Here is a 56519-nt window from a genome sequence, read left to right on the forward strand (position 1 = left end):
ATCCGAAGTAAGACGCCCATGGAGTTAGTAGGTATGTCATAGGTTGTTATGTTAAGGGTTACGAGGACGTAGATGTGGGAAAATTTATTGGTAACAATAGAAGCTCGTGACTTCAGTCATGGGAGGTTCACTATATTCTATTGCAACATACGTCTGGCAAAGCTTTTCGCCTATAAAGACATCTATCTTTCCTATTTCACTCGCAATTTTCTTTGCTTCTTCATGAAGCGGCAAATACGAAATGCCAACAGACATAATAAAATTGTTCATAGTATATTTAACGCGGTTTGGCTTGTTGTGTATCGCGATACGCACCCCATTAAGCATTGACAAAAGCTTATCCTTGTCAAATTAACTGTCTTTACGAGTGCCTAATAGCCGCTCGTAGCAACTCCAGCCAGCCGCCACTTCTAATTCTTTTCCGCTATCAATTCAACGGTCGGCAACGGAAAAGGCAATATCTGTTTCGGCAAGGGTTACTGCTACAATAAATTCCGAAATCATATAAAAATAAGCGCACGAAAATCAGTAAGTTTATTCATAACTTCACTCCATTCAAAAATTAGAAAAAACCTACCCCATAGATCAATTAGGATAATAGCATATGATATTTAAAGAAACGTGCAAGAATGCTTTAACCTGTTCAATATACTGAAAAATGCATATAAAATTGTGTGACCAATATTAGCAATGCGGCATACTTTAAAGTGAACACTAAATCTTCTAAATTTAAGGAGTGTTGAAATAAATGGCTATTACAAGTTCTTATGAATGTTTAGATTATAATAGGCACTGCAACGATAGACCTACTAGACCTGATATAGCACTAAATACAATAGAAACCTCACATCCAGGTCTACAGAATATAGTTTCAAAAAATCCAATACTTTTAGGTTCAATAGTTGATAGAACGAAAACAGGCAGAAGTATACAACTGAATGGAAATAGATTGATTTTCAGTGTAGCAGGGCTATATTTAGTGACTTATAGCACATCTGCAGTATGGACCAGACTTCCCTATGGAACCAACGAGGCGATAATCCAATTAAAGCTCAATCAAAAACTATTAGATGGTTCGGAAACAAGAGTTCAAGTGTTAACACCAGATCTCGCTGAAAACCAAAAGGCAAATTTAGCTAAGACAGTCCTTGTTCCCGTAACTACTAGAAACTCATCTTTAACTTTAATAAATACAAGCTTGCAAATTATGGGGTTCATAAACACAACAGTAACTGTTGTAAAAGTAGGATAATAGAAAGTTAATGTAAGGAACCGATCTTTTAGATAACGGTTCCTTTCTAAAACTCTTTAAAAAGTGCCCTTCCTTCCTCATGCCTACTTTTTCTAAAAGTCTAATTGAATTTGTATTATTAGGATCAGCAGATGCAGTAATCCTATGCTTCTTAAGATCAACAAATAAATAATTAATTACTGCTTTTAATGATTCTATCGCATAACCCTGTTCTTGGTATTTTGGAGCTAATGTATAACCTACCTCAACCTGATCATTGTCTTCTAAAAAGTGAATTCCTATGTCGCCTACTAACATATCTCCATTCTTGTTAAGAATGGCTAATTGGAACCAAGTATTTGGAATATTAGGATTTCTTGAATTATTGTTAATAAAATCATCAATTTGTTTTATGTTATCTGGCATAAATGACTGATATTTATATACCTCAGGTAATGAACGGTACTTAAAAAGATCTTCTCTATCGTATATTTCAAGTTTCCTCAAAACGTAACCTATCTGTTGTTATAGTTGCAAAAGTGTTCATAAAACACCTCCATTTAGTTTAAACAAATTTATGTACCAAAGGATACATGAATATTTCTGCTTATTAATTAAAGGTTAAAGTTAAATTTTATCTATTCCTTTTAGTTTTAAAATAACTCTTAACTGTGCTTTTGTATCCTCATTGATATTATTATTTTTCTTAACCATCATATAAGTTTTGCTTATCTTATCACTTTGTACTTGATTATAAGTAATTTTAGGTAGTTTGTTAATTTTTGAAATATAGTTATGGACTCCTTCATCCGTTAAGTTTTTTATAAGATTACTATTATATTTTTCTATTAACTTGTAATAATTTTTTCTGGCCATATAAAACCTTGTCGTTAAATACGTATATATGGCTGTAGACGGCACTAATAATCTAATTATTATTTTCCACATATTATATATCCCCTTTTTATAAATAAATTTAATTATATTTTAATATAATTCTCCTCTTAAATTTGGAAGCTCCTTAGTACCAAATGATACATTAACATTTCCGCTTATTTCTATCTTATTACCCTTAAAGTAAAGTTTAATTGTGTAGCAAAATGGAGTTTCAATAAATTGTATCTTCATAATAAAGGTATTAGTGCTGGACCAATATCCATATGATGAGGTAGCACTCATTGTTCCAAGTAAATCCGTTTTATCTTCAAGTCTTTTCTCTATACCACCTGAAATTTTATATTCACCTTTACTGTGAACTATAGAAATCTGAAATTTAGAATCTTCAAACCTTATTGATAACTGGTCAAATCCAAATTTATTCTCTTGTAAGTTATAATATTTATCACATATTTGATTTTCCACTGTTGACATCTCTGTGTTATTATCTAAATAACATTCTTTACTCACGGGTAACTTAAGACTTAGAAGTTTTTCTGTAAGCTCATCATACCCCTCAGCATTATCTGTAAGTATTCCCTTTCCTAGTTGAGGAAGTAAATGCTTCCAGATAAGACTAAGCACAGGTTGCATATCATCAATGCCACTATTTATTGCAACAACCATATCCTGATCAGGCATTACAACGCAGTACTGACCAAAAGCTCCATCACCTCTATACGCATTATGGCGACATCTCCAGAATTGATAACCATATCCCTGTTCCCAATCGCTGTCTTTGCTACTTCCATTAGAAATATGGCTTTTAGTCGCTTCCACAACCCATGCTTCAGGTATTAATGCTTTGCCATTGTACATACCTTTTTCAAGATACATCTGTCCAAACTTTGCGATATCTTCAGTCTTTATACTTAGCCCAAATCCACCAGTATTTATTCCTTTAGGGCAGGTTTCAAAGGTTGCGCCTTCAATACCTAGTGGTTTAAAAATTCGTGGTGTAAGATAATTTAAGAGTGTATGCCCTGTTACCTTCTGAACAATTGCTGAAAGCATATATGTGGCAGCTGTGTTATAAACAAAATATGTGCCTGGCTCATGTTCTACCTCAAGTTCAAGAAATCCCTTTACCCAGTTGCCTTCCGTTTGTAAAACAACATGATCTGTAGTGTCCTTATCATGCCCAGTTGACATGGATAATAAGTGCTTTATTTTCATTACGGAAAGATTTTCGCTTATATTTTCTGGTAGCTCCTTAGGGAAGTAAGCTATTACCTTATCCTCCACAGATATGAGACCTTCATTAACTGCAAGCCCCACTGCTGTTGAAGTAAAGCTTTTACTAAGTGAGAACAGCATGTGTTTAAGCTCAGATCTATATGGTGCCCACCACCCTTCTGAAACCACGTTTCCATGCCTTAGTATCATTAACCCATGAATTTCGTTTTCTTCTTTTTCTAAGTCATCAATAAAATCCAAAATAGCTTTAGAAGGTATACCTTGCTTCTCCGGTGTGCTTCTTGGAAGTTGCTTGTTACTGTTCATATAATTCACTCCTCATAATATATAGTGTACTCACTTATATGTTTAATTAACTTATCTTATATAGAAGTATATATTTTCATTTATTTAAGTATCCATACACCTATGTTTCTACATTAATTCTCAATACCCTTTATACAAAGTAACGTTTTTGTTAATAATTTCTAATTAATTATTCCGGTCAATAAAAGAAAGGAACAGATTAATCTGTTCCCTTTTTACGTTCAATTATATATAAGTTAAATCTGTCTTGATTCCATTGCACTTATAATCCTAATATTAGTATTTTATGTTAATTTTCTATTTGTAAATAAACTTTTGTACCTATTAATATTATTTTTATTTATTATCTCTCTCAAATATAACTTTCCCCACACAAACCTTAGACTGACCAAACCACATACATTTTGCACAATTCAAGCATTTTCCAGTATCTTTGCCTTCTTTGGCATCATTTGCCCAATTAGGATTTATAAGAAATCCTTTTGCAATATCTACAATGTCTACATTTGTTTCATTTAATATTTCTTCTGCAATCTCCGCTGAATTAATTCCGTTAACTGCAAATACTGGAATTGAAACTTCTTCTTTAATTTTCTGCGCTGCATAAACAGCATTAGAATATTTATACTTTTCATTTACATTCATTTCCTGTTCGCTCATAAATCCATAAGAAATATCAAGGAGATTAATTCCATTTTTTTCTAATACTTTAGCATAATGTATTCCGTCTTCTATTGTTGGTTCAAATCCTCCCAAACGGATTCCAACAATAAATTCTTTTGGTGTTACATTCCTAATTCCTTCTATTATTTCTATTACAAACTTTTCAGGATTACTACCATATTTATCAGTTCTCTTATTTACTTTTTTATTTAAAAATTGGCTTATTAAATAGGCATGGCATCCATGAAGTTCAACCCCGTCATATCCTGCCCTATAAGCTCTTGTCGCAGCTTCAATAAAATTATTTTGAATAGATTTTATATCTTCACTAGTCATTTCATGACCAACAACAACACTTCCAGAATAATTTTTATATTCATAGGAACTTGGACATATTGGGTCTTCTGATATTCCAACAACTCCTGCATGATGAATTTGAATGAATATTGGACAATCTTCTTTGTGAACTGCATTAACTATACTTTTTAGTCCTTCGATTTGACCATCTTCCCATATTCCAAGTTGATTTTTTGATAATTTTCCATCATTATTAACACATGTAGCCTCTTGAATTATAAGCCCTGCTCCACCTTTGGCTAATTCTGTATAACGTTCTACATTTTCAGATGCTACGTATCCATCATCTCTAAATCCAATAACCATGGGAGGAACACATATACGATTCTTCATTTTAACATTTTTAATGCTAAACTCTGTAAATAATTTTTTCAAAATTACACACTCCTATTTCATTATTTCATTTACTCTTAAACTTTCTGTATTTACTGTTGAACAATAGTATTACTATAACTGTAATATAAGCTTAATACAAGTACGCACTTTTTTTATTCCTAGTTTCAAAAACAATACTAACGGGGTCAGGCCCCTGTAAATAATTGTAAATAGGTTTATTGTATAAACCCATACCAATTTATATATAATTCCTAAAATTACAGATGATTCCGTAAGAGTTGTATTATCATGGGGGAGTCCTGTGCAGCGTTATTTTAATAATGTTGAAGATATGAAATGGTGGACTTCAGCTAAATAATGTTGTTAAAGGGCATTTATAGTTACAATAAATCTTCCCTTTTAGACATGAATATCTGTAGTTACAAATATGCATAGAAAAGCACAAGATGTATTGAATACAACTTGTGCTTTTGTTTATTAGTTATTGTCTGTTTAATAACAGCTTATTTGTACCATCCATATTAATTCTATAAACATTAGAATGACTATCTTGTGTATATAAATAAATTTGATTTCGTAACAACCAGCTATTATTAATAGTTCCTTTAAATCTGGCACTTTGAATTACACCATCTTTGGTTATCTTATATAAATCTACAACAGTACCTGTACTATTCCTAATATATTCTCCAAAATAATATAAATTACCATTTAAAACATTAAACGTGTAGGCCCGTGGTGTATCACACAACTTAATTTTTTCAGTTCCATCCGTTCTCATTTTAAATATGCTCATTCCCTTACCAGTATCTTTCTCATCAATATAAGTTGAGTAATAAATAAAATCTCCTTCGACAACTAAGAACCGAATTTTCTCATCACTAGGTATTTTCATGTTTTCCGTTCTGTCAATCTTTATTCTATAAAGATTAGTAGTAAAATTAGTCCAACTAGTCTCTTTATTTTTAAAGTAATAGATGTAGTTTCCCGAAATATTTATTCTATTACAAGCATCATCGACAATTTTTGTTCGGCTGCTACCATCCACCTTAATTTTATACAATTTTCCACTATCTGAATAATTGCAGTAATAAATCCAGTCTCCCATAACCATCATTTCTCTTGCATCATCACTACAAATCTTTGTTTTACCAGTTCCATCTGTTTTTAGTTTATAAATTCCTTCTGTTATTACCACTTCATACTCAGCAGCAACATCCATCCAATTTGCAACACTCTCATAATAAATCCATTCTCCAATAATATTTATATTGGATTTTGTTATCCTAGCACTATTGCCTCTAATGATAGAGTTTGAATCTTTATCTAATCGTATACTTTCACTACCATCTTTTTTAATTTTATAAATTCCATCTAAATAATAATAGTCCCACGCACCTTGCGTAGCTACAAGCCCACACCCTCGGTATCTGTAATCTCCACCCTTTAAGTTTCCGTTGGTATTCCCATACTTTTGTAGTAGCTCTTCAACGATATCCTCAGAAACCACATCTGTTTGTCCAATAGCCTTTACCTCCGTAGTGTCCTGGAGCTTTGATGCTATACTACCTTTTAGTTTATCTATTGATCCGTTACTTACTAAGCAAACAGGTGATTTTGATTGACATGCTAGCGCAGAAGCTGCTAATGCATCGGGGTAGTTGTTACCTGTTGTAGCATAAATAGAATTAAAATCTAATTCCTGTGAAAATTTATTTAGAACTGCTACATTAGTAGCATATCTATCATGACCTTGTAGACGTTCTACATTAGGGAAATTACTTGCTACCCCATCACTTACAACATCATTTCCTCCTATTACATAGGTAGTTTCTATATCATTATTTTTTAGATATAGTGCTACACCACTGGGTAAGTTGTTTTTCCCAGTAAGTAAAATTGGCATTCCCTTTTGTGCTGCAATAGAGGATATTGATATGGCATCAGGAAAATTTTCACCTGTTGCAACTGCTACCTCTGTACTTTTATCTAATTGCTGCGCAACTTTAATAGAAGTTTCATATCGATTTGCTCCGTATATCCTTGTACACTTTATATTCATAGCCTTTAGTGTATTTAAAACATCGTCAGAAATAACACCTGGTCCACCTACTATAATAATTTCTTCAACCTTAAGCCTTTTTAATTCTTGCTCTACTTCAGGAAGCAGCTCATTTTTTTCATTTAATAATATCGGTGCACCAAGTTTTTTTGCAAGTGGCGCCGCACAAAGTGCATCTGGGAAATCCTGCCCTGTAGCTAAAACAACAGATTTAGACTTGTCCACCCAACCTGCTTTAGATATTTGTATAGCTGTTTGATATCTATCTTTGCCCCCAATTCTCACTTTTGATTCAGAAGCATTAGCATCATTTGCCACTGTGAATGTTATAAAAATACTACAGCAAATTATCAATAGAGATTTTAAATTAATTTTCATATGTTCCCCCTTGTATCATTATAAAATTTTTAAGTTCAATTATATTATGATTTAATGCAAAAATAATTTAATATTAGGTCACCTTATTATTACGTATTAAGGTAGATTTTTCAATGTTTATTTATGTATTTATCAGAGATGTTAAACTTTCTTACACCTTCATATTCCATTCCACTCATTGTATTAAAATCTACTCCAAGATCCTTAGCTGTATTTATACAAAAAATAGCTAGTAAAACTAAGTTTTACTAGCTACTCATTTAATATATTATTCGTCCAACTTGGCATATTTTTATCGCTCCAACTTAGATTACCATTACTACCAACTAAATTTAGAGTAACTTAATAAGTTCTTCTAACTCCTCAGATAAAACTTTTGCAAGTGTAAAATCAGTATCTTTTAAAGCCAATTCAATTTTTGTTTCAACTATTTTTTTCTTTTGTTCAATTTCTAAATAATCTTTGTCAAAATGACTAGCATAAATCATCTTTCTAAATTTTCGCATACTCATTTTTCTAATTGTCTTATCCTCAATCATTAAAACATAATCCATACAGTTTACTATAGAATAAAAATCATGAGAAATCATTAGAATCGCACCTTTATAGTTTTCTATAGCTTTTTCCAATGCTATTTGTGAATAGGTGTCTAAATGACTTGTGGGTTCATCAAGAAGCAACATATTTGCATAACTAGCAGAAACTTTTGCCAATTGAAGTATATTTTTTTCTCCACCGGACAAAGACCCTATCTTTTGATTAATGGCTCCTTCTTCTTCAAACCCATAACCAGAAATATATTCTCTAACCTCTTGATTAGTTTTAAACCCAACACCCAGGAACTCTTCAAGTATGGTATTTGCCTCATTTAGTGTTTTGCCTTGAAGTTGAGATAAATAAGCCACTTCAACATCTTCAGTTATCTCAATAGAATCATGATTATTTTTAAAGATTTCTTGAAGCATTGTGGTTTTCCCTGTACCATTTGAACCCACAATGGCTACTTTATCAGTAGATTTAATCTCAAAGTTAACATTTTCTAGTAGTGTATCATCAAAGCTAACACTGTAATCACTAACTTTTAAAACAATTGTTCCCACCATTTCATTATTCGAAACTAAACTGATATTTGGCTGTTTAATGTCTACAAATGGCGCTTTAATTCTACTTTTTTCTAATCTTTCTTGAATTTTAACTCTAGCATTTAGAGATTTCCCTTTAGAAGATTGATCATACTCAGTTGCAAGAAATCTTAGTTTTTTTATTAACTTCTCGTTTCTCTCAAGTTCTACATTATCATCAATAGCTAGTTCTTGCAGCTCAATTTTAGTTTGAAGTAGTGAGAAGTTATAATCAATATAGTTTCCATCAAACTCTTGGAGTTCCATGTTTTCAAGATGCAGAATTTTGTTAAAACAATGATTCAATATATATCTGTTGTGCGTAATAATTAACATTGTTCCACTGTGTGAATTAATTAGATTTTTAAGCGCATTAAGGTTTTCAAAGTCTAAAAACACATCGGGTTCATCCATAATCATTAAGTCTGGACTATTTAGCATTTCCTTAATTACTTGAATAAGCTTGAATTCCCCACCACTAAGTTCAGATATCATTAAATCTTTATACCTCATTAAGTTTGCAAGATTTAGGTTTTTATTAATGGTATTTTCGAAATCATCCCCATTAATTGCATCAAATGCGTCTAAAACTTGTTGATATTTTTCTAGTAAAGGTTCAATATCCAAAGATGTTTCCATTTCACTGCAAATAGATGTTATTTCATTTTGTAGTTTAATGAATTTTTCCCCTATATATTCGAAAACTGTAATTTCTTTTATATTATCTAGTTGTGAGAATTGACTTACATACCCTATTCTACAATTTGCATCTATGGCGAGCTTTCCATCAAACATATATTTTTCTGGATCCATAATTATATCTATCAGTGTACTTTTTCCGCTTCCATTTGTTCCTATAAAAGCACAATGCTTTCCATCTTCTAATGTAAATGAAATATTATTATATAGATCCTTTTGCGGAAATGAGTAGGACAAATTATCAACTTTTATCATATTATTACCTCTCTTTATCACTAAAAAAGAGCCTATAAAAATAAGCTCTTCATTATATTCTGTTATAAATTGCATTTTTATACTTGATTTTTATATAGTAAACACATTATACTTAGTCTACCACTTATAGCATAACACTTTTTAGAGTTAAGTTCAATAAATTAACTTTGTTAAATCTAATCCGATTTTTGTCTGTTCAGTCTGTTTTTAATCTTGGGATATATTTTCTTTATGCCTGCTCCTATCAATACTATTACAATAACCATTGAAAATATAAATATATTACTACCGCTCTCCAATATGCACAACCTGAAAAATAGACGTTTAATTGACAATTTAGTATTAAACTATAATTATAAGAAATTACAATTGAATGATAATAGCGGTAGTATCAGTTTCGTCAATATTATTTTTCTCTGCATCAATACCATGAATATTGTCAACTGATATACCAATAAGTATACCTGAGATAATTATAATATGGTTTGAAAGGACCCTACTTACATTAATAATAACTATACCTATTGCGTATATAATATTATAAGTGATTTACACTAGCAATTAAGGTAAAAAAGCAACCAATATGAAGTATAAATTTAATATTACTATTTAAAAGAATGTATTAATGAGAAGACTCAAAGGGATGCCACAATCATGGCATCCCTTTGAGTTTTGTCCATTTATAACAGCCTAAAAATTGCAATAAATTTATTCAACCAATTCTTTAAATATATTGATATCCCTTTTATAAACATTTTTACTGAAACTTTCGCTTATTTTAAGGCTTGCTTGTTTGTAAAAAATAGATGGTGCATTACTTACTACATAATAATACACATCTTCTCTGTTATAGATAGGATTATTTAGATTAGAAAAGACTGTACCTTCAATAGCTTTACCAGCATTTGCAGCAGCATCAATTATTAAACAGTTTTTCTTTAAGCCCTTTTGCTGCTCTAAAGATAGTATGTGCAAGCCAGTTTTATCAACCTCAATACCATTTATTATAATGTCAAAACTTTCACGTTCTTCAATAAACTCATCCATAGTTTTTCTATAAAACATTCTTACGTTATTATTAAATTTTGAAACTGCACAAAATGCTCCTTGGGAAACGTTTCCACAACCTAGTACCGCTATATTCGTGCTGTGATCCGGTATCATACCAAAGCTTAACAAAGCATGCAAAACAGAAGAATACCCAGCAATAAAGCTATTATCTTTTATGAAATTTGGTTTAATCCAATCGATTAATTTAATCTTATCTTTGTAATAAACCTGAGGGTGAATATTGTCCAAATCTACAATTGTTAGATTTTTTAAATTAAATTGAGATTCCATAAAACCTTTGCCAGATCCGTTGGGATGGGTCCAACCAATAATCATTTGGTTTGGTCTAATATTTTTATAGTCAACTTCTTGAATACATTTAATTGAAAAAATTGCAGGACAATCAGAAAATATTTCAGCACGTGTGGCTATTTTACATCCAACTTTTTCATATTCATAATCTTTTATATTTAGATTAAGTCCAAAGTTATGTTCAATCACAATGTCATTCTCAAAATCATTTACATGCGCAGGTAATAATGCAACTCTTTTTTCATCAGGATAATTGGGGATAATAAAGCCTAATTTCATACATTCAGTCCTCCTCGTATTATGTTCTGAAAACATATACTATTCTTCCATTTTTTCTACAATAATTTTCATATTATTAAGTGTTTCTTTTAACAATGTCAAATCGTCTATACTAAATTTTTGCATGCTTTTACTAAAAGCTATTTTCATAGCTTCTGTATGTTTTTCTAAACAGATACACCCTATATCCGTTAATTCTATATAAATTATTCGCCTGTCGTTTTTATCTAACATCCTTTTCACCATATGAAATTCAACAAGTTTATTAACTAATACAGTTATATTCGGTTTTGATACATAAAGCATTTTACCTAAATCTGTCATCGTACAAGCGCCTTCGATTTTTAAGAAACGCATTAGATTTACATGAGCCCTTGCTATTCCATTGTTTCTAGTTGTATTATCACTTATTTCAAAGATTCTCTTTGTAAATATTGGAAAAACAGATATTAATTCATCAAAAATCCCATCAATATATTTATTCTCCATGCCATTCTCCATCCGTTTAAGTATATTTTTAATTTAGTTTAACCGCAAAGTGAAACTAAATAATAGTTATTACATTTAACTATTATTTAATATAACTATTATATATTATAACTATAAATACTATTTGTCAACTCTACTTAGATGATTATTACATAAATAACCTTTGTATATAAACGAAGCGAAGTCAGAAGTCTTTAGTTGCACTTGAAAATAATAAATAAAAATAAGCAGAAGGTTGTGTTAACCCTTCTGCTTATTAAATTAAATGGTTTATTACTCCTACAATGTTTAATTACTGTATTCTATACTTCTTCTACCAAATCGCAGTTACTATCAACTTGTATTTCGCCCTCTAAATCTCGAATTTTTTCTCTATATACTTTAATTGCAAAGTACCCAGAAATTATTAAAGAAGCTGCCTCTGATATTGGAAATGCTATCCATACTCCGGTTAATCCAATTAATTTGCTTAGGATAAATGTCAATGGTAATAAAATAATAATCTGTCTTGCAAAAGATATAATAAGGCTTACTTTTGCTTTACCAAATGCTTGAAAAACCGTAGAAAGAACTATTGCTATCCCAGAAAACACAAAACCTATACTGATAATTCTCAAACACTTAATCCCTATTGCATTCATCTGTGATGTACTGCTAAATAGCATAAGCAGTTGCCCCGGGAATATTACAAATAAACTGGTACCAAACAGCATGATGGCGCATGCAAATATGCACCCATACTTGACAGCTTCTAGTACCCTTTGCTTATTTTTCGCGCCATAATTATAGCCAACTATAGGCATGATCCCCTGTGTTAGACCGAATACAGGCATATATATAAAAGACTGTAATTTGTAGTATATGCCAAATACTGCAACAGCAGTTCCAGAAAATCCTGCTAAAATCAAATTGATACCTGATACCATTACAGATCCCAATAGTTGCATAAACATAGCAGGAACTCCAACTTTGAATATTTCACCTGTGATGTTGCTACTATAATGAAATTTCTTTAAATTTAGTTTTAATCCATTATTGTTTCTAAGTACGAGTTTAAGTGCATATATCATAGCTAATATTTGACCAATAACCGTTGCTATTGCTGCCCCCTGTACACTTAATTTAGGGAAAAATAACAATCCAAAAATAAGAATTGGATCAAGAATAATGTTAGTTATCGCACCTAATAATTGTATTCTCATAGAACTTAACATGTCACCAGTAGATCTTAAAATATTCATACACACTTCTGATATAATGCTACCAAATGAAAACAACATAATAATACTGGTATACTGTACTGCATATTTAATAACAACAGGGTCGTCAGTAAACATTTTAGTAAACATTTTGGGTACGAATGTCGAACAAATCGCAAGGATAATCCACAATACAATTCCTATTGCAAATCCATGTTCCGCAGTATTTCTGGCAACATCTTTGTTCCCAGAACCCAGTTTTCTTGACATAAACGAGTTAATCCCCACACCAAGCCCCACAAATATTGATACTATTATAAGTTGTATTGGAAAAGCTATAGATAAAGCCGTAAGTGCCTGCACTGATATTTTTGCTACAAATATGCTGTCTACAATATTATATAGCGCTTGCACAAACATCGACAGCATTGCTGGCAATGCCATTTTTATAATTAACTTCTTTATATCCATATTCCCTAGTTTATACATATTTTCTTTCATTGTTTATTCTCCTTCAATGTCGTTACATTATCTACCATTTTGGCTAGTATACTTCTTACTTTTTCAATATCAGCATTAGAAATATTATAAATGAGAATATCTTCCCATGCTTTCAAGACTTCTATAATGCTAGGAACTATATTTATTCCACTATCGGTTAAATATATGCCCTTTTCTCGTCTATCACTTTCACTAACTACTCTATTAACATAATTATATTTTTCAAGATGGGTTATTATCTTTGTTATAGTAGCCTTATTAAATAAAAACAATTCATTTATTCCGGTTAGGTTAGCCCCGTTATGATCCCTTAAAAATAACAATACTTCCGCTTGAACTTTATTTAAATTATCTTTTTTCAGCATAGCATCTACAAAATTTTTTTCATTTCTATATAATATTGAAATATTTCTTCCTATTATTTTACGCATATTTTCCTCCTCCAATAATAGTTGCCTAAGAAACTATTATACCTCATAGTAGTTTCTTAGGCAACCATTAATTGCAGCAATCAATAAATTATGATATCTACATTGATGGTACTCTTAATGAGCCACGACACTATGTATGCCTTTCAGCTGATATTAAAACCACATGGGAATTAAGTAAAATGTGTGGTAAGTTCTCTTCTCAATCAGATGAAATTTTGGTATAATAATCTATATAGCTTCATAAATAAAGGTGGGATTATTCTTGAAAGACAACATTAACATTATAAGAAAGTTTAGTATATATATTAAAAGGCATTATGTAATCTTACTTGCATTTTTTCTGCCTGCCTTTATCCTGGAAATCGCCTATATAACTGTTAGAATTTTCCCATTTGGAAATTGGAGTTTATTAATATCAGACTTATATCATCAATATGCTCCTTTTACCGCAGATTTTCAGGACAAGCTTAGATCATCTTCAAGCCTTCTTTACTCCTGGTCAGGCGGCCTTGGGATAAATTTTTTACCGTTATTTGCCTATTATCTTGCCAGCCCAATAAATCTTATAACTATTTTATTTCCACCAGAGTATTTGACTGAAGTTGTACTTGTTTTGACGCTTATAAAGGTAGGACTAGCGGGCTCCTGTTTTGCATTATACCTGAAGGCTCAACATGGTGAACAGAATTTGATTACTGTAGGTTTCTCATTACTTTATGCACTCTCTGGTTTTGTACTTGCTTTTTGCTGGAATATTATGTGGATGGATGCGATTTATCTTCTGCCCCTCATTATGATTGGCCTAATAAATTTAATACGGGAGGGTAAAGGTTTATTTTTCTGCATTACACTTGCCATTGCTCTTTTGTCCAATTTTTATATGGCTTTTTTTATCTGTTTTTTCACCTTGCTTTATTACCCAGTTTGTCTCTTTAAATATCATGATTTTAAAAAGCCATCCTTGCTAATAAAAATAACAGGTCAATTTGCAGGATTTTCACTGCTGTCCGTGGGGTTATCTGCTATAATTCTGTTGCCAACATTTTTTCAATTAAAATCCACCTCCGCAGCAGGCGATATATTCCCAAAGACACTGACGAACTATTTCGATTTATTTGATTATATAACCAGACATTTTACAGCTGCATCTCCTTCTATTCGGGAAGGTGCACCCAATATGTATTGTGGAATTGTTGTTTTAATACTCATTCCAATCTATTTTTTAAGTAAAAGCATTCCACTGAAGGAAAAATTATGGAATCTTGCTCTTGTTCTGGTTTTAACCCTAAGTTTCAATATTAATATATTGAATTTTATTTGGCATGGCTTTCATTACCCTAACCAGCTTCCATATCGATTTTCCTTTGTTTACATCTTTCTCGTATTATCCATGAGCTATGAAGGTTTTAGAAATCTAAACGAATTTAGTGGAAAACAAATAGGCAATATTTGCTTATCTATTTTGGGTGTTATTCTCATCTCACAGAAATTTGATGATTTATCAATTGGATTTCACACCATATATATCAGTGCAACTTTTATTATTTTATATGCAGTGGCCCTTACCATTGACCGCTCCTGCAATATCAGACCATCCCTTAAAACTCTGATAGTATTTCTTGTATTGACTGCTGAGATAACCACTAACACCATTGCGACAATTGTTAAAATTGATTTCACTGAAGGCTACTCAACTCGAAGCAACTATGCAAGTGGCAGTGAAGTAACTCAACTTCGTGATCAGATTTCTGATATTTCAAAGAAGGATAAAGGCTTTTATCGTTTGGAGATCCTACCATCCCAAACCACCAATGATCCTGCTCTGTATAATTATCGGGGCATATCAATTTTTTCTTCCACTATCTCCGCAAAGCCTGTAAAAATGCTTGAGAATCTTGGGTACTCTAGCAACGGTATTAACAGTTACAGTTACGAAGGTTCCACTGCAATACTAGATTCTCTTCTAGGCATCAAGTATTTGATTTATCGGAACCTTGCTATTGAGGAAAACTTGTACAAACAGACTGCATCTACCAATAATTTAAGGATTTTTACAAACCCTTATGTTTTGCCACTGGGCTTTCAATCCACCAGTAAGCTAAAGGAGTTCGACAGTAGCTCCGGGGCTAATCCGCTTGAAACTCAGAATCTCCTTATAAAAGCTATTTGTGGGGTATCAAATATTTTAATCCCTATTAAGCAGAAGCAAGGAATTCAACGTAACCTTAACATTAGCGGCCAGGATTCACAATATTACAGCTTTAAGCGCCCTAATAATGATATTGCCTCTAAAGCAATTATTGATTTTACAATAGATAAAGCCCAGCAAGTCTACCTATACTATAAGGCGCCCTCTAATATGAAAGGCAATGGATTTGTTACAGCCAATGGAAAAAAGGTTGAATTTAACCCAAGTCATTCCTCTATAATTAATCTTGGATTTTGCAAGCCTGGATCTTCTGCAGAGCTGAAAATTAATTTTGATAAGTCAAGTGCTGAAACAGGACAATTTAAAGTATATGCCTACACTTTGAATATACCCGCATTTAAAGAGGCGATATTCCTTATCCGTAAAAAATCAATGACCATTGAAAACTTTACTGATACCAGCATCTCCGGTCAGGTGGACGCAACAAGTGACGGACTGATGGTAATGTCCATACCTTTTGATAAGGGGTGGCATGTCAAAGTGGATAACCATGAGGTTAAACCACAGGCTGTGGATGATTGTTTATTGAGCTTTGAGTTGCTAAAAGGCACCCATAAGATTGAACTGTGGTTTTTTCCAGAAAAACTTTTCATGGGCCTTATGATTACCTTAGTATCTGTTCTAATACTAATCTTTCTTTTCATAAAAAAGCCAGGCATCATGTTTTCCACTATTAAACATCTCAGAAGGGGGGGGAAATAACAATGGAAAGGTCATTTATTACAGTTGTTATTCCGGTATATAACGAAGAAATCCAGATTTGTGAAAATATCAATGTTATTAGAAAGTGTTTGGCAGAAACAGGTATGGAGTTTATGATTTTGCTGGTTGATGATGGCTCAACCGACGACACATGGCTCAAACTTAAAATGCTTTCTAAAGAAGCTTCATGTATTAAAGCATTGAGACTCAGCAGGAATTTTGGCAAGGAAGCAGCACTTTGTGCAGGACTAGAAGCTGCAGAGGGAGATTGCTGTATAATCATGGATGCTGACTTGCAGCACCCCCCCACATTAATACCTGAGATGATAAGGTTATGGAGAGATGAAGGATACGAGGTCATAGAAGGTGTTAAGGCCTTACGTGGAAATGAGAGCATGATTAAGAAAGTCGGTGCTAATTCATTTTATAAAATTCTTAGCAAACTTTCCGGGTTTAATATGCAGCAGGCTTCAGATTTCAAGCTCTTGGATAAAAAAGTTGTACTGGCATGGCGCAGCATGCATGAAAGAGGCACCTTCTTCAGGGGGATGTCAGCGTGGGTTGGGTATAATCGGATAAGTATCCCCTTTAATGTAGGGATCAGAACAAATGGAGTCTCAAAGTGGTCTGTTTTTAATCTGTGCACACTTGCAGTTAAGGCCATTACTTCCTTTTCATCATTTCCACTTTATATAATTACTTTTATGGGAGTGTTTTTTCTTGCTGGTGCGTTGGTGCTTGGAATCCAGACTTTATACATGAAGCTTATGGGTATTGCTTTGAATGGTTTCACAACAGTTATTCTGCTGCTACTTATTATAGGAAGCTGCCTAATGATAAGTCTAGGAGTCATAGGAACCTATATTGCCAGAATATATGAAGAAGTTAAATGTAGGCCAAGATATATTGTTGCAGACGAAATTAAAAGCAATAAAGATTGCCTATTAAGCGAAGTAGAATCCATAGGCTTCCGTCCAAAAGAGAAGGCAAGCTCGCATATAGAATAATCAAGACAGGAGTTAGAATTTAATAAAAACCGCAAAAATAAAAGGCTGCCATTCAGTTAGGTAGCCTTTTATTTTTCCCTGAATGCAAAAAAACTCTGCCCTACATAGTTAAGAGCAGTAAACATAACCATCCCCAAAAACATAGAAAACTGTTCAACTATACTCTTTGATAAAGATGTATTCGTAAGTATCCTTGTTACAATTGGTTTTGAAATACTATATGCCACCAAATAACAAACAGCAATATTCACTGTAAATCTTAATGCTGTTTTTACAGTAGACTCACTATTTTTAAAAGTGAAATTCTTATTAAGAAAAAAGCTTAGTATACTTGCTAATATGTATGATACGGCAGAAGATCCCCAATAGCCAAAGCTAGCTAAGTTATACAACAAAAACATTATTCCGGTACCGAATATAGTATTTATTATTCCTACTAATAAGAATTTCAAAAACTTTATATCAAACAATCTTTTTTTTCCCATAATCAAACTCCATCTTGTATATTATTTAAATAAAAGATACGCAGATATACACTCGATCACATATAAGTTACAAAATGTTCACTAGGATTCTAATTATATCACATATATTTATGGACTTCCAATAAAGGTCTTATACAAACTTACTTATAATACTGTAAAAACTTTATAAATAATATGTTGATATTAATTGGGATGTATAAGAAAAGGCTTATGGTGTTATTTTTGTTCCTATGTGATAAAAAAGTGCGTACTTACAATTTTAATACACTGTGTTAAAATCATGTATAGACACCGATAAGAAAGTTAGAAATAATAAATTTAAGCAAGGGGATTAAGCAAATGGATCTTATAACTGTAAATGAAGAAAAATGTATTAAATGCGAACAATGTATTAAGGAATGTCCATCATTTTTTTTAAAGATGGGAGAAACGGTTCCAGAAGAAGTAACAAATACCACTTGCATTGCCTGTGGACATTGTGTTGCTATATGCCCTACTGGAGCTATAGATAATAAAAAAACACCGCTTTCAAATCAAGTAGATAGGAAAGAGTTCCCTAAATTAAATGCAGATCAAGCGGAGCATTTTCTAAGGTCACGTCGTTCTATAAGAACTTATCAAGACAAGTGTGTATCACGAGATAAATTAACAAAATTAGTTGATATTGCAAGACTCGCACCTACTGGAAGTAATAGTCAAGGTATATCATTTGTGGTAGTTGAGGACAATCAATTAGTTAAAAAAGCTGTTGAACTTATAATTGAAATGTTGGAAAAGTCCCCCTTAAATGATGCATTCAAAGGATTAATTAATGTCTACAGAGAAACTGGAGCTGACCCAATTTTGCGAGATGCACCAAACTTAATTATGACTACTGCGGACAAAGACTTTCCAAGTGGAAGAGGTAATTCTATTTCTTCTTTGACTTATCTAGAATTATTTGCGCCTTCACTAGGACTTGGAACTTGTTGGGCTGGATATTTTGAGTATTGCGCATCCCTTAAGGATTCACCAATACTTAAATTATTTAATATTCCAGAAGGAAAAACGATAACAGCTGCTGTTATGGTTGGATATCCTAAGTATAGCTATAAGAGGTTAGTTGATAGAAATCCGTTAGAGGTCACTTATATATAATAGCTTTTTTAACTAAAGTAAGAAGATATTGGGGTCAGACCCTTGTAAATAACTGTAATTTATTTATAGTTTGTAACTGTTATATTTGGACAGTTACAAACTATGTGATGCAATGATGTTGTATGGGGATGGCCAAAATACCTCTTTTGTTTATGATAACAACCCAAAGAGGCCTCTATGGTCAAACCTCTTACTCTCATTTTAGCAAGCGATGATTTCCTTAATCATAAACTCATTTCCACACAATAACTCCCAGTCTTTACTTCCACATTTTGGGCATGTATTTTTATTCTCAATGAGATTAAAAACTTTATTACACCCTTTGCAAATACCATTGCCTGGCAATATCTCAATTTTTAATTCCGCCCTTTGTAATAAGGTACCATCTACTGCAGCAGGGTAACAAGCTTCAATATATTTTGGAATCATTGATGAGAGCTCACCAATTTGAAGAACCAATGCTTGAATTTTTGTTACTCCATTTTCTTTCGCAAAATTTTCAACAGTTTTAACTACCTCAATCAAAACTCCAATTTCATGCAAATAAATTCACCTCTCTTGTCAGAGTATAAAGAACGGGAGAACCTTTGCTCCCCCGCCTTTTGTTACCTATAATATATTAATTTTGTATGTTTTTTTATTTTGAGAATAATCTCTTCACATTTTTTATTGCAATTCTTCCTTGACGTTTAATTACATGTTTTATAACTTCAGATTTCATATCTTTAAAATCCACACCAGATGCATCATATTTTCTTACTAGTGAAATTGCATCAAATTTACACTTTGTAGTACAAACTCCACAACCTACACATTGGAATTCATCTACAAATGTAGCACCGCAGCCAAGACAACGTTCTGTTTCTTTCTTTATTTGTTCCTCCGTAAATGTAACTCGCAAATCTGCAAATGTTTCTTTTGATTTGCTTCCCTCTACATGAAGTGCTCTTTGCCTTGGCAAACGATCATAGCCATCCATATTCAAGTTTTCTTTATCAAGAGCATGGTATTCTCTCTCACGGCTTATTGTCAAACTGTCCCCATGAACATAACGATGAATTGAAATTGCACCTTGCTTTCCAAGAGCTATAGCATCTATAGCAAACTTAGGGCCTGTTAATGCATCTCCACCGGCGAATACATCAGATTCACCTGTTTGGAAAGTTATTGGATCAGCTTTTATCGTCTTATTTGGATTTAATTCTATTTTGGAATCCACTAATAATTCGCCCCAATCGATGCCTTGACCAACTGATATAATCACATTGTTTGCTTTAACAATCTTTGTATCATTTTCGTCAAATTTAGGACTGAATCTTCTATTTTCATCGAATACAGAAATACATTTTTTGAATTCTACACCACAAACATGTCCATTTTCATGAACAATTCGTTTTGGCCCCCAAGAATTGTTAATCTCGATATCTTCTGAAAATGCTTCTTCAATTTCTTCTTCAAGGGCAGGCATTTCTTGTCTACTCTCTAAACAATACATATCTACTTTTGAAGCACCAATTCTTTCAGCAGTTCGAGCAACGTCAATAGCAACATTTCCTCCACCAATGACAATAACTGGTCCTTCCATTTTTAGATTTTCACCTAAACTTACTCTTCGCAGAAAATCTACCCCTGTCATTGACCCGACCACATCTTCACCCTCAAGCCTCAAGTTTCTACCTGCTTGAGCACCAATAGCTACATAAAATGCTTTGTAGCCTTTCTTTCTAAGTTCTGCAAGGGTAACATCCGCGCCAACCTCAACTCCCTCTTTAAATTCTACCCCTAATTCCTTCAAAATATCAATTTCTGCATTTACTACATCTTTTTCTAATCTGAAAGAAGGAATTCCAAGAGTTAACATACCGCCTAAGGCCTTTTGCTTTTCAAATACTGTTACCTTATATCCCTCAACAGCTAGGAAATATGCACAAGACAGTCCTGCGGGGCCTGCACCAATTACAGCAATTTTTCCTGATCTTGCCACCATTTTTTCAGGTACAAATCGATATTCTGCTTTTAAATCCTGCTCAGCAATGAATCTTTTAACTTCATCAACTGCAAGTGCTTCGTCTACACCTGCTCTTGTACAAGCATCTTCACACTTTCTAGGACAAATACGTCCACAAATTGCCGGGAATGGATTTTCTTTCTTTATAAGTTCTAGAGCATCTCTATATTTTCCCTTAGATGCCATCTTAATATATCCTTGGACTGCTATGTGAGCTGGACATTCAGATTTACATGGACTTGTTCCGCTCTTATCAACAATCTTGCGATTACGATAATCAGGGTTCCATTTATCTTCTCGCCACTTGGTATCGTAGGGAGTATCTTTTTCCTTAGGAACTTCAATAGGGTTCTTTAAGCATAATTTTTGTCCCAGTGTTAATGCATTTGATGGGCAATTTTCTACACATTCTCCACAAGCAACACATTTATCTTTATCCACTTTTGAAACATAGTTAGATCTAGACCAATCAGGGTTTCTATAAAGATTTGCATTTCTTAGTCCAAAACAAGAACATCCACAGCAATTACAAATAGCCAGGGCATTTCCTGGTCCTGATAAATTAGGTATCTGATGCATCATTCCTTCTTTTTCAGCTTGCAGGCAAATCTCAGCAGCTTCTTCTCTAGTAACTTGTTTGCCAATTCCTACACGAATATAGTATTCAGCAGCTGATCCAAGTCTAATACATATGTCTTCAACTCTATGTCCACAGCCTTGTCCAATGATTCTCATGGATGCACGGCATGCACAATCTGTAACAGCAAAAACATCATGTTTTTTAAGAAGGTAATCTATTTCCTCATAAGAAGCCTTTCTTGTATCCCCATCAATAGCACTTTGAACTGGAATAACTCTCATTACACCTAAACCAACTGGAATATTTCCTGCCATTAATGCACCTAATTTTCTTGTATATTCTTCAAAACACTCACCAATTACTGGATACTTTTTAAGATTTGCTTTGTTATCAACCATGTATTCCATAACACCAGGAACGTAAAGCTCAAGACAGTATTTATCAACACCATCTTCTTTTTCTACTTTAATAACTCCATCTAGAGCCATTTGGTACAGCAATTTTTCTACTTCTGCATCTGGTTTGCCACACTTAGCAGCAGTTTCCTGTACGGTCTTAAGTTTTCTTACCTCCAGATAAAGTGCTATTTCTGCCATTTCATCTGTAACTACCGGCTCAAGAATTCTATATTCTGGGTCTGTTGCCTTTACTTTTATTATCCCACCAGTAATTCCAGCAGCAATCTTATTAGCCAGCTCAAGTACTTTTTTCTTTACCATAATTTTTCCTCCTTTCTGTAGAAACTTGGGTACTCTAGTTGGCCTTCCAATTTTTCACTTCGCTGCGTATCCACTCAGCCCATTCAGAAATTCCCTCACCAGTTTTAGCTGTGATTGGAATAACCTTGATATTTGGATTCAATTTTTTCACATGCTGCTTCACTGCCTCTAAATCAAAATCGAAAAAGCCTATTGAATCCATCTTGTTAATTAATAAAACGTCAACAATTGAAAACATTAGAGGGTATTTTAATGGTTTGTCATCTCCCTCTGGCACACTTAAAATCATAGCATTTTTTACTGCTCCAGTATCAAATTCTGCTGGACATACCAAATTTCCTACATTCTCTAAAATTACGAAATCAATTCCTTCTGTGCCAAGTCCTAGCAACCCTTGTTTGGTCATATCTGCATCCAGATGACACATCCCACCTGTGTGCAATTGAATTACTTTTGTACCGGTCTTAGAAACAGTATTAGCATCAACATCAGAGTCAATATCGGCTTCTAATACTCCAATGCTCATTTCATCTTTTAAAGCCTCTATTGTTCTTAACACCGTTGTTGTTTTACCTGAACCTGGTGATGACATCAAATTTAATAAAAATGTTTTATCTTTTTTAAGTTCACTCCTAAGCAAATCCGCTTGTCTGTCATTATCCTCGAAAACACTTTTCTTGATCTCAAGAACTTTATATTTATCCATATCATTTGCCTCCATTAATCATATTTAGATTATATTATACCGTTTCAATACATCTTCAATGACTGTTCCTGATATCTTCTTTAAGCCTTTCTTTTTAACAAAGTTCATGATAAATGGAAGTTTTGTATCCCCAGGTTTATTACCGTCCATCATCTTTACTGTAGAATCTAGTAGTACTCGGATATCATAACATGAACCAAATACCTCTGGTACACCACGATCTATGTCAAGCAATGTGTAAACTGCTTCCATAGCTGTTCTCACTGAATATTCCGTTGTAAACACGGTATCACGCGATGTGTCCGCGAACTGACCAAGGAAAGCAAAGTTCTCGCTTCCAACAGGTACAACCTTAGGTCTGTCCCCTTCTCTTCTAGGCATAAAGAATGCTGTAATATATGGCATCATGCAAGGTATGGAGTGAGCAGATTTTGTAGCCATATCGTGAATCTCCGATTCAGGCACACCCATATGATAAAGCCATTCCTGCGTAATTTCCACTCCAGTACATTCCCTCATTGGTTTCTTTATATAATTTCCTGGAACCTCTGAGAATAGACCGTATACCCAAACCACAATGTGATCTTTGGGTTGATCTTTGAAATGAGGCTGTCTATTCAAAGTATAACTCATAAGCCAATTTGAGTCTTTCACCGTAACGATACCACCGGAAACCACCTTCCCGCTAAATGGATCACGTTTGCAAATTTTCTCTATATATTTAGGAATTCTATCATCAAGTGTTGTAATTGTAGAAGATTCCCAGTTTGTTTCTTTAGTGCTTGTGCAGAATTTATCAGGTCTACCGAAGGCTGTATCTTGCTTTGCAATATTCCTCCAAAGCTCCCAACATCCTCCCGTAGAACTGTTAAACTCAGGTGCATGATTATCATCACCTAGGGAAGAATTTTCTGTACAACTTCCATTAGTAATAAACACTAAATCATCTTTAGTAAGTTTAATAGATTCTTCCTTACCGCTATGGTTACAAACAATTTTCACAGCAAGCTTTTTACCATTTTTAATATCAAAGACAACATTTGTTACCATGGTATCATATTGGAACTGAACACCATGTGCTTCAAGGTATTTTACCATTGGTAAAATTAATGACTCATATTGATTATATTTGGTAAACTTTAGTGCAGATAAGTCTGGAAGTCCGCCGATATGATGAATAAATCTCTGAAGGTAAAGTTTCATTTCCAATGCGCTGTGCCAATCTCTGAAGGCAAACATTGTTCTCCAGTACAGCCAGAAGTTAGATTTAAGTACATCATCTGTAAACACATCGGAAATCTTTCTATCGTACAAATCTTCGTCTCGAGTCATAAAAAGCTTTACAAGTTCCTTTGAAGCTTTTTCACTTAGTCCAAACTTTCCATCGGTATGAGCATCCTCACCTCTGCTTTGCGTTACTCTCATCAGTGAATAATTTGGGTCTTTCTTGTTCAGCCAATAAAACTCATCTAAAACGGAAACGTCATCTGTCTCAATAGACGGAATAGATCGGAATAAATCCCACAAGCACTCAAAGTGGTTTTCCATTTCACGCCCACCACGGATAACAAATCCCTTTTGACTATCGTTAATGCCATCGCAAGCTCCTCCAGGGAGATTAAGTTCTTCCAGAATATGAATATGTTCACCCTTCATCTGACCATCGCGCACCAAAAAACATGCAGCTGCCAATGATGCTAAACCAGCACCAACCAAATATGCAGACTTTTTATCCACATCAGTAGGTTTTAAAGGGCGAGCAAATGCTTCATAATTTCCATTGCTATAATACATTGAACATACCTCCTAGTCTTTACTTTATAACTATATTATAAAAACTTATTCTGAGGATGACAATATACAAAAGAGCCATTGTGTCCAAAAAAGCCTCTCTATTTTATATTTTTTATAATGATATTTATTCTGCAAGTGCATTAACTTCCTTATATTCCTTCAAACCTGTATAAAGCTCGCCAAGATAAGGATTTCTCTTTGTCTTAACTACTTTGTAAATCATGTAAACAAATACCGCTATATTTGCAGCTAATGCTGCGAAACTAAATGCAAATAGTGGTACTGTATTGTAGGATGATGCGACAGCAAAGGCCCCCTTATCAATGAATGCTGGGAATGTCTGTGCAAACATACACCATATGGCAAGGGTCTGTGCACGATGCTGCAGCCATGCTCCTTTTCCCAAAGTAAATGCACAAAGGGTTGGAGCGAGTAGTAGTGCAAACCCGCAATACCAAGCATGACCTGGTAGGCAGTTATAGGTATAAGCAAAATTCCATAAATCATAGGCTATTATCCAAAACCATAGCATGTCAGGCCACAACATATCTTTACTGCCATCTTTAGCCGTCTTCCTTTTTATGCGAATTCCAAGCCATCCGGTTATAGTTATGATGTTCAATATACCTGCTATACCATTCATAAAATTCCAGGAACCACCAAGTACATACATAGCTTCATCTGCTAAAGTCCCTCCACCTGCATATTGAATACCAACCTGAAAATCGCGAGTTACTGCCTCCAAAATGTTGATAGCAAGGATAAGTGCTGGGAACCATAACACCCATTTTTTATCAGATAATCTCCACTCTTTACCTGTCAATTTATTTTTCCATTTAACATGCCTGATGCACCAAAACCCTATACATCCAGCTGTAGACGAATACACCTTTGCTAAATGAAACCAGTCCGTGTAAGTTGTATCTCTGAGTACTGTAAACCATAATATTGAGAGTGTTAGTGGTAAAATAACAAAACTGAAAAACCCAACATATTTCCATCTACGGGCTACTTCATTAAAGCCAAAGAGTGCTATAAAAACAATTATCCAAACACCCCATACGCTTAATGCTGATGCCCCCTCTGCGTAGTTAAAAACAAACATGTTATTACCCCCTTAATATATACATTAATAATTTATAACTATATTGTACAATTTTTAACAAACACTCTTCAATAGACAGAAAGATGAAAGTGTCTATTTAGGACACTTTCATCTTTTTAAAAAAGTTATTCTTTTATATCTTCTTTCACAAAGGTAGCCACAGAGCGAGGGATACTTCCTGTTATCATGATCAAAAGCTTTTTAAGGATAATTTCCGGCTGCTCATCCATTCCCTCACTTACCCAATCTATAAGCAACCCGTTAAACACATGTCTATAAAAATTTATGATGAAATTTTTATCTTTATCCTTTAACTTTACTCCCATCTTTTCAACACACTCTTCAACTACATCCTCAAGCAATATGTGAGCAAGATCTGTGAGGTAGTTATTGGCTTCCGGCCAATAAGAAGAATTATATACATGTAGAATCATTTTCGAATTTTTCTTCAGATAATTCATTGTAGCCAGGAACCCATCACTCCAGTTTTCAAAGGTTCTATTTTGTGCAATTTCTATTGATAATTCCTCGAAAAATATGAATTTAAAAACGTTCATGATATCAGTAAAGTGATTATAAAATGTCTGTCTGTTTACATTGCAATCCACGCAGACTCCCTTCACTGTAATCTTATCTATAGATTTCTTGTTTAATAATTGTTTAAAAGAGTCAATTATTGCAGCTTTAGCATTCTTCTTCATAAACTTCTCCTCTACTTTAAGCTTTCTTTCATCATAAAAATCAATGAACAAATCTAGTGTTACCGTATTTATCAATAAATTAAATAATTCGATATATACTACATTTTTCCTTCAATATTTTTTCGAAATTAATTAAATTAATAACCTTGCCTACAGAAATGCTGAATCTAACAAAAGCAAGAAAATTATAAAAGAGGAGTAGGCTGACCAATTGATAAGAGGAAAAGATGCGATTCTAAAAAGAATAAGGGGATTTATCCCCTTACTTCTTAAATAGTTCTAAATACTCTCCATACCCTTCTACTTCAAGTTTATGAATAGGTATAAACTTTAAGGCAGCACTATTTATGCAATATCTTAATCCACCTTTTTCACTAGGACCATCGGTGAATAAATGCCCTAAATGGCTATCACCATATTTACTTCTTACTTCTGTTCTTACCATTCCGTGGGTTACATCTTTATTTTCTTTTACATGTTCTTTTACCATTGGCTTGCCAAAACTAGGCCACCCACAACCAGAATCAAATTTATCTAAAGAGGTAAATAGTGGCTCTCCACTATTTATATCTACATAAATTCCTCCCTCATTATTATTCCAATATTCATTGTCAAAAGATCTTTCAGTGTTATTTTCCTGACTTACTTCAAATTGAGTAGGAGTTAGTATTTTTTTTAACTCTTCTTTATCTCTTTTGATATAAACTTTCTTATCCATAAAATACCTCCACAAAATATAATAATTCTTTTAGGCGATAGCCCGCAAAAGTTTAAGTGTATCTATTTTTTACCTTTCTTTGACCACATTTTTAAACCTATAAGCAATCCAGCCCCAATTGTAGATGCAATGCCTGTATATATTGCAACTTTTCCTTTGACCGTTTTATTTTTTGGTGTTTTATTTTTGGGTACTTTAACTGACTTATGATAATCTTCCATCAAATTTTCATACTGTTTTTTGTTCATATTACCTATGCCTATACCCATAACTTTACAATTCATACCTGCAAAATAATTAATTTTTTCTGATATATAACAGTTAAATGTATGTATTTTCGAAGGTGTTGAACTTCCATCATTCCATAATTCAACTCCAAATAATTCTTCATATATAAATTGATGTTGGAAAACAACTAAAGAATAATTACCTCGTTTTGAATGATGTATATTAATATATCCATCTTTTGCAATTAGATTATCAATATGTCCTTCATACAAAACTAAAATGTTTTTAGATGAATTTTCGTTCTTGATCTTATCAAATAATTCTCTGCCATCAAATGAATAAAATAATTCAACAGTAGTTATATTATTCTTCACCAAAGCTAGTTTGATTATCTCAATATATGAGTCAATGTATTGTATATCTTCTGGAAATTTATTTTTGTAATCATTTATTGCCTTTTGAGTTTTTTTATTAAATATACCATTGATAAATTCCATTTTTATACGCCTCTCTTCTTCGTTGTAAGATTTGTTAATCTTATTCGTTTATCTTATGTTTCCCTGTTTGTTTGATTAACATAACATATATTTTTAAATTTAACAAACATGAGTTGTCTTGAAGTAATGATTACTATTTGTAAATATGACAATTATAGTAACAATATTGACTATTATAATTATAAAAATGACAATTATAATTGACAAAATTTCTAAAGAAGAATATAGTAATAGTAGAAGGCAGGATGATAATAATGGAATTAAAAAACAGGGTAAAAGAATTAAGGGCAAGATATAATCTTAGCCAAGGTCAGCTAGGAAAACTTGCAGATGCTTCAAGACAAACTATAAGCCTCATCGAAAGGGGAGATTATTCTCCATCTGTATTGTTGGCATTAAAAATATCAAAGGTATTAAAAGTTAGCGTAGAAGAAATATTTTATTTAGAGGGGGTAAGTAAAATTGAAGTTGATAATGAAAAAGTATAGAAATTTTTTAATAATAATGATAATATCCATGTTAGTTGGTGGAATATTAGGCGGATTTTCTAAGAAAATATCAAAAGTAAACCTAGCTTTTGGTGAAAATATGAGTAGTTTCCTTTTCAAGGCATTCTTTGTAATGAGTGTAATTATCATAATTTATCTAGTTATAACTATAATTTATATAAAGTCAAACTATATGAATGTGGATTTAGACAACACACCGAAGGTTCTTAATAGAAAGGTTACTAATGCTATATTACTCTGCACAATAGAAGCAATAATAGGATTAACATGGGATGCAATAGTGATAAATAAAATCTTTGATAATGGTCCAATATATTTGATTTTATTTCCTACAATCTTTATATTTATTGCAGTGTCACTACTAACAACCACCATTAAATATTTTAATTATTTAAATCCAAATAGAAAGATGAATTTATTTGAAAATGGAGCTGAAAAGAAATATTTTGATAAATTAGATGACGGAGAGAAATGGGTAACTTATATTTGTAGCTATACAACCTTTAATAAGATGCAATTAGTATACACCGTGGCTCTTGTAGTAAGTATGCTTTTATCCATGTTTATAAAGGTATCAATGGCGGTACCTATAGTCATAGGTGCAATATGGATAATTCAAAATTTAGTATACTCTTTGGAATCAAGAAAATATGAGGAGTAGTAATTGAAGAAGAACTTTTTACACTAGCTAGCAACTTAGCCATTTTAACTGATTTTGGTGCTCTGTTCATAGCTAGTGCAGTCTTTTCAGCATAACGTACTTCTTCAACAAAACCAAGAGCTATAATTATGTCAATTATCTAATCATCCTATTGTTCGTATTTATTTATAATTATATCTCAACTTTCGCACATGATTTCCCCAGGCGGCAGCCTGCAATTTCAAGATTTATAGCCAAAAAATAGAAGAGCATCCCCTTATTTGGTATAATTGAATCACGACAAACAAAAACCAAAGGGGATGTTCTTCATGAATACAATTATAGCAAAAAATGATACTGAAAAACAGTTTAAATCTACAATTAATAGTTTTTTTAAGAAAAATAAAATCAATTCTCTTTTAAAGCAGTCAAACTTTTCTAAAGAAAAGGGAGTACCTTGTGGTTCAATATTTAAATTTATTTTTTTGCTAGTATTTACAGGCAAAAACTTGTTTCGTACTTTAGAGTCTAAAGATACAAAAGGTTCTTTTGCCAAAGATACCGTGTACAGGTTTTTAAATTCTACACACTTTAATTTGAGAAAGTTTTTATTATTATTATCATCCTCAATAATTAAAAATCACCTTGAACCATTAACTTCTAAAGATAGAGTAAATGTTCTAATTGTTGATGATTCATTCTTTAGCAGAACAAGAAGTAAATCCGTAGAACTACTAGCAAATGTTTTTGACCATGTGGATCGTAAATACAAGAAAGGCTTTAGGATGCTTACTTTAGGCTGGTCTGATGGAAATACTTTTCTACCTTTAGCTTTTACATTGTTAATCTCAAAAAAAGAAAAAAATCGTATATGTCCAATAAATCCAAATACAGACAAGAGAAGCAATGGCTATAAAATAAAGGCTGAAGCAATAAAGAAAGCAACGGATGTAATGATTGATCTACTAAAGCAAGCGGCATCATATGCAATACCTGGAACCTATGTTTTATTTGACAGTTGGTTTACATATCCAAAAACTTTAATAAGGATTTTGGAACTTAAATTACATACAATAGCTATGGTTAAAGCTATGCCAAATGTTTTCTATGGTTATGAGGATAAAAAATTAAACTTAAAATCCTTATATGCTACGCTTAAGAAAAAGTGTGGCAAAGCTAAAGTTAAAGCATCTGTAATCGTTGAAATTGGTGTAGATTCTCAGGCTACGCCTATAAATGCAAAAATAGTATTTGTTAAAAATAGAAATAAATCAAAAAGTTGGCTAGCACTAATTTCAACTGACATTACATTAAGTGATGAAGAAATCATCAGAATCTATGGTAAACGCTGGGATAGAGAGGTTTTATTTAAAATGAACAAATCATTTTTAAATCTCGCAAAGGAATTTCAAGGTCGTTCTTATAATTCAATGATTGCGCATACTACTATTGTGTTTACCCGATATATTATGTTATCTATGCAAAGTCGTAATAATGAAGATTTACGTACTATTGGCGGCTTGTTTTTTAATTGCTGTAATGAACTTCAAGATATACTATTTTTTGAATCCATTCAAATAATTTTAGGGTTACTTAAAAATGCATTACATGAAAAACTTTCGTTGACAAAAGAACAAATAAATTCATTTATGGACTATTTTATATCAACATTGCCTAGTTTTCTAAAGGAAAGGCTAGTGTTTTCGTCATGCGAAAGTTGAGTTATATCTAAAAGATTTTAATATTAGAATCCAATCCCTCGAATTGCATATTATAATAATATGCATACATGCCTTCCTTTTTAAGAAGTTCACTATGATTACCTCTTTCTTGTATACCCTCATCATTAATGACTATTATCTCATCCGAATTTCTTATTGTACTTAACCTATGAGCTATAACTATTGTAGTTCTATCTTTTAAAAGTTTTTCAAGCGAATTTTGTATATGCCTCTCACTTTCATTATCCAATGCTGAAGTCGCCTCATCTAGAATTAAGATACTTGCCCATTGCCGTATAGCTTTGTACCTCAGACTTTAAATATTCTTTATTTCTTTTATTAAACTTTTTCTTTTCTATTTCTTCATTTACAAATGATTTTACAACTCTAATTCCTGATAAACTATCCTGTACTGCAGAGTTTATATTTGCTGTTTTTTTCCTATTATCCAAAAATATTTTACGCATATTTAGATTTTGATAGGTTGAAAATACTACCATAATTATGGTAACTCCCAGTAAAGAAATTTTTTGAAAGATAACTAAGAATTACTGGAAAAGATATATCTACCGCAGATACTACTAGTGCGCAAAACATGTCTGCAAAAAAAAAAGAAGCTTGTAAGGCTTATAATAATTAATGAATTTTTTAAAAATGTTCAAGATATCACCCCTTCTGTTTGTATAAAAATTGTATAATAGCTATCACAAAACTTTAGCCCATTTAACCTATATTTTTTCATTCATTATATTATACCAATAACACTTAAATAAAAACAATGGTAAGAATAAAAAACCCTACCTTCTTACTATTGCTTCTACATACGTCACTATGATAAAATATACTAATTGAATTGAATCTATATAATTCCAGTTATTACAGGCAAGGCTTATGTTATAAGCTTAAACCGTTGGTTCGTTGATGATAATGACCCATTTAAATATGGATTTGTATTAGTTAAATAATATTAAGGAGGATATGATATGCCATTTATAAAAGCAAATATATCAACATCAGTATCTAATGAAAAAGAAGTAGCAATAAAAGTAGGATTTGGAAAAGCCATTCAGTTAATCCCAGGCAAGACTGAGGCAGGATTAATGGTAGAAATTGTAGAAAACTGTACATTATATCTTGCGGGCAATCAAGACGCAAAAACTGCATATATAAAAGTTGAATTAATGGGAGATTTAACTGACGAAAACAGTAACAATATCACTGCTGCTATCTGTGAGTTGTTAGAAAAGGAATTATCCATTCCACAAAACAGGATTTATGTGACTTATGAATCCATCCGTCTGTGGGGATGCAACGGTAAAAATTTTTAATCAGAGAATAATTAGATCTTCCTTGCTTTTTTAAGCATTAAAAAAAGCCTACCTCATAAATTACTCTATGAGGTAGGCTTTCCTTTTCATATTTAACAAACCTGAACTATTGGCAATAGGTCAGGATTTTAATGGTAATCAAAGGATTGTTCTTTTCGTACAAACAAAAAAGGGAATTAAACTTGATGAGGCATTAAAAAAGGGGTCTGACCCTTGTAAAAAACTGGGATACGCTAAAAAAAGCAGCACCCTTTAACAGGCACTACTTTTTTAACTTTCCAATCTGCGGATTAAATTTTCATTTATTATTCGTATCCACTGTTGATTTAACTGATCACTATTCCCAAATCCCTGCATAAACTCAGATTGTAACTTTAATGCCGAATCTTCCTCTTCAATCTGTTCATGTACCAATGATAAACCACCTTCAGATACTGGAGTAGTATATAACCAACCTATGGTGCCATGATCATTGTCTGCCTTTGCCTGTTCTGCAATAGCATAAATCATTGTAGTAGTTACTATCTCCGTAGCATAATATATATCAAGTATTTCTTTAATATCTTTGTATTGATAGTTTGTATAGCTCAATACATTGATCTCATAAGGAGCATTCTTATCGTCTAAGTAACTTATAATATGTGTATAATGGCTGTACTCCCCTTCGGCTTGTAAACCAAAAAATGATGCCCAACCATCCAAGTCTAAGTTAGAGAAATAAGCTTGTATGTTACGATAAATAGTATGGTTATTAAATTCATGGGATATTTGCTGATTCAATAGGTTTAATGTTGCTTGGGTTAATAACATTTAATCGCCTTCTTTCAATTCAATATATTCAATATAACCAAAATAAGAACAATATTTTTCACCAAATTGTGATTTACATAAATGATCTACTGTAGATAAAAAATAAAAGTCCTGAATTAAATTCAAGACTTTATTTATTAGAAACTATTCTATTTAATAATTGTTAAAGCATTTAAAAGATTTAAAAGTCTAGTTCCTAAATTAGTTAACTCTGTATTTTTTTCTGTATAATGTTGAAACATATTGTCTAATCTTTCATTTAATTTTTCAAGGTAAGTTTTCTCTACAGGTACTACCGGTACTGTAGTCTCAACTATTGGTGCTACAACACTAACTGGTGATACTGGTTTTACACAAGCTTTCTTAGTAGTTGCATCTTTTACAGCTAGCAAAGCTGAATCAGCCTCAGTTTTTACTAATGGATCTAATACTATCTTGCTATCTTCAATTCTTTTTAATTCTACCTTAACTGCTTCTGAATTTTTAGTAATTGTAGTTTTCAAAACACTATTAGCATCTTTAACTGTTGCTATTTTATCTATTTTAACTTTTAAAGCTACCTTACCCGCCACACTAATAACTGGCTTAACTTTATCGTATTTATGTTCAGTTCCCTTTTTGAGGTCTTTATGATTCTTATTATAATTTTTCTTATCTGCATGATTTTTAGTGAATTTTGCTTCCCACTGCTGGTTTTTTTCATTTTTGGAATCTATCTTCTGTGCTACAGAAATTGGTTTTACAGCCTTAGTATCCTTATTTTGTTCACAAGCATAAACCCCAGATGATAAACCAATTGATAATGTTAACGCGAGTAAAAATAAACTTAATTTTGCATTTTTCATGTTAATTCCTCCTCATATTATTCTTATGTAGATAACAAGTATTAACCATTACCCCATATTTTTCATATCACTTATATATACGATAGGTGATATGATTTATTAGAGGGGTTTTTCATTTTACTTAAAGTTTATTTTAATATAAAATGTTAGTTATCCAAATATTGATACATATCCATTGGAATTATATCAATAACTTCTCTCTCAATAATATAATTAATAAAATTACCATCTCTACTTTTACGAAACACCCCGCGTCATACATTATTTTAATGTGCTTTAACTAAGTATTTACTGTGCTAATTTAATGATATTCATTCCTCTAGAGTTAAAACTGATACGGTATCATTCAATAAATGTTCTCTTCTCCCATTGTCTCCTTGTAAGAAATGCGCGTAAACAATGTCTATCATTACTAAAATGGGAAATTGCGGAGAAATAACATCACTGTGTTCTAAATTTTCTTTGCAATTACATGCGCATCTGTTATTGATTCCACTCGCAATCCTAAACGCATAAATCGTAATTTTATTTCATTGGCAACTAGACCTGAGCTCCCCTTACCATAAATATAAATGTACTTTTTAGAGGATAGTAAGGCAACAATTCTTTGAATTTGTTTCTCATCAATTAAAGCATAGCTTTTGCTTAATAATTCTTGGTATATATTTAAAACTTGGTAAAAGTTTCTTGGTACTGATAAACAAATTCACGGTATCCCCTAAACCCACATTTTTGAGCAAATCTTGTCAGAGTAGCTTCGGATGTATACAAATACTTAGAAATACTTTTAGATAAAAAATTTATTTTCTCTGTATTATGAATAAAAAAATCAGCAATCTTCTTTTCTACAACCGTAAAGTTGTCTTAAACGGATTCAATTATAGGTACTATACTTTTCACATATTGATCCATTCTAATTATCTCCTTTGGTTTGCCTCTGTCTAAAATTAAAATACGCACCTAACATGCCAGCTATATTTTTCGCTTCCTTTATTCTATTTAATAATCAAGTTTTTCAGCAAAGGCTTTGGTAATCAATTGTGGTCTTGTAATAGCAGAGCCAACAACCAAACTAAACACACCTAATTCTTTTACTCGTTTAGCTTTTTCGGGTGTATTAATATTCCCCTCTGCGATAACCTTATTAGATACTTTATTTAATATTTTTCGTAGGATGGCAAAATCATCTTCTTCGATCTTGTCGCCTTTACTTTGTTGTGTATAGCCCACCAGTGTTGTTCCAATAAAATCAAACCCTAATTCATCAGCATACACTGCTTCTTCAACAGTAGAACAATCTGCCATTAACAATTGATTAGGATATTTTCTTCGAATTTGATGGTAAAAATTTGTTAGTTTTAGATTACCAGGACGAATTGAAGAAGTTGCATCCAATGCAATAATTTCAGGACCAACCTCCATTAGTTCATCAATTTCTTTCATCGTTGGAGTTATATAAACCATACTATCCTCATAATCTCTTTTGACGATACCAATAATAGGGATGTTTACATTATTTTTAATTTCTAAAATATCTTCTTTTGTATTGGCTCTTATTCCAGCCGCTCCTCCTTCTAATGCTGCAACGGCCATTTTGCCCATAATGAAAGAAGAGTGTAACGGCTCCTCAGGTAATGCTTGGCATGAAACAATCAATCGCCCTTGTAATTTTTCTATCCTTTTATCCATTTTTTCTATCACTTCCTTGTTTTATTACGTTTATAAACTGAGTATAAAGCTATATGAAAATATTACCCTAATGATATAATTCATTGACTGCTTCTCTTGTTTCAATTAATTTTTCCTCTACTTCTTTTATATTATCTCTAATCATCCCAATAAATAACATGTCTATTATTGCCAGCTGTGATATTCTCGAGTTCATTGCACCTTCCCTCAATGATTTTTCTACTGCTGGCACACGTAACACCACATCTGAGAGATCAGCTACCTTATTATTTACACTCGCCTTTGTTATTGCTATTACTGGAATTTTCCTTTTTTTTGCGTTCTCTACACATTTAATGACCTCCCTTGTTTCACCTGAATAGGATATTGCTATTGCTACATCTCCTGACTGCATTAATATAGATGTTGTTATTTGCAAATGGGTATCTGTATGTGATATGCATCTTTTATTTATCCTGTTTAACTTATAATAAAAATCTTGACCTACTAAAGCTGATACTCCTACACTAAAAATGTATATATTTTTTGCATTTATAAGTAGTTCTATTGCCTTATCAAGTTCTTCTTCACTTAACAAATTAACCGTCTGCTGCATGATAGAATCTATCGAATTTTTTATTGAATAAATTATATTTTTTGTTCCTAGATCACTATCTAAATATTGAAACTCAGTAGCTTCCATCTTATCTAAACTTATAGATAATTTAAGCTTCATTTCATTTAAACTATTGAACCCTATTTTTTTAGCAAACCTAACAACTGTTGGAGCAGATGTTTTTGTAGTACTTGCTATATTCTTAGCTGACATTGTTATAATACTTTCCTTAGTTTCTAATAAATAATCTGCAATTAATTTTTCACTATCTGTAAAGCTATCATAATTCTGCTTTATATACTGTAATACATTCACAATATCACACCCTATTAAATTAGATTTTACTTCTAACTATTTATTATATTGAAGTGAAATTTCTTTCCACCCTTTATATATTTTAGTAGATAAATATGCTTTTGTAAAACTGAAGCTACAACATTTGTCCTATAATCCCCCTTTTGACTTCTTTTTAGTATTTGTAGCTCTCCCATATATCTCATGTAATTTTCGTTATCTATAATAACATCTCCATAATTCTTATCTACTGTATTTAATGCCACTATTTTATCTCCCTTAAGAAGCAGTCTACTTTCGCTAGCTCTTATTGCATCTCTAGCCTCATCTATTCTGTTGGTGTAAGTTTCAGTAAGTAATCTTAAAGTTACATTATCACACTGCTTTAATTCTATAAAAAGCTCTACTACATCTGAATTTAGCTCAGATAAATTCTCTAATTCACTGCTGCTAGGAAGTGAATCTCCAATAAATATGCATTGATTTCCCAGTGCAAACAAATGATTTGCAGCTTCGCGTACCTCTATGCCTCTATGCTCCTCCAAGGTTGGTAATCCATTATATAATGGGCCTCTTTTTTTATTATTTGATCCTACAAAAGCAGAAGCTCTAATTCCCTTTTTACTTAAAATAGCATTTTTCTCTTTCATACATTCCTCTGAAATACCTGTACCTTCTCTAGGGTAAAAATTATGTAGTGCATCAACATTTTCATAGTTGGGTAAATACATATCTAATTTTCGAAAAAACTCTTCAGTTATTGTGGATGCATTTAACTGAATTTTAATTTCATAAGGATTTTTAGTCATTTTAGATATTTCTTCTTCTGTATACCCAAAATCTATTCTTATGGTCTTAACCCCCATCTCATAAAGGCCCTTCAAATCCATATCATTTAAATCTAAAAACTTAAAAGTATTAGGAGAAATATCACTTATTATATCCATATCATATATTTTAGCTAACTTAAAAAAATCACGTGTCTCATTCTTTAATATACTATAATTTGCCTCAGGTACATGAAGTGAGGTAAATATTCTAGTAAACCCAAGTTTATGAGCATCCTTTAATAATCTTAAATTTTCTTCCTTTGTATTGTCCATACCAAAATAAATTGAAATACCATAACTCATAAAAATTCCTCCTCAAATATTCTCATTCTGAGCTGCATTAATTATAAAAAAGACCCTTATTGGTCTTTTTTATAATCTATTAAATTGTTAATCTACTGGATCTTCAAAACCTAATATGCTGGTAAAGAAATATCCGCCTATATATGATATCAATACACCTAATAAGAATACTCCCATTTTCCCATTTGCAATTAGGAGTGCCAGTGGCAATCCCGATACACCTATTGCAACGGCTCCTACCTTAAATATCGCCATTACCGCTCCACCTAGTGCTGCTCCAAGGCAAGCTCCAAGAAATGGCTTTCCAAGGGGTAATGTTACTCCATATATTAATGGTTCTCCTATTCCTAAAAATCCTGGTACTAATCCATTTCTAGCTATTTTCTTTAATCTCTCATTTTTCGTTTTTCTGAGTACAGCTATAGTAGCCCCCACCTGTGCCATTCCAGCTGTTGCGAGTATGGGAAGTAAAACTGTAAATCCTACATTAGCAATTAGATCTGCATGTATTGGAGTTAATGCTTGATGCATTCCTGTCATAACTAGTGGTAAGAATAATGCTCCTGATATCGCTCCTGAAATAACTGATACAAACATATTATTTGATGCTATTGTTTGTGCTACTACAAGTCCTATACTATCAGAAATAAATCCTCCTAAAGGTTGAAGTATAAATAATGCTGCTAAAACTGAAATTGTAAGTGTAGCCAGCGGTGTTATAAATAAATCTAACACATCTGGTACAAATTTTCTACAAACCTTTTCAATAAAGCAAGCTAAAACTACTACTATTATTACGGAAATAATTCCTCCACGTCCTGGGGTTAATGCTTTTCCAAAAAGAGTTATCTTTTCAAGTGCTGGTGATGATAAAATACCACCTAATACTCCTCCCATCATGGGCATTTGTGAACCGAACTCCTTAGCTGCATTTACACCAACTAAAATTGATAATATAGAGAATACACCATTACCTATAAGCCCTATTATTTTAGCTACTGTTGTAGCTTTATACGCATCTCCAAAATATACTCCTGATATATTATTTACCGCAAGTACAAGTCCACAAGCTACGAATAATGGTATTAATGGGATAAATATATTTCCTATTCTTTTAAGTGTATTTTTAAATTTAGTATCATTCTTTTGTTTTAATTTCCCCTTAGTTTCTGCTACTGCATCTTCACCTATAACTACATTTTTCTCAAGTATTTTACTTACTTCTTCAGTTACCTTATTTACCTTTCCCGGTCCATAAATAACCTGCAGTTGCCCATCAGTCTCAACTACCCCAAGGGCTCCTTCTGATTTTTTTATTTCTTCTATTCTCGCCTTTGAAAAATCTTTAAGTTCTAGCCTGCAACGGGTCATACAATTTGCAACCGATTTTATATTACTTTTCCCGCCAACTAACTGGACTAATTTTATAGCAATTTCTCTATTTGTCATAATATTCTCCACCTCTACTAAATATTTTTTAAAGCTTTTGCTATATATCCTTTATTTAAGTCTAATTTAATTCTTGCTTCCTCTTTATTAAGCTTTGATAACATCATGAATATCGCTAGCTTAACATCAAAGTCTGTTTTATTTAATACAACTGTTGCTTCTTCAATAGTTATTCCTGTTGCTTCGCAAACTATTAATTTAGCCCTTTGTGTTAATTTTTCATTGGTTGATTTTACATCTACCATAAGGTTGCCATATACTTTACCTAGCTTTATCATAACTCCTGTTGATATCATGTTTAATACTAGTTTTTGAGCTGTTCCTGATTTTAGTCTTGTGGAACCTGTTACAACTTCTGCTCCAACTACTGGTGCTATTGATATTTTTGATACCTCTGAAACTCGCGAATTAGCATTACAAGTAACTGAAATGGTTAATGCTCCTATTACATTTGCATACTCCAGGCCACCTATAACATATGGAGTTCTACCTGATGCTGCAAGTCCTACTATGGTATCATTCTCTGTTATACATTTATTTTTTAAATCTTTAACTGCCAAGTCCTTAGAATCCTCAGCACCTTCCACTGCTCTGAATATAGCTTCGCTACCACCCGCTATAATCCCTTGCACAAGTTCTTCTGGTGTTCCATATGTAGGTGGACATTCCACTGCATCTAAAATTCCAATTCTTCCAGAAGTCCCTGCACCTATATAAATTAATCTTCCGCCTTTATGCATTCTTTCGACTATGCAATCTATAGCTTGTGCTATTTTAGGAAGTTCCTTTTCCACAGCTTCTGCTACCTTTTTATCTTCATTATTTATTTTTTTTACCATTTCTAAAGTTGAAACAGTATCTATATTTATGCTATTATCATTTCTACTTTCTGTTGTTAATTTTTTTAGATTTAATCTATCCATATTTTCTCCTCTGTTAATCAGTATTTTTATTTTGTCTTGAAAACGTTTCATCTTACAACCCTATATTAACATATTTGAAATTTCGTTTCAACCTTTTTCATAAAATATATTATTTTATTTCAGTGGAGGATAAAATAATATAGCCTTCATCTCAAATTAAGATGAAGGCTATTTTATTATCTTCATTTTCAATTTTCTAAAACATCCTGTTCCCTAAATAAGCTTGAAACAGCTTCATCATAATCGCATAATCTTTCTGATTTTTTAATCTTTTTTGCATATTTTGCATTCTCAGAAAACATCGGAATCATATAAAACCATAACTCTTTCATTTTGAATAATACATTCCTATCTCCAAAGAGTATTCCTTTATAATCTTCATAAATTCTATCATGAAAATCTTTTAGTAATTTTTTTTCGAGTTTAATATTATTTGTAATACCATTGATCATTCCAGGATTTCCTAATAATCCCCTGCCAAACATTAAAGTACCTACACTAGGGAATTCAGTGGAAAATTCCTTGTAATCACTGATTGTAAAAATGTCACCGTTATAGCAAACTGGATTTTTGCTTAGAATCAATGCTTCTTTGAAAATTTTCAGATTTGGCTTATTTTTGTAAAAATCCTTTTGAGTCCTTGGATGAATAATAAGCTCTTCTAAAGGGTATTTATTAAATATTTCTATTAAGTCATAAAATTCTTCTGGCTCATCCTTTCCTATTCTGGTTTTTAATGATATTTTTGTTATAGACTCAGAAAATATTTTGTCTAAAAACACATCAAGCTCTTTTCTTTTTGAAAGAAATCCGGACCCTCTATTTTTTGAAACTACAGTTCCAGATGGGCACCCCAAATTTAAATTAATTTCATTATATCCAAGCAGCTTTATTTTCTTTGAAGTATGAATAAAGTCTTCTGCATTATTGGTTAGTAATTGTGGAATCAAAACTAATCCTTGGTTGTTTTCTGGCAAAATATCATTTAATTCTCGTGTTTTAAAACTTTTGCTTTGATTTGCGGGAATAAAAGGTGAAAAATATTTATCTATATTATTGAAAAAAGCATTATGGGCATTTCTATAAATGTACCCAGTCAAACCTTCCATAGGTGCGAAATAAAAATTCATGTATCTAATACCTCCTGTACTCAAGTAGTTTCCTTTGCATCAACGCAAAAATTCATCTCATAAAAATAACAAGGGAATTATTGTCCCCTGTTATTTTTACCAACTAAGCCTCCACCATTACCTGATGATGCGCTTTGTGTTCCATAAATGGCTGCTCGCTTACCATTTTTTTGAGAAGATGACTTTGCTTTTTTTTCTTCAATAATTTTTCTCATCATTTCCATGTTTTTGTTTATATCATTTTTCATATTTTTACCTTCTTTTTTTTATTTTTTTACTATCTTTAAGTACCTTATAAGCGATACCTTCAAATTAATATTCACAATAAATATTTTAAAGGTATGTCTTGTTATTTTACTAATTTATTATACCCCACAAACGTCCCTTTGAGTAGCACCTACAACAAATATAAATTTTAAGCAAAAGCAAAAAAATATAGTAGCTATGATTCGGATTCAAAAGTCCGCATCATAGCTACTATATTGGGGAATTACCTAATATAGCTATGTTAATAATTCTAAGAATATATGTATTTTTACTTTACTCTTCTACCTATTATAAAATCTGATCTTGTCATATCTGAAACTTTTATTACATCACCTGTACTAGGAGCATGTATATATGTATTATCACCTATGTAAATACCTACATGATGAGGATTACCAACACTTCCAAACAACACCAAGTCTCCAGTTTGCAAGTTATTTCTAGCCACTGGCGCACCATCATTTATTTGATCAAAGGTGGTCCTTCCTATAGATATTCCAAAATGTGAATATACATATTGAGTGAATCCCGAGCAATCAAAACCTGAAGGTGTTGTCCCACCCCATAAATATGGTGTTCCAAGAAATTTAGAAGCATAAGCTATTACAGCATTACTTGATAAATTCGCTGACCCTCTTGAAGGTGTATATTTAGCTTCTGATTTGCTTATTTGATTTATTTTTGTCATGCTTTCAGATACTGATTGTGAACTGCTTGTCCCACTTGGCAACACATTATCCTTGCCATTTAGCTCTGCTATTAATTTAGTCTGTTCTTCTTTAGTGGCAATTATCTTGTCCAACTTCTTTTTATCTTCCACATTCAAAGCCAGTAATACATCTTTTGTCTTATTTAAAGTTATCTGCTTATCATCTAATTCTTTTTTTGTAGCTTCAAATTCATCCACTACTTTTTTATCAAACTGAACAATAGTTTTTATGTTTTCTACTCTTGATACAAAATCCCCAAAGCTCTCTGACTCAAGTATAATATTGGTATAACTATCAAATCCATTTATGTACAAAACTCTCATCCTACTATTAAATAATTCTTGTTCCTTTTGTGCTTTCTTTTCTACTTGCTTAATCTCCGCTGAAGATTTTTCTATTGCCTTTTCAGTTTCAGATATTTTAATTTTATTCTCTTCTGTTTTAGCCATACTCTTTTGAATTTCGTCATCGGATTTTTCTATTTTTATTTGGATTTCTTCTCTTTGTGCTTGAATTTTAGTTAGTGAATCACTCTGCTGATTTAGTTTATCATTTGTTGGAGCCGCTAAGGCAGTTCCATTTAAAGTAAAAATTAACGTTAATACAATTGCCATACTTCTTAGGGAATTCTTCATTAGTATATCTCCTTCATTTGTTTAGAATTTAAAACTTATAGACTAAATATAACAAACATTTATGTACTTTTTATGAATAACATCTGTTTTGGAAAACATTACATGAATAATTATTTTGTAATTACAATATAAATCATCTATCTTATTACCAATTTTTGGGATGACCAAAAGGATAAATAATTATGTATATTTTCAAAGAAAATGCTAAAAAAAGTGTATATCATTAATTAAATTGTTAAGGAAATTAAATTTTAGGAGGTTATATTATATGAATGGAACCGTTAAATGGTTTAATGGAGAAAAAGGGTTTGGTTTTATTACAGGAGAGGACGGAATAGATGTTTTTGCACATTTTTCACAAATAAATTCAGATGGCTACAAATCACTTGATGAAGGTCAAAAGGTTTCTTTCGACGTAGTTGAAGGACCTAAAGGTCCTCAAGCAGAAAATATTACTATTATATAGCGATAAATATTTTAACCATTAAATAGGATAACTATTTAATGGTTATTTTTTTAATTGGCAATCCTACAAGTTAAATGCTATTAGTTTAATAATTAAAGTTTTCGCATCATTACAAATTCCATACTAAAAGTAATAATAGCGGTTCTTAAGAACTTAGTGTGCGTGGTTCAATTATCAATCTACTCCTCTAACTCTTACGATATTTTGATAATATGATAATAACGGTATACTCAAGCCATATGCTTTAATCTCGTATTTTCTATTAATTATCAAACCCCAGTACACATCATTTGAATTAATCTTAAATTCTATTAAACTATTAGTATTTTTAAATATCTTTATATTACCATCCTTATTTTGTGTATAAATTAAATAAGTATCGATATTGCCACGTGTTATCACTCTTTTATTTGCAATGGTTACTATATAGGTATCTCTAAAAAAATGTGGAAAGGGCATAATTAAACCTAATAATACAATAAAGATAATTATTAATTTTACAATTTTACAATTTAAAAAATTTCTTTTTCCAAATTGATAATAAATATTTCTCATCATAAAATCTCCTTTATTTTAATAAATCTACTTACTTTAATTGTTACTCCTTTTTCTATACATTAGAATATAATATAAATAAATATTTTGTAAATTAATTTCATTTAACGAATAATTGTTATAAAACCCCACTCCAATAAAAAAAACCCTTCGGTTCGTCAACAAAAACCTCGCGGGTTGTATATTCTCTTTACTTTATATCCAATTCCTTCAATAAGTCTTTTGCATTCTGAACGTCTTTTAGCGGAACTTGTATTTCCATAATATTATTAAATACAGCGACGTTTTTAATTAACTCTCCCTTAATAAAATATCTTATTCCACCATACTCTAACATTGACTTAACTATAGGTATTATACAAACATCACTTGTTGCAGCTATAGTAATAAATTCTACATACTCAAATTCTTCCCTGTCCAATTCTTCACTTGTCAATTCTTCAACTAATTTAATTTTACAGTCCGAACAAAAATCAAAGCCTTCTCTATATTCACATTTACATTTTGGACAAAACATTTTTAATACCCCCTTTTAAAAAAGCAATTTCTATCTCTTTATTTATTTACAAATCTTGTTAATCGCTTATCATCTTACAACTGTATACTTATTCAAGTATACAACATAACAATGAAAATATTCAAATTTTTAACATAGTTATATGTTTATTCTTAGAAATACGGTAAAATATAGGGTAAAAAAGTGTGGATCGTGAACATCATTTGTTCACGATCCACGTTTTTTTTAATTAACCCATATTAATGAACCAGCTGGTATTTTTTCATAATACCATTTTGCCATATCTAATGGCATACGAATACATCCATGAGAAAGTCTTGTCCCTACAGTTGCATCAAAAGTGTTTCCAGAAGCCGTTAGAAGTGTTGAATGTAGTAGGTAATTCCCACTAAACCTTGTCCAATATTTCACTAGAAGTCCTGACTCTGTAGTAAAAGAATTTCCCTTATCTTGAACTGTGAAGAATCCTCTCTTTGAAGGGGTGCTATTATTACCAGATGCACAGGAATATGTTTTGAGTAAAGCCCAGTTTCCTGCACTGCCAGTAAAAACACTAACTCTTTGCCTATTTAAATCCACCCAAGTAAAGTATTTTGTATCACTGATGAAATTGCTTGTTATATTTACATAAGTTTCTAGTTGTTTTTTATCCAAGTATTTCGCATTAGTAGTTGGGTTTTTACCAATAGAGACATTGCTTGAAGAGACCCAAATTTTAGTACCATTAGCTTTCTTAATTAAAAGTTTATTATTGCTTTGATCTAGTATTTCTACTTTCAAACCTGCATATTTTCCATATACACCATTTGGTTGTACTAAATTATTAAAAACAGTATATGTAGTTGTTTTGTTTGTTGCTACAGCCAAATTACTATATACACTTATGTTTCCAATAGTTCGGTATGCCCTTACTTTATAGTAATAAGTTTTTCCTGTTATTAAATTTGAATTTGTGTAATCTAAATGTATCGTTTTTGTTAATAAGCTATAAGTTCCTGTACTGGTAGTAGCTCTATATATTTCATAGGCATTTGCTCCTGCTACAAAGCTCCAGCTAAGTTTAATACCTTTAGAGTTAATCCTAGTAGCCATAACATTTATAGGCAACCCTAGTATTGGTTTTGAGCTTGCAGCAATTGAGTAGTCACTATACACTTTACCACTCGAAACCATCTTATATGATCTAACTTTATAGTAATAAGTGCTATTAGTTACAAGTCCAGTATTGTTATAACTAGTTTTCGTAGTTGTTGAAATTAAAGTGTACTCTCCTGTGTTAGATGTTGAGCTGTAAACTTCATAGCCATCTGCTCCGACTACTGCACCCCAATTAACATTAATGCTGTTATATGAAGAAGATGCGGCTTTTAAACTTTTGGGAATTCCAGGAGCAACAAGTGTCCATTTTGAATATAGTGTTATATTTTCAGTCACTTTATCAGTTGTAAAATCCCATGCATTTAAACATTCAGCTTCTTTGTACCAACCACCAAATACATAGCCTGTCCTTATTGGTGTAGAAGGAGCTTTTATTGTGGCATTATAATATGCAATATCACTTTTTACTGTGCTTCCCCCTTGACTATCAAATTCAACTGTGAGATCAAGTGTAACTACTGGATCTACTGTAAATGAAATATCAGAATAATTATAAGTGCTATTACCTGCATTATCTTGTAACACGACTTTTTCTATATACCATTCTCCCATTAGAATATCTGAAGGAATTGTATATTCTAGTTCGTATTTTTTTGTATTTTCATTATAACTCGGATGTAAGGATATAGTTTGATTCTCCTTCACTCTGCTCCTAATTAATATTACATTATCATTACTATTGGGTGTATCTGACAATGTATTATTTGCCTCTAGCTCAATTTTTATTATATCCCCTATTTTTACTTTTGTTTGTGATAGTGTTATGGTTGGTTGTCCCGTATCAGATGCTGCACTTACAATTAAAGGAATATTAAAAAAGAGCAACATTAAAGATACCGCAATGACTAAAAATTTTTTCAATAAGATCCCCCTCTAGATATATTTTCTAAATTATTTATTAGTGGTTATCCACCTTTACTAATGTGCTATAAACTTTAACAAATAACCCGTAATATTACTTTACTATATTTACGCTTTATTAACAATACATATTATAGTACAAATGTATTGTTTTACTGAATATTTTTTACCAATCTTAAATTGCAAATTAGCCTCCATAATCAAAACTCTCGAGGGTCCGTGAACAAAACCGCAGAAAAAAGATGACTACTGCGCAATGCAGTAGTCATCTCTTATGTTTTAGAAAATAAATCTATTATGCAGACATTTTTGCCTTTTTCGCTGGTTCTTCATCTTCCAGCAGTTTTACAAGCCTTTTGTCAAATAAAAATAGCAATGCTGCGCATACAAACAAAATTATTGGGATAACAACATAGGACTGTATGATGGGGAATTTCGAAGCAAACTCATACAGGTAACCATAGGATTTACCAGCTATGAATGAAGCACAAATCCAAACCCCCATAAGTACAGAGTAAATCTTGTTCGGTGCGTATTTAGTAACAAAAGAGTTACCAAGTGGTGAGAATAGCATTTCTCCCATACTGAGTATAACACCAAATGCGATGATCCAAATGATGCTCGCTTTACCTGCACCTCTTGACATTTCTGCACCTACAAGTGTTAAAAAGGATAACCCAAGTAAACTAAGACCCAGGCCCAATTTTTTAAACAAACTAAGATCCCCTTTAGGCCTCTTAGATAGCCTGAACCACAATATGCCTAGAACTGGTCCCATAACAATACATACAAAGGCATTCAATGAATCGAACCATGAAAGTGGTACTGCAAATCCGCCTACGTTCATGTTGACGAACTGACCACCGTAATCATAAACAGCTAGGTAAGTCAGGTACCAAAAAACCCAGAAAACAACTGAAAATATTGATACCAAGACAATAGCAAAGACCTTTCTTTTTTGTACTCTTGTTAATGGCTTAACTTCGGTTACAATTTTCTTTTCCGTATGCTTGCCCTCTTTGAATGGTTTTTTTCCTACTTGTCCAAGGAATCTCATACCGAACAGGAACCACACAGCATCAATTGCACAAATGATACCACACAGTACGAACGCAGGTCTAAAGCCCTGAACACTACCATGGGCAAAAGTAGTGGCTATAAGAATACCCACAGCTGTTGTTCCGATAAATGATCCGATATTGACAAAGGAGTACTGCACTGAAAATGCTGAATCCAGCTGGCTTTCGTCTTCAAACAAAGCGCCACTGATTGCAGAAACATTACCTTTGAATAAACCTGTTCCGATGGCTACAAGTGCCACCATCACATTCATGGTTACTGCACTAGTTGCAGATCCTCCCACTATATACCCGCCAGCCATTAAAATTAGTCCAACCGGAACACAGTATCTAGCACCAATGTACCTATCGGAAAGATATCCACCAATAATAGGTGCAAGATAAGTAAACGCAACAAGATTTGATTGAATAAGTGCAGCTTCAACCTTTGTAAGACCTAATCCTCCTGTTACCAGTGTAGCAGCAACAAAAAAGAAAACTAGATACTTGGCAGAATAATATGCCATCCTTTCTAACATGAACGCTACACAACAAACATAGAAACCAGCAGGCCGTTTGTTTTTTACTACAATTTCACTCATAATTTTCCCCCTAAACTAATTTTTACTTTTATTTATACTTCTCTTGTATACGACTTTAGCCATGCTCTCTCTTCATTACTCAAGTACTTGGCTAATTTGTCGTATACAAGTTTATGATAACTGTTTAAATACAGTTTTTCATCACGGTTAAGGTCTTCTGCAGCTATTGCATCCAAATCGATTGGTGCATAAGTAACAGCATCAAAGTGCATGAATTGACCAGATTCGTTTTCAACACCTTTTCTGATGATAAGTTCATTCTCTATACGAATGCCATGGGATCCATCAATATAAATTCCAGGTTCATCGGTTATTACCATACCTGCTTCTAATGTTTGGGTTTCATGCTTTGATGGTACGATATACCATCTGAAACCGCTTGGTCCTTCATGAATATTTAGCAAATAGCCAACACCATGCCCAGTTCCGCATTTATAATCCAGTTCAAGACTCCACATAGGTTCTCTAGCCAATATATCCAAGTTATAGCCTTTGCATCCATATAAAAATTTAGCACGAGCCAAATTCATCATACCTCTGGCCACAGCCGTGAAGTGGTGCTTAAGTTCTTCGCTCACCTGTCCAATGGCAAAGGTTCTAGTGATATCAGTTGTACCTTCAAAATAGTTTCCACCAGTATCCATTAATAATAAGTGTCCCTGCGCAAGTTCCACATCCGTTTCAGGTGTTGCCGAATAATGCATCATGGCAGCATGTTCCTTGAAAGCGCTAATTGGTGCAAAACTTTGCCACAAATAACCCTCCTGCTGTTTTCTAAACTCTTCTAATTTTTCAGAAGAACTAATTTCTGTAATTGTAGTTTTTGAGGCATTTGTTTTCAGCCAATACATGAATTTCGTAATGGCAACACCATCTTTAATGTGCGCTTTTTCAATATTTGCAAGCTCCACAGAATTTTTAACGGCCTTAAACAAGATAGTAGGATTATTAGCTTCAATTTTTTTGGTCTGAGCTGGAATGTTCTTATACAGCGCATAATTGATCCTATCTGGGTCGATTAACACCACATCTTCAGCAGTAAATCCCTTTACATATTCATAAATGTCGTTATACTTTCTAAGCTTCACACCATCCTTTGTCAAAGCTTCCTTAATGCTTACATCAAGTCGACTTTCTTCAATGAACAAGTCTACCTTTTCAATTGAAACAACCGCATAACAGAGCACAAGCGGTGAATACATAACATCATTGCCTCTGATGTTAAGAAGCCATGCTATATCATCCAAGGTTGTGATGATATGGTAGCTTGCTCCTAGTTCTTTCATAGTGCCTCTTATTCTAGACAACTTGGACAATCTGCTTTCGCCTGAATACTTTTCCTCAAGAAGAAAAACAGGTTCATTTGCTATCTTAGGTCGACCTTCCCATACCATATCAACGAGATCATAATCATACTCAATGGTAACATTCTTATTGGCAAGTCCCGAAACAAAATCTTCCCCTTCTTGCATCGCCATGAGACGTCCATCAAATCCAAGTTTCCCATTATTATTCATTTCAGCTTTTATGTATTCAAGTACAGTAGGAACTCCTGTGTTACCCATCTTAAAGAGCTCAATTCCACTACCTTCAAGCTGATGCTCGGCTTGAAGAAAATACCTTCCATCCGTCCAAAGACCTGCTTTGTCTTTTGTAATAACCGCCGTTCCTGCAGAACCAGTAAAACCAGTTACATAAGATCTTGCCTTAAAGTATTCTCCTACATACTCGCTTTGATGATTGTCTGCAGATGGAACAACATAAATATCTATACCCTTTTCTTCCATAAATGCCCTCAGTTTTGAATTTCTTTCTTTTACCCTTTCACTCATTTTTTTACATCCCCTTCATAAAATTTACATTTCCCCAATATTCTATTCTACAATAATTAAATCTTTTGTGTAATGATTTAATACTTCACAGCCATCTTTAGTTACAATTACCAAATCTTCTATACGAACTCCTACATCTCCTGGCAAATAAATACCTGGTTCTATGGAGAATATTTGTCCAATCTGAACAATATCAGTATTAACAGAAGAAACATCTCCGAAATCATGAACCTCAATACCTATTGAATGTCCCAGTCTATGAGTAAAGTATTTTCCGTAACCTTTTTCTGTTATATAATCTCTAGCAGCAGCATCTATATCGCAAAATCTAACCCCTGCTTTAACTTTCTCAATTCCTCTTCTGTTTGCTTCTTTCACAATTTCATAAACTTCTCTACTATGGTCTGATACACTTTTGTAAAATACAGTTCTAGTCATATCTGAGCAGTATGAATCCATCTTACACCCGATATCAATAACTACACTATCTCCTGGTTTTACTTTTGACTTGTCCATTACATGATGAGGGTCTGCTGCATTTGCACCATATCCTATAATTGGATCAAAGGAATGGCCTTCAGTTCCCATATTATCCCATATTTCCCCAAGTAGTTTTCCCATTTTTATCTCAGAATGCTTTTTAGGCACAAGCTTTATCATATCACCCATAGCACTATCATTTAATTTTGAAGCTGCTCTCATTAATTCTTTTTCATTTTCATCCTTACACATTCTTACTCTGTCAAGAATTTCAGATCCATTTACAAATGAACTTCCTCCCTTTAACTGCATTAGCTTTATTAAGAAATGCGCAGGCCAGTTTTTATCTATACCCATTGGGCTTTCTTTATCAATGTTATCAGCAAGAATTTTCACTGGACTTTGAGTGTCATTAAACCATATTTTTTCCACACCTAAATCTTCACTTATAGGAAATAACTCATTAATAAATAATTTGTTCTTTCCATTTAAGTTAATATACAGTGCGAGCATTCTCTCTCCTGAAAAAATCCATTTTCCTGTAAGATAAAATATTGCCGATGAATCAGAAACTATCATTTGAGGTATTTCCTCTTTTGTCATAATCTTTAGAACTTTATCAAGCCTTTGCTGTATCATTAAAAACCCCTCCTAAATATTTTATTTATAATGTTCTGAAAATTGTAAAATTTATATTTTCATCTTATCATAATAATTAAACCATGTATACGATTTTTTTAAGTAAAAGTGTAATTAGTTAAATATAACAATATTTTTTTTACTTGTATCATAATAATTTCAATATAGTATACATTAAGTATCTTAAACATGCTGAATGAAATAAGTTGGTATATTGATAAGTTTCACTAAAAAAAGCCGATAAATTCCTAAGAATTATCGGCTCTATTATTATAGATGTAATTATTAATATGTGTAAACTAACCCTACTGATGCTTTTATTTCCAATTCTCCTGAAGAAATATTTGTCTTTGATGCTTCTGATTTTACACTGTCCATGGCAGAATATAGTATTGGAGGATTGGACCCGCCACTAGTCTCATTAATCTGTGATGGTAGACCTATCTTAATTTCAAACTGTTTTGCTAATGTATCAGCTTTTGCTTTTGCTTTAACTGTTGCATTTTGCAGGGCCTGTAGATAATATTTATCCGGATCAGCTACTGTAAATCGAATATTAGAAACTGTGTTCGCTTCATTTGCTGTAACTGCATCAATAAATGCTCCAACTTTTGATATATCTCTTATTGTAATTTCCAGTGTATTCATTACTCTATACCCTGTAACAACGGAAACTTTATCCTTCTCAGAATATGTCTCAATGGGATAGATTGTATACTGTGAAGTCTTAATATCTAAATCTGCAATCTTGTTTTCTTTTAGAACTTGCATAACCTTATTCATTTTTGTTGTGTTTTCTTGTTGAGCCACTTTTGAGCTTTTATTTTCTGTTTGAACACCGACATTAATATAAACCATATCAGGTTTCACCTTTACTGTGCCTTCTGAACTAACTGAAATTGTTTTCTGTGGCAATTTGGTCTCATCGGCAATAGCCGTTGGTGAAAACCCACTTGCTATTGAACCAAATATAAATGTAAATGCTAAAGCAAATATTAACATGATCTTTTTACTCATTTTAAACCCCTCCTAACCTATTTAATTATCTTACTCTTATTACGTAAAATATAAACAATAAGTTACGGTGACAGAGGAAATTTATGAAATTATTACTTATTGTGAAAATAAAATATGATACAGTATTTAAAGAAGTAAAAATTTACTTTATACACAAATTCAATTTATTAATCACAAGTTCTAGTTTACCTCAAACAATATTATGTAATTAAAAATTATTGATGAGGTGTAATTATTGAAAACATATTTAGATAATCCTATGCAAGGAATGCCGCAAATGACGGATATGCAAAGTATTATCACATAATGCTTATGCATCAAATGATGTATATGCAAATTATGTACCTTATGATGATTATGCAGGAGATGTACAAAATGATGAATGTGGATGAAAAATATAAGATGATAAATATGAATATGCGAGATGATAATAGGCAATTTCCTATTTCAATGCTAGTAAGTTTAAAACAGCTCTCGCCTAATCAAATTCAAATTAGCTACGATAGAGATGTTGATGTAAGGTTAGCAATGAAGCCAACTAATTACTGGATCAAAGATACAATTAATGATATACCCAAAGGTATATCTACACTAGGTAAAAATAATAGTGTTAATGCTACAAATTCAGTAATATGGTTAGCATAGAGCCGAAAAGCGGCTCAACAAAAACATTTATATTAACTTTCAATGGAGCTATTCAAAGAGGATCCGAATATATGCTAATAATTTGTTATGTAACAGTTAAAGGAGCACCTCCTTACAGTGGAGATAATGGCATGGCTACTTTTACTGGTAATTAAAAAATTACAAAATATATAGTATATTGATAAAATCAATATACTATATATCATCTTTCTTTGTCTAAATATGAACGAAGTCAAATAACAACACTGCCCTATAAAATTAAAATTTTGTTTGTATCTTTCTATTTTATTAGTTCAATTTTCAAATTCAGGAATTTTTCAATATTAAGTTTTTTACTATTAGTATATAAATCAAAAACCTTGTGTGCTGGTACTGAAAATAAAGTTATATCTTCAAGATCTAAATCTTTTAAAAATTCAATTGTTACTTTTCCTAATTGTTTCATCTCTTTTTCCTGCGAAGGGAAAAGGAAAATATTTTTTACGCAAGCAAATTTCTTTGACTTAATATATTTATCAAATGCTAATTGATATAAATATTGCTTTGTCACATCTTCAACTCCAGGTTTACCACTTAGTATATCCTCAGTTAATTTAATTGAATAATACTTAGCATCAGATATAACAAAAGAGTCTTTTGTTATGCTAATAATATCTGGAATTAAAGTTGACGCTTTGTGCACTTTACCACTTAACGTCGTCCATTTTGGCGGTGCAATTAGTTTCTTAACAGCTTCATATTTATTGTTTAAAACATATCCGCATGTCTTTTCCCAAATCACGTGGAAACTACGAGTTCCATAAAAACTAATTGTAAAATTATCAATTTCCATTTCTTCATTAGATATAAAAGATGACATGGCTTTAAGTAATAATTGTTTTCTATTTATAAATTGAACATTAAGTTCGTTATTAATTCTATAAATAATGCTCTCAGTGTTTCCTAATCTCTCCTCATCAACTTCAAAATATATAGGCTTAAACCCAAGGAATTCAAATAATCCCAAATAATTCAATTTTTTTGTGCATTTATTTAAAATATATGAATGTAACTGCCTAAAATAATTTTCTTCGTCACTTTGTGTTGAATTAGTATAATACTCTAAATAAACTAATTCTCCCTCATTTATCAAAGGTTGTACTTCATCTATTGTTTTTAGCCAGTCTATTTCCTCATCACCATTGAAAATATAAATGCTTTTTTCATTAGAATAAAGGCCATTTTCAAAATAATCATTTAGCAAAAAAAGTATTACTGACAACATATTATAAGAGTTTTTAGAATCTATACTCCCAATACTTTCAAGTTCATCTACATCCAGATTCTCCCGCTTACTATATTCTCCAAATAGCTCTAATAGCTGCTTTGCAACTGTTTTCTCACCACTGTTTTTCGCATATTTAGGCAAACAAAACAAGACTCTCTCTTTGATAATTAAAATACCTACAAACTTAAAACAAAACATATCTTCTTCGGTTTTAGTTAGAATTCGTTTATCCAATAGCTCTTGAATAGTATTATCGTCTAAAAACAATTCACTCTTTAAGTAACTTTTATTATATTTTTTCAGTTCTCTAGAATAAATCATCCTTATTCATTCTCCGTTGAATATTCTTCTGAATTCCCAGCTATAAGACTAAGTGCACTTTCCTCACTAGGTTCACCTGATAAAGAGACCATAACATCAAAGTCAAATATTTCTTCACCCTTTTTATATGTTTCAACTACTTTTGAAAATGTATCAAGCTGCGATTTAAACAACTTGCCTTTTCTATGTTTAAGAACATCCTCGAATAGGTACATAAGAAGTTTACTCTTAAAAATTTCATCAATTGATGAAGATTTTAATTCCTTTTCACTCAAAAAGAATGGTCCAATAAGTTTATCTTCATTTATACCTGCACTAATCAATCCATTATTTATTTTAGTTCTAAGCATATCCCATTTTATAGTACCATATGACTTCAAAGTTATTTCACTGTTTTTAATTTTTGCGCTTCCTTCATTAATCCCTATATATTCAAAATTCCATCTCCTTTTGAATGCAGAATCCATAGGTAATACACCTTGGTCGGCGCTATTCATAGTTGACCAAATATACATATTCCTTGGAATTTTAATTGTAGTAACCTCTTCAGCAGTAAATTCCCATTTCTTAATTAAATAGTCTCGCATATCTTCTGATGTTGTTATTTCATATTCACTTATTCCTTCATCATTTCTATCAAGCAATTGAAACACATCACCAAAAACTGCTGCTGCATTAGCACGATTAATCTCCTCAACTATTAGCAAATAATTCTCACTATTTCCATTCTTAATACTCTTTTGTGCTTTTATCCAAGTACGTAAAAATGGACCTGGTACAAATTCATAGGATACATATTCTGTTCCATCTATTCTCAACTTTGGTTTTGGTTTGTAATTCCCAACAAATTGAGCATATGAGTAGTTAAGGTAAAATGTAACACGCTCATAATTTTTACCAAAAACCATTCTCTCCTCTTCAATCTTATAACTTTTACCTGTACCTGGTGCGCCAAAAAGTATTCTATTATATGGTTTATTTATAACATTTAATACAATATCATCTGTAATAGTATTAATTAAACTTTCCTCTTGTACTTCCGCCAAGAGTTCATTATTTAATGGTGATAGTTGCTTTATTGTTCTTGAATACTTAGATACAATGAAATCTGTTAATGCTGCACGTTCAGTAAGGTCTTTTAGTATCCCTACTTCACGAAGCAATTGTATAAATTTCCAATCTCCGTATACATTGATAAAGTGGGCTTTTTCTTGTTTTTCAAGATTTGGCGGCAAATCCACTTGTATATTGTCTTCACGGGCTTTTTTTATTTCTATAATTATATCTGAATAAGCATGTTTTAAATCATGCATTCTGTACATTAAATATACAAATTCATTTTTAGTGACATAACCTAATTCATATGAGGCTTTTATAAGTACTTTAGGTGGCTCCACATCTGAACTAGTATCAGAAGTTGCATAATTATTACGTCCAAAGGAATAGTTACAAATAGCATCCATAATTGTATCTATTTGTGCTTCCTTATTATCAGACAAACAAGCTTCATAAAAACGTTTCCCGGATTCGGTAATTTTGCCTTGTCTTCCAGCTAAACCATTTTCACTCTTAAATAGATATTTAATTAGTCCAAAATACCTTGCAGTTCTGGCTTTATGTATTATCATTGCTTCATTTGTATTAGAATCATACTTGTTGTCAAGTAATAAAAATTTCACTTTAAATTCATCGTTAGAAAGCCAGCCATTTGCCTCATAGTATATTTTTAATGCACAAACTGCAATATGAAGTCTCCCATCACCTTTTGGCATAACCAACTTTTTTATAATTGCCACATATATCACCCCTATATTTTAGTTATTGCTTACTATTATTGTATACTAAAAAAACAGCCCTTATTGGACTGTTTTTTAATAAAAAGAAGTGAACTTTTACCACCTGCGTAAAACACAGTTAAGCTAAAAATTCATATATTACCTGGCGATGACCTACTCTCCCACAAAGTTACCCCTGCAGTACCATTAGCGCATTGAAGCTTAACCTACCTGTTCGGTATGGGAAGGG

General features: G+C 32.2%; 53 protein-coding genes, 1 rRNA gene and 1 pseudogene. 11 read left to right on the forward strand and 44 right to left on the reverse strand.

Features of this window, described 5'->3' with window-relative positions:
- Positions 1-84 precede the first annotated feature (84 nt).
- Positions 85-255, reverse strand: coding sequence for a hypothetical protein (locus KPL51_RS17735; RefSeq protein WP_216164285.1), 171 nt, complete (start codon positions 253-255; stop codon positions 85-87).
- A 493-nt stretch (positions 256-748) separates the two neighbouring features.
- On the opposite strand from KPL51_RS17735, the gene KPL51_RS17740 reads away from it, so the two are divergent.
- Positions 749-1252: a hypothetical protein gene (locus KPL51_RS17740; protein WP_216164288.1), complete on the forward strand. Its 504-nt coding sequence runs from the start codon at positions 749-751 to the stop codon at positions 1250-1252.
- Here KPL51_RS17740 and KPL51_RS17745 read toward each other — a convergent pair.
- The 10 genes from KPL51_RS17745 to KPL51_RS17790 all read right to left on the reverse strand — a co-directional run bounded on the left by KPL51_RS17745 (position 1184) and on the right by KPL51_RS17790 (position 13802).
- A complete protein-coding gene (locus KPL51_RS17745; RefSeq protein ID WP_216164291.1) occupies positions 1184-1738 on the reverse strand; it encodes a GNAT family N-acetyltransferase in 555 nt (184 codons plus the stop codon). The two genes, KPL51_RS17740 and KPL51_RS17745, sit on opposite strands and share 69 nt — an antisense overlap.
- 120 nt (positions 1739-1858) lie before the next feature.
- Positions 1859-2179 carry a hypothetical protein gene (locus tag KPL51_RS17750; RefSeq protein ID WP_216164294.1) on the reverse strand — a complete coding sequence of 107 codons (321 nt, stop codon included), beginning with the start codon at positions 2177-2179 and terminating at the stop codon, positions 1859-1861.
- A 39-nt stretch (positions 2180-2218) separates the two neighbouring features.
- The gene (locus KPL51_RS17755) at positions 2219-3670 is read right to left on the reverse strand and encodes a serine hydrolase domain-containing protein (RefSeq protein WP_216164297.1); all 1452 of its coding nucleotides are present in this window, start codon (positions 3668-3670) and stop codon (positions 2219-2221) included.
- A 336-nt stretch (positions 3671-4006) separates the two neighbouring features.
- Positions 4007-5065: an NADH:flavin oxidoreductase gene (locus KPL51_RS17760; protein ID WP_216164301.1), complete on the reverse strand. Its 1059-nt coding sequence runs from the start codon at positions 5063-5065 to the stop codon at positions 4007-4009.
- A gap of 442 nt (positions 5066-5507) precedes the next feature.
- Positions 5508-7466 carry a cell wall-binding repeat-containing protein gene (locus tag KPL51_RS17765; RefSeq protein ID WP_216164304.1) on the reverse strand — a complete coding sequence of 653 codons (1959 nt, stop codon included), beginning with the start codon at positions 7464-7466 and terminating at the stop codon, positions 5508-5510.
- A gap of 332 nt (positions 7467-7798) precedes the next feature.
- Positions 7799-9541, reverse strand: coding sequence for an ABC-F family ATP-binding cassette domain-containing protein (locus KPL51_RS17770; protein ID WP_216164308.1), 1743 nt, complete (start codon positions 9539-9541; stop codon positions 7799-7801).
- A gap of 708 nt (positions 9542-10249) precedes the next feature.
- Positions 10250-11182, reverse strand: coding sequence for a Rossmann-fold NAD(P)-binding domain-containing protein (locus KPL51_RS17775; RefSeq protein ID WP_216164312.1), 933 nt, complete (start codon positions 11180-11182; stop codon positions 10250-10252).
- Positions 11183-11221: 39 nt separating this feature from the next.
- Positions 11222-11671 (reverse strand): MarR family winged helix-turn-helix transcriptional regulator, encoded by a 450-nt coding sequence (locus KPL51_RS17780; protein ID WP_216164315.1) that lies wholly within the window; start codon positions 11669-11671, stop codon positions 11222-11224.
- A gap of 302 nt (positions 11672-11973) precedes the next feature.
- A complete protein-coding gene (locus KPL51_RS17785; RefSeq protein ID WP_216164318.1) occupies positions 11974-13371 on the reverse strand; it encodes an MATE family efflux transporter in 1398 nt (465 codons plus the stop codon).
- On the reverse strand, positions 13368-13802 hold the full coding sequence (locus tag KPL51_RS17790; RefSeq protein WP_216164321.1) for a MarR family winged helix-turn-helix transcriptional regulator: 435 nt from the start codon (positions 13800-13802) through the stop codon (positions 13368-13370). Before KPL51_RS17790 ends, KPL51_RS17785 begins: the two co-directional genes overlap by 4 nt.
- Before the next feature lie 262 nt (positions 13803-14064).
- Here KPL51_RS17790 and KPL51_RS17795 point away from each other — a divergent pair, with 262 nt between their 5' ends.
- Both KPL51_RS17795 and KPL51_RS17800 read left to right on the forward strand, forming a co-directional pair.
- Positions 14065-16713: a YfhO family protein gene (locus KPL51_RS17795; RefSeq protein WP_216164324.1), complete on the forward strand. Its 2649-nt coding sequence runs from the start codon at positions 14065-14067 to the stop codon at positions 16711-16713.
- A 2-nt stretch (positions 16714-16715) separates the two neighbouring features.
- Entirely contained in the window at positions 16716-17720 is a 1005-nt protein-coding gene (locus tag KPL51_RS17800) for a glycosyltransferase family 2 protein (RefSeq protein ID WP_216164327.1), read from the forward strand.
- Positions 17721-17788: 68 nt separating this feature from the next.
- Here KPL51_RS17800 and KPL51_RS17805 read toward each other — a convergent pair whose 3' ends face one another.
- Positions 17789-18205 (reverse strand): GtrA family protein, encoded by a 417-nt coding sequence (locus KPL51_RS17805; protein WP_216164330.1) that lies wholly within the window; start codon positions 18203-18205, stop codon positions 17789-17791.
- Positions 18206-18544: 339 nt separating this feature from the next.
- Between KPL51_RS17805 and KPL51_RS17810 the strand changes: the two genes are divergently transcribed.
- Positions 18545-19342: a nitroreductase family protein gene (locus tag KPL51_RS17810; protein ID WP_216164333.1), complete on the forward strand. Its 798-nt coding sequence runs from the start codon at positions 18545-18547 to the stop codon at positions 19340-19342.
- A gap of 201 nt (positions 19343-19543) precedes the next feature.
- Here KPL51_RS17810 and KPL51_RS17815 read toward each other — a convergent pair whose 3' ends face one another.
- The 8 genes from KPL51_RS17815 to KPL51_RS17850 form a co-directional block, all read right to left on the reverse strand.
- Positions 19544-19885, reverse strand: a complete 342-nt coding sequence (locus KPL51_RS17815) for a hydrogenase maturation nickel metallochaperone HypA/HybF (protein ID WP_216164337.1) — start codon at positions 19883-19885, stop codon at positions 19544-19546.
- A gap of 94 nt (positions 19886-19979) precedes the next feature.
- The gene (locus KPL51_RS17820; protein ID WP_216164340.1) at positions 19980-22649 is read right to left on the reverse strand and encodes an FAD-dependent oxidoreductase; all 2670 of its coding nucleotides are present in this window, start codon (positions 22647-22649) and stop codon (positions 19980-19982) included.
- 34 nt (positions 22650-22683) lie between these two features.
- Positions 22684-23355 carry a hydrogenase nickel incorporation protein HypB gene (hypB, locus tag KPL51_RS17825; protein WP_216164435.1) on the reverse strand — a complete coding sequence of 224 codons (672 nt, stop codon included), beginning with the start codon at positions 23353-23355 and terminating at the stop codon, positions 22684-22686.
- Between the two features lie 24 nt (positions 23356-23379).
- A complete protein-coding gene (locus tag KPL51_RS17830; RefSeq protein ID WP_216164343.1) occupies positions 23380-25149 on the reverse strand; it encodes an oleate hydratase in 1770 nt (589 codons plus the stop codon).
- Between the two features lie 124 nt (positions 25150-25273).
- Complete coding sequence (locus KPL51_RS17835; RefSeq protein ID WP_216164345.1) at positions 25274-26254, reverse strand: DUF5692 family protein; 981 nt, start codon at positions 26252-26254, stop codon at positions 25274-25276.
- Positions 26255-26379: 125 nt separating this feature from the next.
- Positions 26380-26955 (reverse strand): TetR-like C-terminal domain-containing protein, encoded by a 576-nt coding sequence (locus KPL51_RS17840; RefSeq protein WP_216164349.1) that lies wholly within the window; start codon positions 26953-26955, stop codon positions 26380-26382.
- A 262-nt stretch (positions 26956-27217) separates the two neighbouring features.
- Positions 27218-27673, reverse strand: coding sequence for a peptide-methionine (R)-S-oxide reductase MsrB (gene msrB / locus KPL51_RS17845; protein WP_216164353.1), 456 nt, complete (start codon positions 27671-27673; stop codon positions 27218-27220).
- A 62-nt stretch (positions 27674-27735) separates the two neighbouring features.
- Positions 27736-28398: a hypothetical protein gene (locus KPL51_RS17850; protein WP_216164356.1), complete on the reverse strand. Its 663-nt coding sequence runs from the start codon at positions 28396-28398 to the stop codon at positions 27736-27738.
- 254 nt (positions 28399-28652) lie between these two features.
- On the opposite strand from KPL51_RS17850, the gene KPL51_RS17855 reads away from it, so the two are divergent.
- The 3 genes from KPL51_RS17855 to KPL51_RS17865 all read left to right on the forward strand — a co-directional run bounded on the left by KPL51_RS17855 (position 28653) and on the right by KPL51_RS17865 (position 31268).
- Positions 28653-28886, forward strand: coding sequence for a helix-turn-helix transcriptional regulator (locus tag KPL51_RS17855; protein WP_216164360.1), 234 nt, complete (start codon positions 28653-28655; stop codon positions 28884-28886).
- Positions 28861-29568 (forward strand): DUF3169 family protein, encoded by a 708-nt coding sequence (locus tag KPL51_RS17860; RefSeq protein WP_216164363.1) that lies wholly within the window; start codon positions 28861-28863, stop codon positions 29566-29568. The genes KPL51_RS17855 and KPL51_RS17860 overlap by 26 nt, the downstream gene beginning before the upstream one ends.
- 308 nt (positions 29569-29876) lie before the next feature.
- Positions 29877-31268, forward strand: a complete 1392-nt coding sequence (locus KPL51_RS17865; protein ID WP_216164366.1) for an IS4 family transposase — start codon at positions 29877-29879, stop codon at positions 31266-31268.
- Positions 31269-31275: 7 nt separating this feature from the next.
- On the opposite strand, the pseudogene KPL51_RS24555 reads toward KPL51_RS17865, so the two are convergent.
- A pseudogene (locus KPL51_RS24555) lies at positions 31276-31548 on the reverse strand (ABC transporter ATP-binding protein); the annotation flags it as partial.
- Entirely contained in the window at positions 31532-31807 is a 276-nt protein-coding gene (locus KPL51_RS24560; protein WP_446681738.1) for an ABC transporter transmembrane domain-containing protein, read from the reverse strand. The pseudogene KPL51_RS24555 and the gene KPL51_RS24560, both read right to left, overlap by 17 nt.
- Positions 31808-32143: 336 nt before the next feature.
- Here KPL51_RS24560 and KPL51_RS23640 point away from each other — a divergent pair, with 336 nt between their 5' ends.
- Both KPL51_RS23640 and KPL51_RS17880 read left to right on the forward strand, forming a co-directional pair.
- On the forward strand, positions 32144-32233 hold the full coding sequence (locus KPL51_RS23640) for a hypothetical protein (RefSeq protein ID WP_312888733.1): 90 nt from the start codon (positions 32144-32146) through the stop codon (positions 32231-32233).
- 18 nt (positions 32234-32251) lie between these two features.
- Positions 32252-32596, forward strand: coding sequence for a phenylpyruvate tautomerase MIF-related protein (locus KPL51_RS17880; protein ID WP_216164369.1), 345 nt, complete (start codon positions 32252-32254; stop codon positions 32594-32596).
- Positions 32597-32866: 270 nt separating this feature from the next.
- On the opposite strand, the gene KPL51_RS17885 is transcribed toward KPL51_RS17880, so the two are convergent.
- The 12 genes from KPL51_RS17885 to KPL51_RS17935 form a co-directional block, all read right to left on the reverse strand.
- Positions 32867-33406 (reverse strand): ferritin-like domain-containing protein, encoded by a 540-nt coding sequence (locus tag KPL51_RS17885; RefSeq protein ID WP_216164372.1) that lies wholly within the window; start codon positions 33404-33406, stop codon positions 32867-32869.
- Positions 33407-33555: 149 nt separating this feature from the next.
- Positions 33556-34251, reverse strand: coding sequence for a hypothetical protein (locus KPL51_RS17890; protein WP_216164376.1), 696 nt, complete (start codon positions 34249-34251; stop codon positions 33556-33558).
- A 451-nt stretch (positions 34252-34702) separates the two neighbouring features.
- Positions 34703-34957, reverse strand: a complete 255-nt coding sequence (locus KPL51_RS24565; RefSeq protein WP_376770101.1) for a MurR/RpiR family transcriptional regulator — start codon at positions 34955-34957, stop codon at positions 34703-34705.
- Positions 34918-35088: a hypothetical protein gene (locus tag KPL51_RS24570; RefSeq protein ID WP_376770102.1), complete on the reverse strand. Its 171-nt coding sequence runs from the start codon at positions 35086-35088 to the stop codon at positions 34918-34920. Before KPL51_RS24570 ends, KPL51_RS24565 begins: the two co-directional genes overlap by 40 nt.
- A 162-nt stretch (positions 35089-35250) precedes the next feature.
- Positions 35251-35940 (reverse strand): N-acetylmannosamine-6-phosphate 2-epimerase, encoded by a 690-nt coding sequence (locus KPL51_RS17900; RefSeq protein ID WP_216164379.1) that lies wholly within the window; start codon positions 35938-35940, stop codon positions 35251-35253.
- A 67-nt stretch (positions 35941-36007) separates the two neighbouring features.
- A complete protein-coding gene (locus KPL51_RS24380) occupies positions 36008-36850 on the reverse strand; it encodes a MurR/RpiR family transcriptional regulator (RefSeq protein WP_216164382.1) in 843 nt (280 codons plus the stop codon).
- A gap of 32 nt (positions 36851-36882) precedes the next feature.
- Positions 36883-37962 carry a DUF871 domain-containing protein gene (locus tag KPL51_RS17910; protein WP_216164385.1) on the reverse strand — a complete coding sequence of 360 codons (1080 nt, stop codon included), beginning with the start codon at positions 37960-37962 and terminating at the stop codon, positions 36883-36885.
- Positions 37963-38049: 87 nt separating this feature from the next.
- A complete protein-coding gene (locus KPL51_RS17915; RefSeq protein ID WP_216164389.1) occupies positions 38050-39411 on the reverse strand; it encodes a PTS transporter subunit EIIC in 1362 nt (453 codons plus the stop codon).
- A gap of 17 nt (positions 39412-39428) precedes the next feature.
- On the reverse strand, positions 39429-40334 hold the full coding sequence (gene murQ, locus KPL51_RS17920; RefSeq protein ID WP_216164392.1) for an N-acetylmuramic acid 6-phosphate etherase: 906 nt from the start codon (positions 40332-40334) through the stop codon (positions 39429-39431).
- A 188-nt stretch (positions 40335-40522) separates the two neighbouring features.
- Positions 40523-41464: a tRNA dihydrouridine synthase gene (locus KPL51_RS17925; protein WP_216164395.1), complete on the reverse strand. Its 942-nt coding sequence runs from the start codon at positions 41462-41464 to the stop codon at positions 40523-40525.
- A 77-nt stretch (positions 41465-41541) separates the two neighbouring features.
- Positions 41542-41712, reverse strand: a complete 171-nt coding sequence (locus KPL51_RS17930) for a hypothetical protein (RefSeq protein ID WP_216164398.1) — start codon at positions 41710-41712, stop codon at positions 41542-41544.
- A gap of 287 nt (positions 41713-41999) precedes the next feature.
- Positions 42000-43076 carry a C40 family peptidase gene (locus KPL51_RS17935; protein WP_216164401.1) on the reverse strand — a complete coding sequence of 359 codons (1077 nt, stop codon included), beginning with the start codon at positions 43074-43076 and terminating at the stop codon, positions 42000-42002.
- Positions 43077-43344: 268 nt separating this feature from the next.
- On the opposite strand from KPL51_RS17935, the gene KPL51_RS17940 reads away from it, so the two are divergent.
- Positions 43345-43542, forward strand: coding sequence for a cold shock domain-containing protein (locus tag KPL51_RS17940; protein WP_216164404.1), 198 nt, complete (start codon positions 43345-43347; stop codon positions 43540-43542).
- Positions 43543-43716: 174 nt separating this feature from the next.
- Here KPL51_RS17940 and KPL51_RS17945 read toward each other — a convergent pair whose 3' ends face one another.
- From KPL51_RS17945 to KPL51_RS17975, 7 genes are all read right to left on the reverse strand, one after another.
- Complete coding sequence (locus KPL51_RS17945; protein WP_216164405.1) at positions 43717-44100, reverse strand: DUF1523 domain-containing protein; 384 nt, start codon at positions 44098-44100, stop codon at positions 43717-43719.
- A 187-nt stretch (positions 44101-44287) separates the two neighbouring features.
- A complete protein-coding gene (locus tag KPL51_RS17950; protein WP_216164408.1) occupies positions 44288-44614 on the reverse strand; it encodes a hypothetical protein in 327 nt (108 codons plus the stop codon).
- A 225-nt stretch (positions 44615-44839) separates the two neighbouring features.
- Complete coding sequence (locus KPL51_RS17955; RefSeq protein WP_216164411.1) at positions 44840-46633, reverse strand: InlB B-repeat-containing protein; 1794 nt, start codon at positions 46631-46633, stop codon at positions 44840-44842.
- 295 nt (positions 46634-46928) lie between these two features.
- Complete coding sequence (locus tag KPL51_RS17960) at positions 46929-48293, reverse strand: peptide MFS transporter (RefSeq protein WP_216164414.1); 1365 nt, start codon at positions 48291-48293, stop codon at positions 46929-46931.
- A gap of 32 nt (positions 48294-48325) precedes the next feature.
- Positions 48326-50125, reverse strand: coding sequence for an aminopeptidase P family protein (locus tag KPL51_RS17965; protein WP_216164417.1), 1800 nt, complete (start codon positions 50123-50125; stop codon positions 48326-48328).
- 42 nt (positions 50126-50167) lie between these two features.
- Complete coding sequence (locus KPL51_RS17970) at positions 50168-51244, reverse strand: M24 family metallopeptidase (RefSeq protein WP_216164420.1); 1077 nt, start codon at positions 51242-51244, stop codon at positions 50168-50170.
- A 285-nt stretch (positions 51245-51529) separates the two neighbouring features.
- A complete protein-coding gene (locus tag KPL51_RS17975) occupies positions 51530-52261 on the reverse strand; it encodes an SIMPL domain-containing protein (protein WP_216164423.1) in 732 nt (243 codons plus the stop codon).
- Positions 52262-52636: 375 nt separating this feature from the next.
- Here KPL51_RS17975 and KPL51_RS17980 point away from each other — a divergent pair, with 375 nt between their 5' ends.
- The gene (locus tag KPL51_RS17980) at positions 52637-52906 is read left to right on the forward strand and encodes a hypothetical protein (protein WP_216164426.1); all 270 of its coding nucleotides are present in this window, start codon (positions 52637-52639) and stop codon (positions 52904-52906) included.
- A 280-nt stretch (positions 52907-53186) separates the two neighbouring features.
- Here KPL51_RS17980 and KPL51_RS17985 read toward each other — a convergent pair whose 3' ends face one another.
- From KPL51_RS17985 to rrf, 3 genes are all read right to left on the reverse strand, one after another.
- A complete protein-coding gene (locus tag KPL51_RS17985) occupies positions 53187-54494 on the reverse strand; it encodes an LlaJI family restriction endonuclease (RefSeq protein WP_216164429.1) in 1308 nt (435 codons plus the stop codon).
- A 2-nt stretch (positions 54495-54496) separates the two neighbouring features.
- A complete protein-coding gene (locus KPL51_RS23655) occupies positions 54497-56290 on the reverse strand; it encodes an AAA family ATPase (RefSeq protein ID WP_216164432.1) in 1794 nt (597 codons plus the stop codon).
- A gap of 140 nt (positions 56291-56430) precedes the next feature.
- A 5S ribosomal RNA gene (gene rrf, locus KPL51_RS17995) occupies positions 56431-56519 on the reverse strand; the annotation flags it as partial.

This window comes from Clostridium bowmanii (assembly GCF_018861315.1).
In the GTDB taxonomy this organism is placed as follows: domain Bacteria; phylum Bacillota; class Clostridia; order Clostridiales; family Clostridiaceae; genus Clostridium_AD; species Clostridium_AD bowmanii.

Excerpts from the sequence above, each read along its gene's own strand:
- KPL51_RS17735 (WP_216164285.1), bottom strand. The coding sequence starts at position 255 with ATGTCTGTTGGCATTTCGTATTTGCCGCTTCATGAAGAAGCAAAGAAA.
- KPL51_RS17740 (WP_216164288.1), top strand. The coding sequence starts at position 749 with ATGGCTATTACAAGTTCTTATGAATGTTTAGATTATAATAGGCACTGC.
- KPL51_RS17750 (WP_216164294.1), bottom strand. The coding sequence starts at position 2,179 with ATGTGGAAAATAATAATTAGATTATTAGTGCCGTCTACAGCCATATAT.
- KPL51_RS17755 (WP_216164297.1), bottom strand. The coding sequence starts at position 3,670 with ATGAACAGTAACAAGCAACTTCCAAGAAGCACACCGGAGAAGCAAGGT.
- KPL51_RS17765 (WP_216164304.1), bottom strand. The coding sequence starts at position 7,466 with ATGAAAATTAATTTAAAATCTCTATTGATAATTTGCTGTAGTATTTTT.
- KPL51_RS17770 (WP_216164308.1), bottom strand. The coding sequence starts at position 9,541 with ATGATAAAAGTTGATAATTTGTCCTACTCATTTCCGCAAAAGGATCTA.
- KPL51_RS17775 (WP_216164312.1), bottom strand. The coding sequence starts at position 11,182 with ATGAAATTAGGCTTTATTATCCCCAATTATCCTGATGAAAAAAGAGTT.
- KPL51_RS17780 (WP_216164315.1), bottom strand. The coding sequence starts at position 11,671 with ATGGAGAATAAATATATTGATGGGATTTTTGATGAATTAATATCTGTT.
- KPL51_RS17785 (WP_216164318.1), bottom strand. The coding sequence starts at position 13,371 with ATGAAAGAAAATATGTATAAACTAGGGAATATGGATATAAAGAAGTTA.
- KPL51_RS17790 (WP_216164321.1), bottom strand. The coding sequence starts at position 13,802 with ATGCGTAAAATAATAGGAAGAAATATTTCAATATTATATAGAAATGAA.
- KPL51_RS17800 (WP_216164327.1), top strand. The coding sequence starts at position 16,716 with ATGGAAAGGTCATTTATTACAGTTGTTATTCCGGTATATAACGAAGAA.
- KPL51_RS17805 (WP_216164330.1), bottom strand. The coding sequence starts at position 18,205 with ATGGGAAAAAAAAGATTGTTTGATATAAAGTTTTTGAAATTCTTATTA.
- KPL51_RS17810 (WP_216164333.1), top strand. The coding sequence starts at position 18,545 with ATGGATCTTATAACTGTAAATGAAGAAAAATGTATTAAATGCGAACAA.
- KPL51_RS17820 (WP_216164340.1), bottom strand. The coding sequence starts at position 22,649 with ATGGTAAAGAAAAAAGTACTTGAGCTGGCTAATAAGATTGCTGCTGGA.
- hypB (WP_216164435.1), bottom strand. The coding sequence starts at position 23,355 with ATGGATAAATATAAAGTTCTTGAGATCAAGAAAAGTGTTTTCGAGGAT.
- KPL51_RS17830 (WP_216164343.1), bottom strand. The coding sequence starts at position 25,149 with ATGTATTATAGCAATGGAAATTATGAAGCATTTGCTCGCCCTTTAAAA.
- KPL51_RS17835 (WP_216164345.1), bottom strand. The coding sequence starts at position 26,254 with ATGTTTGTTTTTAACTACGCAGAGGGGGCATCAGCATTAAGCGTATGG.
- KPL51_RS17840 (WP_216164349.1), bottom strand. The coding sequence starts at position 26,955 with ATGAAGAAGAATGCTAAAGCTGCAATAATTGACTCTTTTAAACAATTA.
- msrB (WP_216164353.1), bottom strand. The coding sequence starts at position 27,673 with ATGGATAAGAAAGTTTATATCAAAAGAGATAAAGAAGAGTTAAAAAAA.
- KPL51_RS17850 (WP_216164356.1), bottom strand. The coding sequence starts at position 28,398 with ATGGAATTTATCAATGGTATATTTAATAAAAAAACTCAAAAGGCAATA.
- KPL51_RS17855 (WP_216164360.1), top strand. The coding sequence starts at position 28,653 with ATGGAATTAAAAAACAGGGTAAAAGAATTAAGGGCAAGATATAATCTT.
- KPL51_RS17865 (WP_216164366.1), top strand. The coding sequence starts at position 29,877 with ATGAATACAATTATAGCAAAAAATGATACTGAAAAACAGTTTAAATCT.
- KPL51_RS17880 (WP_216164369.1), top strand. The coding sequence starts at position 32,252 with ATGCCATTTATAAAAGCAAATATATCAACATCAGTATCTAATGAAAAA.
- KPL51_RS17885 (WP_216164372.1), bottom strand. The coding sequence starts at position 33,406 with ATGTTATTAACCCAAGCAACATTAAACCTATTGAATCAGCAAATATCC.
- KPL51_RS17890 (WP_216164376.1), bottom strand. The coding sequence starts at position 34,251 with ATGAAAAATGCAAAATTAAGTTTATTTTTACTCGCGTTAACATTATCA.
- KPL51_RS17900 (WP_216164379.1), bottom strand. The coding sequence starts at position 35,940 with ATGGATAAAAGGATAGAAAAATTACAAGGGCGATTGATTGTTTCATGC.
- KPL51_RS17910 (WP_216164385.1), bottom strand. The coding sequence starts at position 37,962 with ATGAGTTATGGTATTTCAATTTATTTTGGTATGGACAATACAAAGGAA.
- KPL51_RS17915 (WP_216164389.1), bottom strand. The coding sequence starts at position 39,411 with ATGACAAATAGAGAAATTGCTATAAAATTAGTCCAGTTAGTTGGCGGG.
- murQ (WP_216164392.1), bottom strand. The coding sequence starts at position 40,334 with ATGGATAGATTAAATCTAAAAAAATTAACAACAGAAAGTAGAAATGAT.
- KPL51_RS17925 (WP_216164395.1), bottom strand. The coding sequence starts at position 41,464 with ATGAATTTTTATTTCGCACCTATGGAAGGTTTGACTGGGTACATTTAT.
- KPL51_RS17930 (WP_216164398.1), bottom strand. The coding sequence starts at position 41,712 with ATGAAAAATGATATAAACAAAAACATGGAAATGATGAGAAAAATTATT.
- KPL51_RS17935 (WP_216164401.1), bottom strand. The coding sequence starts at position 43,076 with ATGAAGAATTCCCTAAGAAGTATGGCAATTGTATTAACGTTAATTTTT.
- KPL51_RS17940 (WP_216164404.1), top strand. The coding sequence starts at position 43,345 with ATGAATGGAACCGTTAAATGGTTTAATGGAGAAAAAGGGTTTGGTTTT.
- KPL51_RS17945 (WP_216164405.1), bottom strand. The coding sequence starts at position 44,100 with ATGATGAGAAATATTTATTATCAATTTGGAAAAAGAAATTTTTTAAAT.
- KPL51_RS17950 (WP_216164408.1), bottom strand. The coding sequence starts at position 44,614 with ATGTTTTGTCCAAAATGTAAATGTGAATATAGAGAAGGCTTTGATTTT.
- KPL51_RS17960 (WP_216164414.1), bottom strand. The coding sequence starts at position 48,293 with ATGAGTGAAATTGTAGTAAAAAACAAACGGCCTGCTGGTTTCTATGTT.
- KPL51_RS17965 (WP_216164417.1), bottom strand. The coding sequence starts at position 50,125 with ATGAGTGAAAGGGTAAAAGAAAGAAATTCAAAACTGAGGGCATTTATG.
- KPL51_RS17970 (WP_216164420.1), bottom strand. The coding sequence starts at position 51,244 with ATGATACAGCAAAGGCTTGATAAAGTTCTAAAGATTATGACAAAAGAG.
- KPL51_RS17975 (WP_216164423.1), bottom strand. The coding sequence starts at position 52,261 with ATGAGTAAAAAGATCATGTTAATATTTGCTTTAGCATTTACATTTATA.
- KPL51_RS17980 (WP_216164426.1), top strand. The coding sequence starts at position 52,637 with ATGATGAATGTGGATGAAAAATATAAGATGATAAATATGAATATGCGA.
- KPL51_RS17985 (WP_216164429.1), bottom strand. The coding sequence starts at position 54,494 with ATGATTTATTCTAGAGAACTGAAAAAATATAATAAAAGTTACTTAAAG.